General features: G+C 71.6%; 44 protein-coding genes and 10 pseudogenes. 32 read left to right on the top strand and 22 right to left on the bottom strand.

Annotated elements, in window-relative coordinates; genetic code table 11:
* The first annotated feature begins 506 nt into the window (after positions 1-506).
* The 3 genes and pseudogenes from ACIQFU_RS36425 to ACIQFU_RS36435 form a co-directional block, all read left to right on the top strand.
* The gene (locus ACIQFU_RS36425; RefSeq protein WP_402557483.1) at positions 507-1538 is read left to right on the top strand and encodes a bifunctional DNA primase/polymerase; all 1032 of its coding nucleotides are present in this window, start codon (positions 507-509) and stop codon (positions 1536-1538) included.
* Between the two features lie 61 nt (positions 1539-1599).
* Positions 1600-2699 (top strand): annotated as a pseudogene (locus tag ACIQFU_RS36430) (DNA primase); the annotation flags it as partial.
* A gap of 38 nt (positions 2700-2737) precedes the next feature.
* Positions 2738-3016 (top strand): annotated as a pseudogene (locus tag ACIQFU_RS36435) (IS701 family transposase); the annotation flags it as partial.
* 411 nt (positions 3017-3427) lie between these two features.
* Here ACIQFU_RS36435 and ACIQFU_RS36440 read toward each other — a convergent pair.
* Positions 3428-3955, bottom strand: coding sequence for a GNAT family N-acetyltransferase (locus ACIQFU_RS36440; RefSeq protein ID WP_402557484.1), 528 nt, complete (start codon positions 3953-3955; stop codon positions 3428-3430).
* Between the two features lie 233 nt (positions 3956-4188).
* On the opposite strand from ACIQFU_RS36440, the gene ACIQFU_RS36445 reads away from it, so the two are divergent.
* The gene (locus ACIQFU_RS36445) at positions 4189-5277 is read left to right on the top strand and encodes a DUF5937 family protein (RefSeq protein ID WP_402557485.1); all 1089 of its coding nucleotides are present in this window, start codon (positions 4189-4191) and stop codon (positions 5275-5277) included.
* A 571-nt stretch (positions 5278-5848) separates the two neighbouring features.
* On the opposite strand, the gene ACIQFU_RS36450 is transcribed toward ACIQFU_RS36445, so the two are convergent.
* Entirely contained in the window at positions 5849-6427 is a 579-nt protein-coding gene (locus ACIQFU_RS36450; RefSeq protein ID WP_402557486.1) for a GNAT family N-acetyltransferase, read from the bottom strand.
* 146 nt (positions 6428-6573) lie between these two features.
* Between ACIQFU_RS36450 and ACIQFU_RS36455 the strand changes: the two genes are divergently transcribed.
* Entirely contained in the window at positions 6574-7530 is a 957-nt protein-coding gene (locus ACIQFU_RS36455; protein ID WP_402557487.1) for an IS701 family transposase, read from the top strand.
* A 160-nt stretch (positions 7531-7690) separates the two neighbouring features.
* Positions 7691-8053, top strand: a complete 363-nt coding sequence (locus tag ACIQFU_RS36460) for a bifunctional DNA primase/polymerase (protein WP_402557489.1) — start codon at positions 7691-7693, stop codon at positions 8051-8053.
* A gap of 92 nt (positions 8054-8145) precedes the next feature.
* On the opposite strand, the pseudogene ACIQFU_RS36465 reads toward ACIQFU_RS36460, so the two are convergent.
* Positions 8146-8967: pseudogene (locus ACIQFU_RS36465) on the bottom strand (IS256 family transposase); the annotation flags it as partial.
* 22 nt (positions 8968-8989) lie between these two features.
* Between ACIQFU_RS36465 and ACIQFU_RS36470 the strand changes: the two are divergent.
* From ACIQFU_RS36470 to ACIQFU_RS36480, 3 genes are all read left to right on the top strand, one after another.
* Positions 8990-9118, top strand: coding sequence for a hypothetical protein (locus ACIQFU_RS36470; protein ID WP_402557491.1), 129 nt, complete (start codon positions 8990-8992; stop codon positions 9116-9118).
* Positions 9119-9640: 522 nt separating this feature from the next.
* Positions 9641-9838 carry a hypothetical protein gene (locus tag ACIQFU_RS36475; RefSeq protein WP_402557492.1) on the top strand — a complete coding sequence of 66 codons (198 nt, stop codon included), beginning with the start codon at positions 9641-9643 and terminating at the stop codon, positions 9836-9838.
* Positions 9839-10107: 269 nt separating this feature from the next.
* A complete protein-coding gene (locus ACIQFU_RS36480; protein ID WP_402557494.1) occupies positions 10108-10332 on the top strand; it encodes a hypothetical protein in 225 nt (74 codons plus the stop codon).
* On the opposite strand, the gene ACIQFU_RS36485 is transcribed toward ACIQFU_RS36480, so the two are convergent.
* Positions 10333-10572: a DNA-binding protein gene (locus tag ACIQFU_RS36485; RefSeq protein ID WP_402557495.1), complete on the bottom strand. Its 240-nt coding sequence runs from the start codon at positions 10570-10572 to the stop codon at positions 10333-10335.
* A gap of 53 nt (positions 10573-10625) precedes the next feature.
* Positions 10626-11876: pseudogene (locus ACIQFU_RS36490) on the bottom strand (IS256 family transposase).
* Positions 11877-11992: 116 nt separating this feature from the next.
* Between ACIQFU_RS36490 and ACIQFU_RS36495 the strand changes: the two are divergent.
* A pseudogene (locus ACIQFU_RS36495) lies at positions 11993-12650 on the top strand (GNAT family N-acetyltransferase).
* 46 nt (positions 12651-12696) lie between these two features.
* Here ACIQFU_RS36495 and ACIQFU_RS36500 read toward each other — a convergent pair.
* The 3 genes from ACIQFU_RS36500 to ACIQFU_RS36510 form a co-directional block, all read right to left on the bottom strand.
* Positions 12697-13071 carry a PIN domain-containing protein gene (locus ACIQFU_RS36500; protein ID WP_402557496.1) on the bottom strand — a complete coding sequence of 125 codons (375 nt, stop codon included), beginning with the start codon at positions 13069-13071 and terminating at the stop codon, positions 12697-12699.
* Positions 13068-13322: a CopG family transcriptional regulator gene (locus tag ACIQFU_RS36505; protein WP_402557497.1), complete on the bottom strand. Its 255-nt coding sequence runs from the start codon at positions 13320-13322 to the stop codon at positions 13068-13070. The genes ACIQFU_RS36500 and ACIQFU_RS36505 overlap by 4 nt, the downstream gene beginning before the upstream one ends.
* A gap of 112 nt (positions 13323-13434) precedes the next feature.
* The gene (locus ACIQFU_RS36510; RefSeq protein ID WP_402557498.1) at positions 13435-13881 is read right to left on the bottom strand and encodes an anthrone oxygenase family protein; all 447 of its coding nucleotides are present in this window, start codon (positions 13879-13881) and stop codon (positions 13435-13437) included.
* 92 nt (positions 13882-13973) lie between these two features.
* Here ACIQFU_RS36510 and ACIQFU_RS36515 point away from each other — a divergent pair, with 92 nt between their 5' ends.
* Entirely contained in the window at positions 13974-14552 is a 579-nt protein-coding gene (locus ACIQFU_RS36515; RefSeq protein WP_402557499.1) for a TetR/AcrR family transcriptional regulator, read from the top strand.
* 784 nt (positions 14553-15336) lie between these two features.
* Positions 15337-16038 (top strand): annotated as a pseudogene (locus ACIQFU_RS36520) (GNAT family N-acetyltransferase); the annotation flags it as partial.
* 64 nt (positions 16039-16102) lie between these two features.
* Here ACIQFU_RS36520 and ACIQFU_RS36525 read toward each other — a convergent pair.
* Both ACIQFU_RS36525 and ACIQFU_RS36530 read right to left on the bottom strand, forming a co-directional pair.
* The gene (locus tag ACIQFU_RS36525) at positions 16103-16597 is read right to left on the bottom strand and encodes a hypothetical protein (RefSeq protein ID WP_402557501.1); all 495 of its coding nucleotides are present in this window, start codon (positions 16595-16597) and stop codon (positions 16103-16105) included.
* Positions 16598-16741: 144 nt separating this feature from the next.
* Complete coding sequence (locus ACIQFU_RS36530; protein ID WP_402557503.1) at positions 16742-17581, bottom strand: helix-turn-helix transcriptional regulator; 840 nt, start codon at positions 17579-17581, stop codon at positions 16742-16744.
* A gap of 309 nt (positions 17582-17890) precedes the next feature.
* On the opposite strand from ACIQFU_RS36530, the pseudogene ACIQFU_RS36535 reads away from it, so the two are divergent.
* Positions 17891-19233, top strand: a pseudogene (locus tag ACIQFU_RS36535) (aldehyde dehydrogenase family protein).
* Between the two features lie 95 nt (positions 19234-19328).
* Entirely contained in the window at positions 19329-20084 is a 756-nt protein-coding gene (locus tag ACIQFU_RS36540) for a GNAT family N-acetyltransferase (RefSeq protein WP_402557505.1), read from the top strand.
* A gap of 15 nt (positions 20085-20099) precedes the next feature.
* Here the strand turns inward: ACIQFU_RS36540 and ACIQFU_RS36545 are convergent, their stop codons facing one another.
* Both ACIQFU_RS36545 and ACIQFU_RS36550 read right to left on the bottom strand, forming a co-directional pair.
* The gene (locus ACIQFU_RS36545; protein WP_402557506.1) at positions 20100-20882 is read right to left on the bottom strand and encodes a TetR/AcrR family transcriptional regulator; all 783 of its coding nucleotides are present in this window, start codon (positions 20880-20882) and stop codon (positions 20100-20102) included.
* Between the two features lie 60 nt (positions 20883-20942).
* The gene (locus tag ACIQFU_RS36550) at positions 20943-23684 is read right to left on the bottom strand and encodes an AAA family ATPase (RefSeq protein ID WP_402557541.1); all 2742 of its coding nucleotides are present in this window, start codon (positions 23682-23684) and stop codon (positions 20943-20945) included.
* Between the two features lie 504 nt (positions 23685-24188).
* On the opposite strand from ACIQFU_RS36550, the gene ACIQFU_RS36555 reads away from it, so the two are divergent.
* The 3 genes and pseudogenes from ACIQFU_RS36555 (at position 24189) to ACIQFU_RS36565 (ending at position 26528) form a co-directional block, all read left to right on the top strand.
* Positions 24189-25025 (top strand): maleylpyruvate isomerase N-terminal domain-containing protein, encoded by an 837-nt coding sequence (locus ACIQFU_RS36555; protein ID WP_402557508.1) that lies wholly within the window; start codon positions 24189-24191, stop codon positions 25023-25025.
* A 145-nt stretch (positions 25026-25170) separates the two neighbouring features.
* Positions 25171-25613, top strand: a pseudogene (locus ACIQFU_RS36560) (epoxide hydrolase N-terminal domain-containing protein); the annotation flags it as partial.
* A 15-nt stretch (positions 25614-25628) separates the two neighbouring features.
* Positions 25629-26528 (top strand): alpha/beta fold hydrolase, encoded by a 900-nt coding sequence (locus tag ACIQFU_RS36565; RefSeq protein WP_402557542.1) that lies wholly within the window; start codon positions 25629-25631, stop codon positions 26526-26528.
* A gap of 79 nt (positions 26529-26607) precedes the next feature.
* Here ACIQFU_RS36565 and ACIQFU_RS36570 read toward each other — a convergent pair whose 3' ends face one another.
* The 4 genes from ACIQFU_RS36570 to ACIQFU_RS36585 form a co-directional block, all read right to left on the bottom strand.
* Complete coding sequence (locus tag ACIQFU_RS36570) at positions 26608-27198, bottom strand: DUF308 domain-containing protein (RefSeq protein ID WP_402557510.1); 591 nt, start codon at positions 27196-27198, stop codon at positions 26608-26610.
* A 47-nt stretch (positions 27199-27245) separates the two neighbouring features.
* Entirely contained in the window at positions 27246-28829 is a 1584-nt protein-coding gene (locus ACIQFU_RS36575) for a tannase/feruloyl esterase family alpha/beta hydrolase (protein ID WP_402557511.1), read from the bottom strand.
* 324 nt (positions 28830-29153) lie between these two features.
* The gene (locus ACIQFU_RS36580; protein ID WP_402557512.1) at positions 29154-29816 is read right to left on the bottom strand and encodes a cytochrome b/b6 domain-containing protein; all 663 of its coding nucleotides are present in this window, start codon (positions 29814-29816) and stop codon (positions 29154-29156) included.
* Positions 29803-30525: a molybdopterin-dependent oxidoreductase gene (locus ACIQFU_RS36585; RefSeq protein WP_402557544.1), complete on the bottom strand. Its 723-nt coding sequence runs from the start codon at positions 30523-30525 to the stop codon at positions 29803-29805. Before ACIQFU_RS36585 ends, ACIQFU_RS36580 begins: the two co-directional genes overlap by 14 nt.
* Before the next feature lie 471 nt (positions 30526-30996).
* Here ACIQFU_RS36585 and abc-f point away from each other — a divergent pair, with 471 nt between their 5' ends.
* From abc-f to ACIQFU_RS36600, 3 genes are all read left to right on the top strand, one after another.
* A complete protein-coding gene (abc-f, locus tag ACIQFU_RS36590; RefSeq protein ID WP_402557514.1) occupies positions 30997-32631 on the top strand; it encodes a ribosomal protection-like ABC-F family protein in 1635 nt (544 codons plus the stop codon).
* A gap of 78 nt (positions 32632-32709) precedes the next feature.
* A complete protein-coding gene (locus ACIQFU_RS36595) occupies positions 32710-34422 on the top strand; it encodes an ABC-F family ATP-binding cassette domain-containing protein (RefSeq protein WP_402557516.1) in 1713 nt (570 codons plus the stop codon).
* Positions 34423-34524: 102 nt separating this feature from the next.
* Positions 34525-35088, top strand: a complete 564-nt coding sequence (locus ACIQFU_RS36600; RefSeq protein ID WP_402557518.1) for a CGNR zinc finger domain-containing protein — start codon at positions 34525-34527, stop codon at positions 35086-35088.
* Here ACIQFU_RS36600 and ACIQFU_RS36605 read toward each other — a convergent pair.
* The 3 genes from ACIQFU_RS36605 to ACIQFU_RS36615 all read right to left on the bottom strand — a co-directional run bounded on the left by ACIQFU_RS36605 (position 35082) and on the right by ACIQFU_RS36615 (position 37215).
* Positions 35082-35822 (bottom strand): hemerythrin domain-containing protein, encoded by a 741-nt coding sequence (locus ACIQFU_RS36605; protein WP_402557519.1) that lies wholly within the window; start codon positions 35820-35822, stop codon positions 35082-35084. The genes ACIQFU_RS36600 and ACIQFU_RS36605 overlap by 7 nt on opposite strands.
* A 138-nt stretch (positions 35823-35960) precedes the next feature.
* A complete protein-coding gene (locus ACIQFU_RS36610) occupies positions 35961-36692 on the bottom strand; it encodes a hypothetical protein (protein ID WP_402557521.1) in 732 nt (243 codons plus the stop codon).
* On the bottom strand, positions 36676-37215 hold the full coding sequence (locus ACIQFU_RS36615) for a SigE family RNA polymerase sigma factor (RefSeq protein ID WP_402557523.1): 540 nt from the start codon (positions 37213-37215) through the stop codon (positions 36676-36678). Before ACIQFU_RS36615 ends, ACIQFU_RS36610 begins: the two co-directional genes overlap by 17 nt.
* A gap of 219 nt (positions 37216-37434) precedes the next feature.
* On the opposite strand from ACIQFU_RS36615, the gene ACIQFU_RS36620 reads away from it, so the two are divergent.
* The 7 genes from ACIQFU_RS36620 (at position 37435) to ACIQFU_RS36650 (ending at position 45288) form a co-directional block, all read left to right on the top strand.
* On the top strand, positions 37435-38367 hold the full coding sequence (locus ACIQFU_RS36620) for a hypothetical protein (RefSeq protein WP_402557524.1): 933 nt from the start codon (positions 37435-37437) through the stop codon (positions 38365-38367).
* Positions 38364-39818 carry a peptidoglycan-binding protein gene (locus ACIQFU_RS36625; protein ID WP_402557526.1) on the top strand — a complete coding sequence of 485 codons (1455 nt, stop codon included), beginning with the start codon at positions 38364-38366 and terminating at the stop codon, positions 39816-39818. Before ACIQFU_RS36620 ends, ACIQFU_RS36625 begins: the two co-directional genes overlap by 4 nt.
* Positions 39819-39874: 56 nt before the next feature.
* Positions 39875-40555: an ABC transporter ATP-binding protein gene (locus ACIQFU_RS36630; protein ID WP_402557528.1), complete on the top strand. Its 681-nt coding sequence runs from the start codon at positions 39875-39877 to the stop codon at positions 40553-40555.
* Positions 40552-41859: an ABC transporter permease gene (locus ACIQFU_RS36635; protein ID WP_402557529.1), complete on the top strand. Its 1308-nt coding sequence runs from the start codon at positions 40552-40554 to the stop codon at positions 41857-41859. The genes ACIQFU_RS36630 and ACIQFU_RS36635 overlap by 4 nt, the downstream gene beginning before the upstream one ends.
* A 356-nt stretch (positions 41860-42215) precedes the next feature.
* Positions 42216-42986, top strand: coding sequence for an SDR family NAD(P)-dependent oxidoreductase (locus ACIQFU_RS36640; RefSeq protein WP_402557530.1), 771 nt, complete (start codon positions 42216-42218; stop codon positions 42984-42986).
* A gap of 71 nt (positions 42987-43057) precedes the next feature.
* Entirely contained in the window at positions 43058-43678 is a 621-nt protein-coding gene (locus ACIQFU_RS36645; RefSeq protein WP_402557531.1) for a TetR/AcrR family transcriptional regulator, read from the top strand.
* A gap of 89 nt (positions 43679-43767) precedes the next feature.
* Positions 43768-45288 carry a GMC family oxidoreductase gene (locus tag ACIQFU_RS36650; RefSeq protein ID WP_402557532.1) on the top strand — a complete coding sequence of 507 codons (1521 nt, stop codon included), beginning with the start codon at positions 43768-43770 and terminating at the stop codon, positions 45286-45288.
* Between the two features lie 150 nt (positions 45289-45438).
* On the opposite strand, the gene ACIQFU_RS36655 is transcribed toward ACIQFU_RS36650, so the two are convergent.
* The 3 genes and pseudogenes from ACIQFU_RS36655 to ACIQFU_RS36665 all read right to left on the bottom strand — a co-directional run bounded on the left by ACIQFU_RS36655 (position 45439) and on the right by ACIQFU_RS36665 (position 47061).
* Positions 45439-45738: a hypothetical protein gene (locus tag ACIQFU_RS36655; RefSeq protein WP_402557546.1), complete on the bottom strand. Its 300-nt coding sequence runs from the start codon at positions 45736-45738 to the stop codon at positions 45439-45441.
* Positions 45739-45745: 7 nt separating this feature from the next.
* Positions 45746-46360: pseudogene (locus ACIQFU_RS36660) on the bottom strand (LLM class flavin-dependent oxidoreductase); the annotation flags it as partial.
* Positions 46361-46437: 77 nt separating this feature from the next.
* Positions 46438-47061 (bottom strand): HAD-IA family hydrolase, encoded by a 624-nt coding sequence (locus ACIQFU_RS36665; RefSeq protein ID WP_402557534.1) that lies wholly within the window; start codon positions 47059-47061, stop codon positions 46438-46440.
* A 246-nt stretch (positions 47062-47307) separates the two neighbouring features.
* Between ACIQFU_RS36665 and ACIQFU_RS36670 the strand changes: the two genes are divergently transcribed.
* The 5 genes and pseudogenes from ACIQFU_RS36670 to ACIQFU_RS36690 all read left to right on the top strand — a co-directional run bounded on the left by ACIQFU_RS36670 (position 47308) and on the right by ACIQFU_RS36690 (position 51654).
* Positions 47308-47733 carry an organic hydroperoxide resistance protein gene (locus ACIQFU_RS36670; RefSeq protein WP_402557535.1) on the top strand — a complete coding sequence of 142 codons (426 nt, stop codon included), beginning with the start codon at positions 47308-47310 and terminating at the stop codon, positions 47731-47733.
* A gap of 161 nt (positions 47734-47894) precedes the next feature.
* A pseudogene (locus ACIQFU_RS36675) lies at positions 47895-48868 on the top strand (NAD(P)-dependent oxidoreductase).
* Positions 48852-49832 carry a hypothetical protein gene (locus ACIQFU_RS36680; RefSeq protein WP_402557536.1) on the top strand — a complete coding sequence of 327 codons (981 nt, stop codon included), beginning with the start codon at positions 48852-48854 and terminating at the stop codon, positions 49830-49832. The pseudogene ACIQFU_RS36675 and the gene ACIQFU_RS36680 overlap by 17 nt, the downstream one beginning before the upstream one ends.
* A gap of 5 nt (positions 49833-49837) precedes the next feature.
* A complete protein-coding gene (locus ACIQFU_RS36685) occupies positions 49838-50683 on the top strand; it encodes a prephenate dehydratase (protein ID WP_402557537.1) in 846 nt (281 codons plus the stop codon).
* A 692-nt stretch (positions 50684-51375) separates the two neighbouring features.
* Positions 51376-51654, top strand: a complete 279-nt coding sequence (locus ACIQFU_RS36690; protein WP_402557539.1) for an alpha/beta fold hydrolase — start codon at positions 51376-51378, stop codon at positions 51652-51654.
* The last annotated feature ends 16 nt before the right edge of the window (positions 51655-51670 follow it).

Consider the following 51670-nt stretch of genomic DNA (forward strand, 5'->3'; position numbering starts at 1 on the left):
TTCGCGATCTCCCACAGCCCGTCCGGAACAATCCAACTCCACGTACCCCGCCCCATGCCGAGTCCAACGACGCCTCTCCACGTAGGACACGGTCTAAGCCCTCTTGCTCCTCAATCGTGTGCGTGTGTGCGTATGCGCACGCGTGTACTAGTGAAGGCAGTCACGTACGTAGCTTATAAGGGGAGCCCTCAGTCCCGTCAGTCCCGTGATCGTTTAGTATACCTGCTCTGACCTGGCGTTTTGTCTACGGGACTGAAGCGGGACCGAAGCGGAACGGGACTCAGCCCCGGCCGGCCCCTGCCCCGGCCGCCCGGCGGCCCCCTTCCTCACGGGACTGACGGGACCGAAGTTCCACGACACGGCAGCGCCCCACGCCGCCCCGGGAGCAGGTGCGCTAGCCTCAAGGCCGCAACATGAAAAACTCAGTCCCTTCAGTCCCTTCAGTCCCGTGGTCGGTTCAAATCGCCCTCTGAACTGGGAGTTTAGGAAGGGGCTGAAGCTAGAGAATGACTGACGACGAATCGCGACAAGGACGATCAGTGGCGCGCCAGCCTGCGACAAGCCCGCCACCCCTTCCAAGAGCCGTTGGTCCGGTCAGTGCTGTCGATGTGGCCCGGTGGTGTGCCGGGGCGGGCTGGCCGGTCCACCCCCTCGCTCCTCGTCAGAAGACTCCCGCGGCCAACTGCGAGGCGTGCAGGCGGGACCTGCACGCCCCGGGAACCTGCCGGTGCGTCGCCGAGGGCCGTTGGGGTCACGGTTTCCACGCGGCCATCACGTCCCTCGGGCGAATAGACGCATGGTGGGGCGCCCACCCCAGGCTCGGCGTAGGTGTGTCCTGTGGGCCCGCGGACCTCGTCGTCATCGATGTGGACGCGCACGCCGCCGAGGTCCCCGACCGCTCCCGGCTCCTGCCGGGCATCCCCATCGGCCCCCAGGTCAACCTCGCCGGTCTCGCCACGGGCTTCGACACCCTGGCGCTCCTGGCCGCGCTTCGCGGCCGGCCCAACCCCGCTTCCGACGTGGAGACGCTGCGGGTGCGGACCCCCTCGGGCGGACTCCACATCTGGTACCGCAATCCGGACCCACAGACCCGCTACCGCTCGTCCACGGGTTCCAGCCCGAAGACCGCGCTGGCCTGGCAGGTCGACGTCCGGTCCGACAACGGGTACATCGTCGCCCCCAGTACCCGAACCACGGCGGGCGCGTACGAACCGGTGAGGAGACCCGGCACCCGGCTCCCCTCCCCCGACGGGCTGGCCGCCGAGTTGGCCCGCACGGGGCACACTCCGCCGCCCGAGACCGCCCCTGCCTCGCCGCCCCGGGCCCGCCGCCCCTCGGCCAAGTCGGCCGCACGCATCCTGGACCCACTCCTCGACGAGGCGGCACGGTGCGCGGCGACTCCCGAAGGGGCGAGCTTCACCGAGAAACTGAACCGAGCCGCCTACGCTGCCGGAGGACTGGTTCAGGGTGGACACCTGAACGAGGCCGACGTACGAGATTTGCTGGTGCGCCCCCGCACCAGGAGGGCCGGAATCTGACCATCATCGAATCCTCTCTGTCCGCAGGCACTCAGCGCCCGTTCCACCCCCGAGGACGCTCATGAGCAGCGCCGAGCGCGGCCGGTTCGACGCCGTCGCCGCCGCGGAGCAGATCCAGCAGCAGAGTTTCGACCTCGAGCTGCCCGCCGGCCGCCCGGCCCCGTCACCGGGGGCAACCCAGTCTGCCTGCGCAGCAGACCGAGGGGCCGAGCGTCGTCGTCACGGACGGCGGTGGAGCCTGTTCGGGACTGCTGCCCGACGAACTGACCGACCGTGCCAACGCCAAGCTGTTCGCCCGCCTCTACAGCGACCGCTTCCGGCACGTCGAGGGCCTGGGCTGGTACTGCTGGGACCAGTACCGCTGGAAGCGCACCGGCGGCGAGAAGGCGACGCTGTGGGCGGCCGGTGACATGGCGGAGCAGATGCCGGACACCGACCCACGCACTTCAGCCCCCGCGAACTGGTCCAGTACCGCAGGCGCATCCAATCCACCGCCGGGATGAAGGCGCTCCTGCACCAGGCCCAGGCCGCACCCGGCCTCAGCCTCGACCCCGACGTCCTGGACGGTGACATCTACGCGCTGTGCACCCCCGCCGGGGTGGTCGACCTCAAGACCGGCGACCTGGGCAAGCCGGACCCCGTCACCGACATGCACTCGCGCGCCACGACCCTCGCCCCGCAGAAGATGCCGATCCCGCGTTGGGACAGCTTCCTGCGTGACACCTTCGGGGACGACGAGAAGGGGCAGGAGACCACCCGCTTCCTGCACACCTGCTCGGCTACTCGATCACCGGCGACGTCGGCGCGCAGGTCCTGCCCTTCCTGTACGGCTCCGGTGCCAATGGCAAGTCCGTACTCCTGGACGTCATGACCCAGATCCTCGGCGAGTACGCGAACGCCGCCCCGCCCGGATTCCTCATGGAGAAGGGAAAGTTCGCCGAGCACTCCACCGAGCTGACCGAACTACACGGTCAGCGCATCGTGGCCCACAAGCTGTGGCTGCTGGGCAATCACCGGCCCGAGGTCGGCACCGGTGGCTACGCCTTCTGGCGCCGCATGAGGCTCATCCCGTTCGAGCGGGTCGTGCCCAACCACCGAAAGATCGACAACCTGGCGGTGGAGCTCGTACGCGATGAGGGGCCCGGCATTCTGCACTGGCTGCCCAATCCCGATCTGCGCGTCGAGCCGACGTCGACCAGCTCGTGCGCGTTGCCGGACGTCGGTGGGCGATCGAGGAGTGCTTCCAGGCGGCGAAGAACGAGTGCGGCCTCGACCAGTACGAAGTCCGCCGCTATGTCGGATGGATGAGGCACATCACCCTGGCCATGCTCGCGCATGCCTTTCTCGCGGTCACGGCGGCAAAGGGGGACGCAGAAACGGTTCCACCATGGTCTCGCTCACCGTGGCAGAAGTCCGTCGGCTGCTGGCAACTGACCCCGCCTACCGGCCCCGCCCGCCCCTTCGCATCTATGCGCTGAGTTGACCGCGATGGCGGCGAAGGCGTCAGGCCGTGGCCGGGCACTGTCACTACCGACGACGATGTCATTCGTTGGAGGGGCGGTCCGGCAAGACCGCCCCTGACGTGCCAGCAGCCAACTACACTCCCGACGATGCCTCTGACCAGGCCAGATAGCGAAACGCTGCTGGAGTACTAGTGCCCTGAGTCAGAGATTCGTCGGCAGTAGGCGGCGACTTTGTCGAGGATCTCGTCGGCGGTCTTCGTCCAGACCCCAGCCCGGGGTGCGCATGCGTGGTGGGCTCGAGTTGCGGGTCCAGTGCTGGTTCGGGGCCCCAGATGCCGCCTCGATTCGTGCGCCCCGACCGGTACCCGTGCGGGAAGGTCAAACCGTCCGGTCGACCACCGCCTGCGGACGGCAGCGGTCCAGTAGTCAGATCAGCAGCTCGAACAGGTGGAAGCGATTGAGGTCGGTTCCTTCGTAGTGGAGCACGTGCTCACCCAGGTCTGTGAACCCGTAAAGCCGGTACAGCTCACGGGCGGGGGTGTTCTCGACGTACGTGTCGAGCCGAAGGGCTCGGCAGCCTTGGGCTCTCGCCTCCTCGACGGCCGAGTGCACCAGGTGACGGGCAACTCCTTGGCCGAGGTGGTCGGGAACAACACCGAGCTTGTGTACCACCAGCACCTCGTCGTCGGTGGCGTTCACAGACCATTCGGCCGTTTGGTAGGCGTCGGGTGCCTCGTGGTTGAGGACGACGACCCCGGCGATCCCCTCGCCGGTGGTGGCCAGGTACAGCTCCCCGGCGCCGATCCAGTCTCGAACCTCTTCGGAGGTCGGATGGTTCTCGGTGTGCCAGTGCGGGAAGTCGACGTTCTCGGCGAGGTGCTTGAGGATTCGGCGATACGCGTCCTGGGCTATCACGGTGTCAGCGGTGTCGGCCCGGCGGAAATCGAGTGCCATCCTGTCCATCATCCTGTCGTGAGACTTCCTGATGTGAAGAGAAAAAACGTAGTCACAGCCGCGCCTAGACGAGCCGGACGGGGTTCGGTGACCGTGGTGTCGATCAGGCACGGCGCCGGGCCAATGTCGACGGGCGGAGGGCGCCCAGGACAAGCCCACGTGGTCAGGCGGCCCGTGATTGAGCTTGGCCGACGTGGCGAGAGCCGATCAACTGATTGTGAAATCCTGCAACCGTGATCACCCTGCGCTTCACCGAGGCGGGCGAGGAGGATGTCTCCTTCTCCGTCTCGCCGTTGCTCGAAGCCGTCCACTCCTGGCATGTGCTGACCGGTCCCGGACATCATGCCTTGCACGTGCCCTGGGTACGGCGATGCCGCCGGGTGCCCGCTGACCTGCGCCGGCGGATGCGCGAGCACGCCTTCGTCGTGGCCGACTACATCCCCGCGTTCTTCGAAAGCCGCGCCGGTGATCACGACGCCGACTTCGCGGGTCAGCTTGCGGCCGTACGGGCACTGCCGCCCGCCCTGCTGGCCGCCGAACTTGCGCAAACCCTCATCGACACCGCCCGCTACGCCGGACACCGGCTCGTCGAGGACCCCAGCGTCCGCGATGCGGTCCTCAACGAGCTTCGCCAGACCGACACCACCAGGGCGGCGCGGCTGGATGGCATCCTCACTGACCCCCTCGCCGTCCTGCAGGACGCGCTCACTGTGCTGGAGGACTACTGGGGCACTGCCTTCGCCGACGAGTGGGGGCGCATCGAACCCTCCCTGTACGAGTCGATCGGCCGCGCAGGCGCCCGGATCGCCCACGAGGGCCTGTTCTCGATGCTCCGCACCCTCGCCCCCCAGATCCGTGTCGACCCCGGCAGACGGACCCTGCGTCTCGATCGCCCGCACGATCACGACATCACCATCACCCGCGAACACCCCGTGACGTTCACCGCCAGCCACTACGTCTGGCCTCACGTCCGCGTCACGTGCGACAACCCCTGGCCCTTGCGGATCACCTACCCCGCCCTGCCCCTCGCTCCTGCCGTCCGCCCCACCAGCCAGGACGACATGCTTACCGCGCTACGGTCGCTGGCCGCCGCACCGCGTCTGCAGATTGTGACCCACCTCGCCGCCCAGAGCCGCACCACCAGGGAACTCTCCACCCTCCTCGGCCTGTCCCCCTCCGTGATCTCCCGCCACCTGCATCAGCTCAACCGAGCAGGAATTACCACCACCCGCCGCGAGGGCTACTACGTCCTCTACTCCCTTGAGCCCGCACGTCTTGACCGGATCGCCACTGCCCTCGCCGCGCTGAGCGCCGGGGCCTGAAGCCTGAACCACCTCAGTCACACCCCGGCAGTGGGCGACGTCCTGTTGACGTGCAGGGATCATCGACTGAGGCTAACGCGCAACGCGCGCCCTCAACCGCGATCGCCCTCTCGCAGCGCCCGTGCCCGCGACCGCCTCCGAGACCTCGCTCGCGACCTTGACCGCGACTTCGCTCCCGTGCCCGCCACGGCCGGACCCGTGCCGTACAGCCGTACGCCGTGCAGCACGCCGATGAGTTCGCCGCTGGCCTCCCACGCCTGGGGGAGCCGGCCAGCAGCAGCTTGTGCGCGGCCCGGCCCGCCTCGCACTGCAGGTGGGCGAACTGGTACGCGTAGTTGAACGAGCGGGTGGAGGCATCGAGTGGCCGCTGGTAGGCCTCCGCCCCCAGTAGCACCTGGTGCGGATCGACGGTCTGGAACGTCTTGTCCACCGCCGTCGGGCGGCTCGGGGGCCTTTCCCGTCGACCGGCTCGACCTCGAACAGTCCATCGTCACCACATACATCGTGATCATCCCGTATAAAGATCGCGAAGTCGCCAGCGGGTCGTGCCAGGCTTTTCCCTGTCGGGCGGTCAGCGCTGCCGGCGGAAGTCCAGCATGTAGAAGACCTTGTCGTAGCGACGTTCGCCGAAGGCGACGAAGTCGGGCAGACGTCCGTACTTGGTGAAGCCCAGCGACCGGTAGAGGTGCAGGGCGCCGGCGTTGTCGCCACGGGCGTCCAGAGTGAGGACCTCGATTCCCGCTTCACGGGCGTCAGCGATCAGGGCGCTCGTCAATGCCCGACCTACACCACGACCGTGGGCGGCAGCATCGACCGCGATCTTCTCCAGATCAGCGTGCGGCCGGTGGGTCGGTCGGCCGTAGCGGAGCCAATACCCCAACCCGACAAGCCGTCGGTCCAGGTAGGCGACACGCAAGGCCGCGTCCCCGGCCGGCACCGCAGCAACGACCTGGCCGAGCAACTCCGCCACGTCATCCCGGGAGGGCGGATTGATCCAGCCCAGCGCGGCACCTCCACGGACCAGGGTGGCCAGGATTCGGTGCGCCGACTCCACGAACTCGGCCTCCAGCTCCGGATCGGAGACCAGCTCCCCGGCGCCAAGGACCGCGAGCTCGGCATGCACACCGCTGGATGGCGACGGCGGATTCATGACCAGCAGCCTAACCAACACAGTGCCCAGCTGAAACCCCTCTTCGACAGCAGCCAAGCCGTTGCTGACGCACGCTCCTAGTAGTGCTTGGTCAGGTTCTCTCGATGGTGGTGTGTCCGCTTGATCTGTTGTGTCGTTGATCGGGTGTGCTGGGTGAGGAGTTGGCCGCGGTCCGGTGTGATCTGGAGGACTTCGCGGCGGAGATGTTCGAGCCGTTCGCGCGGGCGGAACAGCGTCGGTGGGGCGAGGTCTATCTGCGCGGACTGCTGCTGGACGGCGGCCGGAAATCGGTGGAGCCGATGGCCGCCCGCCTGGGCGAGGACGGTAACCGGCAGGCCCTGGCCCACTTCGTCACCACCAGCCCGTGGGATGCGGCGCATGTCCGGGCCCGCCTGGCCTGGCGGATGCAGCCGGTCAACAAGCCCACCGCGCTGATCATCGATGACACCGGGTTCCTCAAGGACGGCGGAGCGTCCGCGTGCGTGACCAGGCAGTACACCGGCACCGCGGGTAAGGTCACCAACTGTCAGGCCGGGGTCTCGCTGCACCTGGCCTCCCACAACGCCTCTGCAGCGGTGAACTGGCGACTGTTCCTGCCTGAGAGCTGGGATCCCGCCGCATCGAAGGCCGATCCGGTGAAGGTGGCCCGCCGCACCTCGTGCGCGGGGTCCGCCCGGCCGGTGCAGTGGCGAGAGGGCTCACGGCCCGGCAGCGGCCGCAGTGGCCACAAGCGCATGTACTCGCGGTTCGTCGCCCTGCGGATCAGGCCCGCCGGACGCGAGATCCGCAAGGCCACGGCCGGCACCGAACTGCCGGTGCGCTGGCTGCTGACCGAATGGCCCGCCGCCGAAGACGAACCCGTGCAGTTCTGGCTCTCCAACCTGCCCGAGAACACCCCGCTGCCCGTCCTCGTGCGCACCGCGAAGCTCCGCTGGCGCATCGAGAACGACTACCGGGAGATGAAACAAGCCCTCGGCCTGGCCCACTTCGAAGGCCGCACCTGGCCCGGCTGGCACCACCACGTCACCCTCGTCTCCGTCGCCCACGCCTTCTGCACCCTCCAACGGCTGGGCCGCTCCCCAAAAGAGACGGCGTCGGCCTGAGCCTCTACCGAGTCGTCCGCGAAGTGCAGTTACTCCCCGCACTCTGGACCGGCGCCCGCCCCACCTGTCACCGCGACATCCCCAACCCCGCACCGACCTGACCAAGCACTACAGGGTGTGTCCGTTGTCGAGTCGCTTCAGTCGCTGATAGGGGGTGCAAATGCCTGTTGAGCTGCAGTTTTCCTCAGCGGCTCAAAGAACCCTGCCATCCCTGTCCCTTCAGCCGCTCCGTCCCTTGCCACAGCCCGGGCGTGCGCCCGCCGAGGCTGGCCCGTCCACCCCCTTGCGCCAGGCCGTAAGACACCAGCTGCGAACTGCAGCAACTGCCGTGGCAGTGCACACACCGTCCAACTGTCCCTGCCTCCGAATCGGCCGCTGGTGCCACAGCTTTCACGCGGCCACCCTGAATCAGGGCAGCATCCAGCAGTGGTGGGGGCAGCACCCGGAGTTCGGCACCGGCGTCTCCTGCGGCCTGGCCAGCCTGGTAGTCATTGACATCGACGCCCACGGCACTGAACCCTAGGCACGCGACCGGATCCTGCCCGGCATTCCCGTCAGCGACCAGGTCGACCTCTAGGTCTTGCCAACGGCTTTCACACCCTCGCCGTTCTCGCCGCTCTGCACGATCGTCGCAGGCCAGACCGTGTTAACGGCGTCCGGGAGCCCGGTCAGGCCATCGCAGACCAGCACAAGGACATCGGACGCGCCACGGTTCTTGATCTCGGTCAGGACCTGGAGCCAGTACTTCGCACCCTCCCCGCCGTCGCCGATCCACAGACCCAGGATGTCCCGGTGCCCCTCGGCGGTGACCGCCACCGCCATATAGACAGGCCGGTTGGCGACCTGCCCGTCCCTGACCTTCACGTTCACACAGTCGATGAAGACGACCGGGTAGACGCTGTCCAGCGGACGGTTCTGCCATTCCGTCATGCCGGCCATCACGCTGTCGGTGATCGTGGAGATCGTGGACTTGGAGATCTCCGCGCCGTACACCTCAGCGAGATGTGCGGAGATCTCCCCGTGCGTCAGCCCCTTCGCCGACAACGACAGGACCATCTCGTCCACCCCGCCCAGACGCCGCTGACGCTTCTTGACCAGCTGCGGCTCGAACGCCCCGGCCCTGTCCCGCGGCACCGCGATCTCGACCGGCCCAGACTCGGTGATCACCGTCTTGGACCGGTGCCCGTTGCGGTAGTTCTCCCGGCCGCCCTCGGCCCGCTCACCGGGCTTGTGCCCCAGATGATCGGTGAGTTCGCCCTCCAGCGCGGACTCCAGCACCCGCTTGGTCAACTGCTGCAGGAGGCCGCCCTCCCCGGTGAGCTTCACCCCGCCGGCCTGAGCCCGGGCAACCAACTCGGCGACCAGCCCGTCATCCACGGCGCCCGTCCCGCTCACAACGGCCTTCCCAGCCTCGGTGCCACTCGTCACGTCAGTCATCAGACGGTGCCTAGGAGACGCAATGGGAAGGGAATTCCGGCAGACAACCTGGGTGGCGATACAGCACGACAACCGGACGGCTCACCCCGTCGTGACGCTCTGCGGCATCCGGGGCACCGTATCCGTCGCCTACACGATCACCGCCGGGTGACATGGACCGACATCCGGGCCGCAGGATGCACACAGCCGGCGGGCCCGAGGACGATCACGTCTGCCTGGACCCCACCCACCCCCGCCGAAGCAGCCGGACACCAAGCTCCCGCACACCACAAAGCAGTGATCAGCTGTGCTCAACGCGGGTACGGAGTCTGTCTGCTTCGCTCCCGGAGTCGGCTGATGAAGTCGGACATCACAGCAGCTGCGGGAGCGTTGCGGGCGAGGAGCGCCTCGGTCGCCTCCGGGAGGCCTGGAGGGCGCCGGTCTTCGGCGTAGGCCCGCACCAGGGCGTGGCGGCCTTCCCGGTCCTGCTTCGAGCAGCCGTGCAGAGCGGTGACGAGCCAGTTGACCAGATACGTGGCGGTGGGTGTACGAGCAGTCGTAGGTCTGATGCCGGTCGAAAAAGGCGGTCTCGGCCGGCGACAGGGCGAGGCCGAAGTCCGCGAAGTAGAGGCGTCGGCCATCGGTCAGGATGTTCTCGAAGTGGGCGTCGAAGTGCAGGAGCCCGCGGCTGTTCATGAACGAGGTGCCGGTCTCCAGCGCCGACTCCACCATGACGGACGCCCGGTCGGTGCTCTCATCTCCCGCTTCGACCTGGGCACCGAGCCACTGGTGCAGGTTCTGCGGAATGTACTCCAGGAAGAGCGCGGCGCTCGCCGAGGCCCGCTGGAGGGCGTGGATCCGCCTGCGCACCTGCGGTGCGCCGGCCCAGTAGGCGACGGCCCGTTCGGCGTCGGCCAGTTCCTCGGGCAGTGGGGTCGAGTCCGGCAGTACACGCCAGTGGTGCATCAGATCGAACAGGTTCGCCGTGGACAGGACGTGCCCGGGTCGCCGCTCCAGGTCGTGTTCAGGAGCTCGTGCAGGGCCTGGTCACTGTACGAGGCGAGGGATGCGGAGACCGCGCCGTGGGCTCTCAGGCGTGCATCGCGCGCCATGTCCGGGCACTTCACTGTTGCCTCCCCGTGCGCCGACCGACCATGAAGCATGCTCCCGGACTGCTGGCACCTCACCCAAGACGTCGACGGCTTCCTCGCCCGAGCCAGGGACTTCCTCCGCTCACGCGCCGCCCTGCACAACACGCCGCTGACGGACATCGAGAAGCTGCGGAACGGCGGGGCGGCCGGCCGCCGCACCGGCAGCGCCGTTTTCGGCCGGCTGGAGTCGGAGGGTCAGGTCCGCGAGCTATCGTCAAGACTTGTGGCTCAGTGATCAGAACCAGTTGATCGTGTCCTTCAGGAGGCGAGCGAACTTCGCCCTCCCTTTCGCGTTCGCTCGCCAGGTTTCCTCGGCTTGAACGCTGGCGACTGTGACTCCAGCCTGGCCGGCCGGGTTCTCCGCCGGTATCAGGCGGCGGTTGGCGAGGAGCATCCCGACCCGGATGAGCGTGACGCCCAGGTGGCGGGCGGCTTCTGGCTGGGACATCCAGGCGTCGTCTTCGACGGTGTCCACCTTGAGCAGAACGTAGCCGCGGTCTTCTCGCGACCACGACCGCCCCTGCCACATCACGCCGCCGCCTTCGGCCGCTCCACCAGGAGGCCGCGTTCGAAGCGGGCTCCGGCGCGGACGAGAGCGACGAGGTGGGGTGCGTTCACAGCTCGCCACCGCTGCTGGGCAGACTCGACGAGCTTGAAGACCATGGCCAAGGCGGCGGCCGGACTGCCGGCGCCCCGGGTGACCTTGGTCCGCAGGCGGACAGTGGCGAAGGTCGACTCGATCGGGTTGGTCGTCCGCAGGTGGATCCAGTGCTCGGCGGGGAAGTCGTAGAACGCCAGCAGCTCGTCGATGTCGTCGGTGATCTTCTTGACGGCCTTGGGGAACTTCGCGCCGTAGGTCTTGGCGAACCCGGCGACGGCCTTGAGCGCGTGGTCGCGGTCCTCGGCGTTGTAGATCTCCTGCAGGGCCTTCTTCGCGCCGGGCTGGGCGGATTTCGGCAGGGCGTTCGCGACGTTGGCGATCTTGTGAACCCAGCACCTCTGATGCCGGGTCTCGGGGAATGCCTCGGCCAGAGCTTTCCAGAACCCGAGTGCGCCGTCGCTGATGGCGAGGAGGGGAGCGCGCATGCCCCGGCGTGCACAGTCCCGCAGCAGGTCGGCCCACGAGTCGGCGGATTCGCGGTAGCCGTCGTTCATGGCGATCAGCTCTTTGGTGCCGTCCGCGCGCACGCCCATCAGCACGAGCACGCACGACTTCGCCTCGCGCAGGCGTATGCGCAGGTGAATGCCGTCGGCCCAGACGTAGACGTAGTCGCTGGTGGACAGATCGCGCTCGCCGAACGCGGCGTGATCGGCCTGCCATTGCTGGGTGAGGCGGGTGACCGTCGCCGGTGAGAGGCCAGCCGCCGAGCCGAGGAACTGCTCCAGGGCGGGCACGAAGTCGCCGGAGGACAGGCCGTGCAGATAGAGCAGGGGCAGCACCTCGCTTATCTTCGGGGACTTGCGGCACCACGGCGGCAGGATCGTTGAGGAGAACCGCTTGCGCTCGCCGTGCTCTCATCGACGCGCTTGTCGTTGACCCGCGGGGCCTTCACTTCGATCGCCCCGGCCGCGATCGTGACCTTCCTCGCCTGGTGGTAGCCGTTGCGGACCACCAGACGGCGCCCGTGCTCATCCCGATGGCCGGCCAACTCGACGATATAGGCGTTGACTTCGGGCTTCCAGTGCGGCGGCCAGCATCCGCCTCGCGCCCTCCCGGACGATGTCGTCGATCAGGGAGCCGGTCTCGGTCGTTCCGTCGGTATTCACTACGCTCAGCACGGGCGTGCCTTCCCGACCGACGGTGCAACGTCGGCCTACTCGATGACCAGAAGTCGATCACTCGGGAAGGTACGCCCTTCGCGTCCAATCCGAGGCCGATCCACAAGTCATGAGCATTGCTCCAGGTCCGCGCCGTCTTCTACCTCACTCCCTCGGGACGACTGGGTCTTACGCCCCTGTCCGCCGAGCAGACCGGGGCCCTCGCTGCTCGTCTGGCCGGTCTCGGTCACTCTCCCGCCCACGTCGTCGCGGACCGCGCCACCGCTCGTGCGTTCGCCGGGGCATGGCAGGGGCACACGGGCGTGCCGTCGGTGCTCTTCTGGCGGACGCATCTGTACCGGCTCGGCACGCTCACCCCACCGCGGCCGTGCCCGGAGGGCCAGGGGCGCCTCACGGGTGGGACGGACCGTGAGCAAGTCATCCGCTGGTGCCGTGAGTTCTGTGTCGACGTCGGGGAGCAGCACTCCATCGGCCTGATCGACGCCGGTTCCTTCGCGGACTCGCGTTTCGGCGACCGGCACTTCACGTTCTGGGAGACCCCCAACGGCACCCCCGTGTCGATGGCTGCCTCGACCTCGGTCGTCGGCGGCATGGTCCGGGTGGACCCCGTCTCCACCCCGGCCCCTCTCCGGGGCCGCGGGGGCGACGGACGTGGTCCTGTTCACGGACCCGGACAACCCCACCAGCAACGCCCTCTACCAGCGCCTGGGGTACGTCCGCGTCGGCGACTTCGCCGGGTACGGATTCTCGTACGGCGCGTCGGGGGCCGGGTGAGGGTCCTCACCGCCGGCCGGCGTCGCCGGCGGCTCTCAGGCGGCGCTCAGGTGGGGTTGAGCGGGGTGATTCCGGTGCCCGTGTACAGGTCGGGCGCGAGCGACAGGACGGTGAGGGGCTCGCCCGCCTTGACGGCGTTCCAGGCGATCGCCGCCGCGTGGGCGACGGGCCAGTCCACGCCGGGCCAGCCCATCGCGTCGGCGGCGTGCGCGGCGCTGAACGGAACGCTCTCCGCGAACCGCAGGGATGCCGCGTGCCGGCCGGCGCCGGCGGTCTCCCGCTCGGCGCCCACGACGGCCAGGGACGGGATGATGACGCGGCCGGTGCCGCGTGATGCCTCGATGTAGAGGCCGGTGAAGAAGGGATCCGCCCGGTACAGGGCGGCCAGGGCGGTGTGGTCCAGGACGGCCGTCAGGTTCACGCGGCGGCGCCGCCCTGGTGGGCGCGGATCCTCGCCCAGGCGTCCTGGCCGGTCTGCCGGACCTGCTCGCTGTACTCCACGCCGAGCTCACGGGCCGCCTCGGCGGCGCGCTCCTCCCGCTCGGACTGCGTGAGCTCACGAGAGGCGAGCTCTTCCAGCAGCTCGGTGATCGTCGTGCCCCGTTCCTCGGCCAGGACACGCAGCCGGTCGCGCACGTCCTCGCTGGTCTTGATACTCGTCGGCTTGCTCATGCCACCGATTCTACCGCCGGTAGAACAGGAGTGAACGGGGGCGAACAGGCGGCGGCCAGGACGGTGTTGATCTTCTTCAGCGGCATTGTTCCGCTCCTTGTCGGAATCGGCCTCAGACGAGCGCGGTGACCAGGAAGGCGAAGGCGGCGACGATGACGGCGACGCGGGCGTAGTGGTAGCGGTCCCAGCGGTTCATCTGCTCCTTCCAGTCCGCGGGCCGGTTCTCGGGGGTCCACGTCTTGCCCTGGTTGTTGATCGGGACGAGCAGCAGGAGCGACATGATCACGCTCACGATCAGCAGCGCGGCGCCGACGACGACGAGTCCGGTGCCGGGGCGGCCCCATCCGGCCATGACCCAGATCGCGCTGAGGACGAGCGAGCCGACGTACCAGAACGGCATGAGGGCGCCGAGCATCCGGCCCCCGTGGGCACGGGCGAGCTGGTCGCTGTCCTCGGGAAGGGCGTTGAAGATCCGGCTCATGACGAAGGCGACGCAGAACTCCACCCCCACCATCAGGCCGACGATCACGGTGGTGAACACCTCGAGTGCGTTGAGCATGATGATCCCTCCCGGGATCTAGCGCTGCTAGATGGTGAGGCGACGCTAATACTTCTGTCGCTCGATTGTCTAGCGATGCTAGGATCGGAGTCATGTCGGTACAGGAACGCAAGCAGCGCGAACGGGCGGAGCGCGAGCGCCTCATCGTGGCGACCGCCCGTGAACTCGCCGAGCAGCAGGGCTGGGACGCGGTCACCACCCGCCGGCTCGCCGAGCGCATCGAGTACAGCCAGCCCGTCCTCTACAGCCACTTCCGCGGCAAGCGGGAGATCATCGGCGCCGTCGCCCTCCAGGGCGCTGCCGAGCTGGCCGCGGCGGTGCGTGCCGCGACCTCCGCCGCAAACGGTCCGCGCGAGCGGGTCGCCGCGCTCGCCCGCGCCTACCTCGACTTCGCCGCACGCAACTCGGCGGTCTACGACGCCCTGTTCCAGCTCGACGGCGGCCTGGCGTACGCGCAGGAGGACACCCCGGAGCCGCTGAAGGACGCATTCGCCGCGCTGCTGGAGAGCCTGGGCGAGGTCGCCGGGGACGGTGTCCACCCGGGGCTGTTCACCGAGGTGTTCTGGTCGTCCCTGCACGGCCTCGCGACCCTGACCCGGGCGGGCCGGCTGCTGCCGCAGGACGCCACGCAGAGGGTGGACCTGCTGGTGGACCGGCTCGCCGTGGTCTGACACCGCCGCGTGCTCTCTGTCCACGGCAGTGGACACCACGCTGCGGCACCGGTCGGGAACGCCGACTGATCCCACCCCGCAAGGAGTCGCTGTGCAGCATTCTGACGCCCCGTCCATCAGGGAGATCTCCGTGGCGGACAAGGAAGCCGGGCCGTACGGCATCGCGGCCGGACCCGACGGTGCGCTGTGGCTCACCTTCGCGCACAGTGGCCGCATCGCGCGTCTCACCCCCGACGGCGAGCTCAGCGAGTACCCCCTGGACTCGTCCGAGTGCCGCCCCGCGGTCATTGCCCCCGGACCCGACGGAGCACTGTGGTTCACACGGTCCCGGGATCACCGGATCGGCCGCGTCACCGCAGACGGTGAAACGGAGTCCTTCCCCGTACCGACACCCGGCAGCGGACCCTTCGGTATCACCGCCGACCCGGACGATGCGATGTGGTTCACGGAGATGAACACCGACCGCATCGGCCGGATCACCGGCAAGGGAGAGATCACCGAGTTCGTCCTCCCCCGAGCGGGTGCCTTCCCCTCGGCGATCACCGCAGGCCCCGACGGGGCCCTCTGGTTCACCCTCAACCAGGCGAACGCCGTCGGCCGCATCACCGTCCACGGAGACATCGCGGTGCACCCGCTCCCCACCCCCGGCGCTGCACCCGTGGGCATCACCGGCGACGGCGCCGCCCTGTGGTTCGTTGAGATCACGGCGGGCCAGATCGGCAGGATCTCGCCAGATGGCGGGATCCAGGAGTTTCCGCTCCCCGACCGCACGGCCAGACCACACCTGCCGGGCGTCGCCGTCCGCTGGGCGGACTGCCGGTTCGCCTTCTGGAACTGCGTCACCCTGACCGACGTCGGCGCGGGCGCGGAACTCGTCGGGCAACGTGTGCGCCGGGCGGCGGACATCATGCGCTCGAAGAAGCGGCCCGGTTTCCTCTGGGTCTTCGAGGGCCTCCTGGACGACGCGGCGCTCGCCGCGCTGACCGACGCGGCGGAGCGGGCCGGCCTCGAACACGCCTTCCCCGGCACCGGCATGGCCGGCGACCTGCTGCACGTGCCCGATCCGGCCCATCCCGACCTGACGTTCGTACGCGTGAGCACCGACGCACACCTGCGGGCGTACGCGGACCTCAACTCGCGGGCCTACGGGTTCGCCCTGGAGGACGGCCGCGACGGTCTCGTCGGCTCCTCGCTGTGGAAGGACCGGGTGCACGCCTACCTCGGCCTGCGGGACGGCGTCCCGGTGACGTGTGCGGCGACCGTGGAGGCGGAGGGCCGGCTGTTCGTGGTGCTCGTCGCCACCGATCCGCGGTGGGAACGCCGCGGGTACGGCGAGGCGGTGACACGCAAGGCGCTGCACGAGGGGGCCCGCGCCACCGGCCTGACCCGTGCCACGCTGCACGCGACCGCCGCCGGGGCGCCCCCGTACCCGCGTATCGGTTTCAAGCCGAACTCACCGATGCGCTTCTACGGCCTGAAGGGCTGATCCCGGGCGCTGATCCCCGGCGCCCGGACCAGCCCCCGGCGCCGACGCGCGGCGAGTGCGGCGTTCAGTCGGTGAGGCGGTCGAGCACCACGGTGGCCAGTCTGAGGGCGGAGTGCAGTTCCCTCACCTCGGCGACGGTGGGGCGCACGACGTCCGGCCAGTCGCCGCGCAGCCCCGGCCAGTGGGCCAGCAGGACCTCGGCGCCCGGCAGGCCCAGACGGGCCTCGACGTCCATGAGGCCCTCGCCGGCCGGTGCCCAGGAGAGGCGGATGCGGCCCGGCGGGATGCGGGCGGGCGCGTCGAGGGACGACCAGGCGACCTGGAAGGTGCGCCCGGGGCCCTTGTCCACCGAGGTCACGACGGCACCGCGCACGCCGGCCGGCATGGGTGAGCGGGCGACGCCGCTCAGCGCGACCGGGGTACGGGAGGGGGCGCGGCCCTGGACCAGGGTGAGTGCGGGCGGGCCGACCCGCGCGGTGCGGGGCCGGTGTCCGGGCAGGGACCGCACGGCCTGGAGCGGCCGGTCGGCGTTCCCCCGCCGGTTGCTGTGAAGGGTCATCGTGCTCAACTCCGAACGGCACGGTACGGGCGGAAGGCGTCACGTGACGCGGTTACATCCTCCGGTGCGGGCGAAGTGCGACACATCCGTCATCTGACGGTCCGGACACCTCGGTGCGTCCTCGCCCGCGGGTACGCGCCGCCCTCACGCCGTGCCGCCGGTCCGCCACCCGGCCAGGAGCCGGGTGACCGCCTTCTCGGTGGGGGAGCCGCTCCCCGCCGTGAAGACGAAGAGGGTCTGGTCCGGTACGGACGGCGGCGACACCCCCACCACGTCGAACGTCAGCGACCCCGCCGTGGGATGCCGGATCACCTTGCGCGCCGGTACGTCGGCCGAGACCCGCTGCTTGCTCCAGAACTCCGCGAAGAGCGGACTTCTCACGGTCAGGTCCTCGACCAGCGCGCGCAGCCGTGCGTCGTCCGGATACCGGCCCACGTCGAGCCGGAGCATGCCGATGACGTCACCGGCGACGGCCTCCCAGTCCTCGAACCGGTGCGAACGGCGGTCGAGGAAGAACCAGCGGACGACATTGCGGTCCCCGGCCGGTTTCGCGTAGAAGTCCGTGATCACCGCGCGTGCGGCCTCGTTGAGGGCCAGGACGTCGGTGCCCCGGCCGTGCAGCACGGCTGGACTGTCGCCGACCGCCTCCATCAGCCTGAGCAGGCCGGGCCGCGCGGACCTGGCCGCCGCGGCGCCGTCGCACCCCGGCATGCGGTGGGCGAGGTTGAACAGGTGGAGCCGCTCGGCCGCGTCCAGGCCGAGTGCCGCCGCGAGGGCTCTCAGGACGGCGTCCGAGGGGGTAGCCTGACGGCCCTGCTCCAGACGGGCGTAGTAATCGGCGCTGACACCGGCGAGTTGGGCGATCTCCTCCCGCCGCAGGCCCGGTACCCTGCGCACTCCCTTGGTCGGCAGGGGCGCCAGGCCCGGATCGCCGGCCAGTCGCCGGGACCGCAGGAACTCACCCAAGGGGGCATTCGATGCCATCCGGTCATTCCTCACTCATACCTACATGCCGCCGCAAGGGTAGCACTGGCACACCTAGGAACAGCGGGGCGCGGGAAGGGCACATGTGTGAGCATGCCGGGTGTTTCATGGGGTGGACGAACCCAGGAAACGGCAGGCACCAGGATCACCGGTGGTTCTCATTGCCCCGACGACTTGATGGGTACCATGGCTGCGTTCACCGTTGACCTCCCGGACGAACTCCTGCACGGCTTCTACACCGGTGGCCGCTGGATCCCCGGCGACTCCACCCGTCGCGTCACGCTCGTCTCCCCCGCCACGGAGGAGGAGATGCTGAGTCTGCCGCTGGCCGACGGCGTGGAAGTGGACCGTGCCGTGGCAGCGGCCCGGGCCGCCTTCGACTCGGGGCCGTGGCCGCGTATGTCCGCCGCGGAGCGTGCCGGGTACCTGCGGCGCTTCGCCGACGAGATACGTGCGCGGCTCGGGCTGCTCGCCCGGCTGTGGACGGCTCAGGTGGGGCCCCGCTCCGTTTCGCCGAGGGGCTCGTCCACGCCGGTGAGAGCCGTTTCGACCACTTCGCGCGGCTCCTCGACGACTACGCGTTCAGTGAGCGGCGGCCCACCGCGCGCGGCCACGCGCGCATCGTGCGGGAGCCGGTCGGCGTGGCCGCCCTCGTCGCGCCCTGGAACGCCACGTTCAACATCTTCGCCCACAAGATCCCCGCGGCGCTGGCGGCCGGCTGCACCGTGGTGCTCAAGTCGCCGGTGGAGAGCCCGCTGGACGCGCTGGTGATCGCGCAGGCCGCCGATGCGGCCGGTCTGCCGCCGGGCGTGCTCAACGTACTCACGGCCGACACGCGGGAGTCCGCCCAGCTCGTGGAGTCGCGGGCGGTGGACAAGATCAGTTTCACCGGGAGTGTGCCCACCGGCCGGCGGATCGCCGAGGCCGCCGCCCGGCGGACGGCCCGTACGACGCTCGAGCTCGGCGGCAAGTCGGCCGCGATCCTCCTGGACGACGTCGACCTGTCGACGGCACTGCCCGCGCTCACGCCGTTCACCATGCCGTTCTCCGGTCAGATCTGCTTCTCCCAGACGCGCGTCCTCGCTCCCCTCCACCGCCTGGCGGAGGTGGCGGAGGCCTACACCGCCGCCGTACGGGCGCTCAGGGTGGGCGACCCGTGGGACCCGGCGACCGACCTGGGGCCGGTGCTCAACGCCCGCCAGTACCAACGGGTGCTCGGGTACGTCGAGGCGGGCCGCCGGGAGGGGGCCCGGCTGCTCACCGGTGGCGGACGCAGCGCCGGCTTCGACCGGGGGCACTACCTCGACCCCACCGTGTTCACCGACGTCACACCGGAGATGACGATCGCCCGCGAGGAGATCTTCGGCCCGGTGGTGACGGTGCAGGGCTACCGGGACGTCGACGAGGCGGTCCGGCTCGCCAACGACACGGACTTCGGGCTCAGCGGCAGTGTGTTCGGCGCGGACGCCGAGCGTGCCTTCGAGGTGGCCCTGCGGGTCGACACCGGCCACCTCGCGGTCAACGGCTTCGAGATCTCGCCCAACGTCCCGTTCGGCGGCCGGAAGCTGTCGGGCCTCGGCCGCGAGGGAGGACCCGAGGGTCTGGAGAGCTTCCTCGAGACCAAGGCGGTCTTCATGCCGGCGGTCTCCTAGGGGGTGCGGCCGGCCCGCACGCCGTCCGCCCTCCGTTCACCGAAGCCGTCGGCCCCGCCGGAAGCGGGAGCCACACGTACCGATGGATGCCGCTGATGCCTCACCTGCTCGACCTTCCCGTACGGGCCTCCCTCACCGCGGGACACCTGCGCTTCGCGCGCCAACGGGGCCGCGTCCTGCGCTACGCACCCGGTCTCGCCCCCTTCGCCGCGCTGCCGGACCGGCCGGAACCGGAGGACTGGGCGGACGCCGCGATGCTGGCCGGGCCCGGGGGTCTGCTGCACCTGGTGGGCCAGGATCCGGAGCTGCCGGCGGGCTGGCTGACGGTGTCCCACGTGCGCGGCGTCCAGCTCGTGCTGCGGCGCCCGGTCACGGCGTACGACAAGGAGGTCCGTGAACTGTCGCCCGTGGACATCCCGGAGATGGCGGCCCTGGTCCGGGCGACCCGTCCGGGCCCCTTCCAGCCCGGCAGCCACCGCTGCACCGCGTACTTCGGGATGCGCAGGTACGGGACGCTGATCGCCATGGGCGGTCTGCGGATGCGTCCGGCGGGTCACACCGAGATCAGCACCGTCTGTACGCTGCCCGAGTACCGGCGGCGGGGCCTGGCCCGGCGTCTGGTCGGGCACCTCTCCTCCGTGGCGGCGGACCAGGGGACCACGCCCTTCCTGCACGCCGAGGCCGGCCGGGAGGTGGTCCCCCGGCTGTACGGGTCGCTGGGCTTCGAACCGCGCCGCGACCTCTCCCTGCGGGAGATAGCGGCCCCGTTGGGCGGCGCACGGCTCCCGGGCACCGGCGCCGGGAACGGATACGTCCCGCCGGTGCCCAGGCAGCGCGGGCCGTCCGACTGAGCGGTACCGGGGCCCTCAGCCCCCGTCCGGTGCGCCGGGCCGGGTGTCCGCCATGCGGTTGAGCCAGTCCAGCAGCAGGAGCCGCTCGGCGGGGCTGAGGGCCGGGGTCTCCTCCCGGGTCAGGGCCGCGCGCAGCGCCATCGCCGCACCGGCCGTGTCCCGGCCCGGGTCGGGCACGGGTCCGCCGGCCGGGGGTGTGGTGACGGCGGCGACGACGAGGTCGCGGGTCACGTCCGCGGCGGCGGGGTCCCGCAGCTGAGGCGGGGTGCTGATCAAGGTGAGGATGGTGCCCATGCCCGCCGCGTGCACGACGGCCGCGGCCCGCTCGACGCTCATGCGCAGCCGGCCGGCCGCGGCGACCCGGGTGATCATGCCCTGCAGCTCGGTGACGGCCTCCCGGCCGGCCCGGGAGAGGCGGCCGGGGCGGGGCAGACCGTACACCAGGGTGTAGTACGCCGGCTGTTCGAGACCGAACCGGACGTGCAGGTCCCAGGCGTCGCGCAGGTCCCGCACCGGGTCCTCGCTGCGCGGCAGACGGCTCTTGGCCCGCAGATAGGTCTCGAAGCCGTACTCCCCCACGGCTTCGAGGAGGCCGTCCTTGTCTCCGAAGACGCGGAAGATCGTCGGCGGCGGCACGCCGGCCCGCGCCGCGACGGCACGCGTCGACATCGCGTCGAGGCCGTTCTCCTCCAGAAGGCCGGCGGCGGCGACGACGATCCTGTGCCGTAGCGTCGTCGGGCCTTCCTCCGGTTCCGCGTCGGTGTCCGTGTCCGAGTCCGTGTCCGTACGAGCAGCCATGTTCCGACGGTATCAAAAGGGGCGGATCGCCGGTTCACGCGACGGCGGCGGTACGTCGCCTCAGCGGTCCTGGTCCTCGGACGTCTTGCCCAGTGCGTCGCGCAGCGCGGCTCGGGTGGTGATGCCCAGTTTCGGGAACACCCGGTACAGGTGGGAGCTGACCGTGCGCGGGGACAGGTGCATCCGTTCGCCGATCTCCTTGTTGGTCAGACCGCCGGCGGCGAGGTCGGCGATCCGGCGCTCCTGCCAGGTCAGCGAGGCCAGGTGTGCCGACGAGGCACGCGCGGAGACACCCGAGGCCCGCAGTTCCGCCTGGGCCCGTTCGGTCCAGCCGGCGGCACCGAGCCGTTCGAAGCAGTCGACGGCACGGCTCAGCAACTGCCGTGCCGCCTTGGGACCGTGGGTGTGCCTCAGCCGGATGCCGTGGGCGAGGCGGATGCGGGCCAGCTCGAAGGGGAAGGTCGCGCCGCCGGGATGGGTCTCGGCCCGCGCGAACATCTCGGCGGCCTCCTTCTCGTCGGTCGCCGTCATCGCCAGCGCCCCGTAGGTGATCAGGGCCAGCCGGGGCGAGATGTCGGGCAGCCCCGCCTCCTGCGCGGCCAGCGCGTGCCGCCGGGCCTGTTCGGAGCGTCCGGTGTGGACGGCGGCCTCGACGAGGTCGAGCAGCGTGCGCGAGGCCTGGTGCGTGCTGGGCGCGAACGATCCGGGGGGTGTGATGCCGATCGCGTACAGGTAGGCGGCCTCGTAGTCCCCCTCGCTCAGCGCGACCGCCGTGCCGACCGCGTCGGCGATCTGGGTCAGGAACCCCACGCCCCGCGGGCGGGCCCAGGAGTCGACGGCGGCCTGCAGCTCCCGGGCCCGGTCCAACCGGCCGCGCAGCGCCGCGAGCAGGGCCAGATAGGCACGGCTGTGATGGGCGAACAGGACATGGCCGTGGGACGTCGTCAGTTCCAGCACGCGCAGCCCGGTCCGCTCCGCCTCGTCCCACTCCCCCACCGCCATCTGGTCGAGCATGATCAGGTGCAGCATGGTCATGCCGTTGGCCACGGCCCCCGTCTCCACCTCGCGGTCGACGGTGCGCTGGAGGAAGGGGCGGTAGTGGCTGAGCGTGTCGACGTGGTAGGCGGCCACGGCCAGCCGGGTGACGTCCCACGGTTCCATGGCCGGGAGTTCGGCGAAGGCCTCCTCCACCCGTCGGTGCACTCCCCTCCCGCGGCGCACGACGTCGCTCCACGCGTCCTGGTAGATCAGCGAACGGGGCGCGATCAGGTCGCCCATCGAGCCGAGCAGTTCGTGCGTACGCTCCCACACCGCGTGGTCGCTCGCGTACTGGTTGATGGCGAGCAGGAGGTTCACCAGCCGGCCGAGGACCTCCGGCGGCTGTCCGGCCGCCTCCTCGCGCAGGCTCTCGACGGCAGCCAGGACCTGCCGCGGCGAGGAGCGCACGTCGCCGTCCTCGTACAGGGCCACGTAGGCCGAGGTGAGCACCGAGGCCGGTGAGTCGCCGCGGCCCGGCGCCACGTCGGCGTGGACGAGTTCCCGGGCCTGGTCCAGCAGGGCGGAGTGCCCGGCGACGAACGCCGCGTCGCCCAGCCGTCTGGAGCGCTCCTCGTGACTCTCGCTCAGTTCCGCGGCCCGGGTCAGCCAGCCCACGGCCGCCGTCGCGCCCCCGCGCCGGGTCGCCGAGTCGGCCGCCGCCTCCAGGGCTAGCGCGACCCGTTCGTCGGGGTCGATCGTCGCGGCGGCCAGATGGGTGGCGTGCCGCTCCACGTCCTCGCGGTGCACCCGCGCCAGGGCCGCGTGCGCCGCGCGCCGCTGGTTGGGCGTCGCCGTCTGGACGACGGTGGAACGTATCAGGGGGTGCCGGAAGACGAAGTCGCCGCTGACCGGGTCGATGTCCAGGAGTCCGGCCGTGACCGCCTCGTCGGCGTCCCGCATGCGGTAGCGCAGGCCGCCCGTGCCGCCGGCTCCCGGCCCCGCGCCGACGCCGTCGAGGGCGCCCCGCAGCAGTTCCTCGCGCACCGCCTCGTCCAGCCGCTCGATGCGGGTGCCGTACACGTGCTGGAGGCGGCGGGGCAGCGGGACCCCGTGGTACCCGAACAACTCCTCGGCGCTGTGCCCGAGGTGGCCGTCGCCCACGTAGGGGGGCAGTTCCAGCAGCGCCAGCGGGTTGCCCCGGGCCTCCGCCAGGACCAGCCGGCGGGTCTGCCCGTCCAGCTCGGGGTAGTGCAGGTCCAGCATGTGCGCGGCGGCCTCGTCCGGCAGCGCGGGCACCGCCAGTTCCGGCAGCGCGGCCGTGTCGAAGCGCGAGGGGACCTCGGAGCGCAGTCCGACCACGAGCTTCACGGAGCTGCCCGTGAGCCGGCGCCCCACGAACCCGCATACCTCGGCGCTGGCCGAGTCCAGCCACTGGCCGTCGTCGAGCACGAGCAGCAGCGGCTTGCGCGACGCCGCCAGCGACAGCAGGTCGAGGACCGCGATGCCGAGCGCCATGACCGACGGGGGCCGCCCGTCGTGGCGCCCGAAGACGGCGTCGAAGGCGGCCCGGTGGCCCGTGTCGAGGCCGTCGATGTCCGGGAGCAGCGGATGGAGGAACTGGTGCAGGCCGGCGAACGGGAGGTCGGACTCCGCCTCGACCCCGACGGCCTTGATCACCTGGTACGCGTCCCCCGCCAGGCCGGTGACGTGGTCCAGCAGCGCGCTCTTGCCCGCCCCCGTCTCGCCCCTGAGGACGAGCGCCTGTCCCCCGGGCGCGGTCACGAAGGCGGCGAGCGCCCCCCGCTCCCCCTCGCGGCCGACCATTGTCCTGACGAGCGACTCCACGGTCCACCACTCCTTTCACCGCCGGCCCGGCCCGGTCACCCGCACGCCCAGGCGTGCGGTCCGTCCCGCTCGCGGCAACCGATGCGTGCCGGAATGCCGGGCCGGTTCGCTGGATGTGCCCGCCGGTGTGGACCGCTGGTTCACACTTCACCGGCAACACATGTGTCCGGTCGGGGTACCTTTTCGCTCATTGCGGTCGAAAAGTCTCCATGTGCGGCCAGAGTAAGCGGACCCGTATGTCCGGTCAACCGTGCGGCCCCAAGCGGTCGGGTGTGCCGTCGGGGGTGCGCCACGGCAGCGATACTGCCTCATCGCCGTCGCAGAGGGAAACGCACTTGCCCGCTCCCGCACATTCACACGTATCTTGATTTCCAGGTGTGCGGACCCTCCGCACATGTAGCATCTGGCCGTCAGGTACAGACACGACTGAACCACAGGGTTTCGGGCGCAGGACGGCCCCGCGACGGCCTGGAGGTATCCCGTATGGCGTCCGGTACGGCACCCGGCAAGGTCCTCGACGAGCTGAGCGGATTCAGCGACGGGCCGCGCGCCGTCGTGGACGCGCTCGGTACGCAGCGCGCCCGGTTCCTGCGCCATGTGGCGGCTCTCGACGACGCGGCGTGGCACGCGTCCACCCGCTGCTCGGAGTGGAACGTCCACGACGTGGTGCGTCATGTCCGCGAAGTGGCCGCGTTGCACGTGTTTCAGCTCGGCGGCCCGTTCCCCGGGTTCCGCCTCACCCGGGAGTTCGACCCGGTGTCGACCCCGGCCCAGTGGCTGGAGGGGACCGCCGGGGAGAGTCCGCAGGAGACCGTGCGGGAGCTGACCCTGCTGGTGAGGGAGGAGGAGCGGCTCCTGCGCGCGAAGGCGGGGACCGACCCCGACGAGACGGTACTGGGCGCGCTGGGACGCACCCTGCACTGGTCGGTGCAGTCCATCCACGCGTTCTGGGACGCGTGGATGCACGAGCGGGACGTCGTGCTGCCCCACGGCGGGGTCCCGCGGTACCCGGCCGGGGAGGTGCGGCTGGCCACGATGTACGGGCTGCTGTGCGCGGCCGCCCCGCCGAGCCGGAGGGGCGACCACGTGCACGCCGGCCTGCTGCTGGAGGGCGCCGCCGACGCCTCCTACGTCGTCACCTCCGTCGGCGGTGTCGTCCGGGTGCTGGCGGCCCCCGTCGACGGGGCGGACCGGCTGACCGGCGAGGCGGGTCCGACGCTGGACAGCCTCGCGGGCCGCGGCCCGGAACTTCACGACGTCCTGCACGGCCCCTCCGCCGCACTCGAACAGCTCGCCCTGCTGCGCAGGATCGTGACCTAGCCCGCGCTCCGGGCCCGGCGAAGGCCCCCAGACGACGGACCTCCGACTCCGGCCGCCAGGAGGTGCGTGGAGGCAGTGACACACCGGGGAAGCGGCGGCCGGTCCTCTGACACATCCACCTCGTGACGGACAGAAGGAGTCTTCGATGAGGGAGAACGAGCGCTCGGGCCGACCTGGCACCGACCGTCGCCGTTTCCTGGGGTACGCGGCGGCGGCCGGGGTCGTCGCCGGTCAGGTCGGCCTGCCCGGCCCGGCCGTGGCGGCCACCCCCGGTCGGGCGGCGCCGGCGGGCGCCGGTGCGGCGGCCGGGTGGACACCACGGCCCGGCTCGGGCATCCGCCCCTTCCGCATCCACGTCCGGCAGCGGGACCTGGGCGAGCTGCGGCGGCGCGTCAAGGAGACCCGCTGGCCGGATCGGGAGACCGTCGCGGACCGGTCCCAGGGCGCACAACTGGCCAGGATGCGGCCGCTGATGCACCACTGGGGCACCAGTACGACTGGCGCAGGCTCGAGAGGCGCCTCAACTCCCTGCCGCAGTACATCACGGAGATCGACGGACTGGACATCCAGTTCGCGCACATCCGTTCCCCGCACGCCGACGCCATGCCGATGCTGATGACGCACGGCTGGCCCGGGTCGATCGTCGAGCTGCTGAAGGTCATCGACCCGCTGACCAACCCGACGGCACACGGCGGGCGTGCCTCGGACGCCTTCCACCTGGTGCTGCCGACCCTGCCCGGCTACGGTTTCTCGGGCAACCCGGGCCGGAGCGGCTGGAATCCCGACCGCACGGCGCGCGCGTTCCACGCGTTGATGCTGAGGCTCGGATACCAGCAGTACGTCTCCCAGGGCGGGGACTGGGGCTCGCTCGTCTCGGAGGTGCTGGCGGTCCAGCGGCCGGAGGGGCTGCTGGGGATCCACGTCAACATGCCCGGTACCGTGCCGGACGACGTCCTGCGGCACCTGCGCAACTTCGATCCGGCTCCGGCGGGTCTGTCGGCGGACGAGACGAGGGCGTACGACCGGCTTCTGCACTTCTACCGCGACGGCTTCGGGTACGCGGCGATGATGAACCGCAGCCCGCAGACCATCGGCTACGCCCTGGCGGACTCCCCGGTGGCCATGGCGGCCTACTACTACGACAAGATCGCGGAGTGGACGGACTCCGACGGGGTGCCCGAGAGGCTCTTCTCCTACGACGAGATGCTGGACGCCATCTCGCTGTACTGGCTGACCAACACCGGGGCGTCGTCCTCGCGCCTGTACTGGGAGGGCACGCAGGCCGGTGGCGGACCGTTCAACGCCGTCGCCATCCCGGAGCTTCCGGTCGCGGTGACGGTCTTCCCCGCCGAGATCTACCCGGCGCCGCGCAGCTGGGGCGAGCGGACCTTCGGCAACATCATCCACTGGAACGAGGCGGCCAGGGGCGGGCACTTCGCCGCCTGGGAGCAGCCCGGGATCCTGGCCGACGAACTCCGCACCGCGTTCCGGGTGCTGCGGTAGCCGGCGCCCCCGGGCCCGGCAGGGCGTCTCGGCCCGCGTCCCTGTGGGGCGCGGGCCGAGACGGGTCCTGCGGAGTGGGTCAGACGGTGCGGGCCCGCTGCTGCCGGGCCTTCCAGGCCAGCAGGACGGCCTGGACGACGAAGAACACGCCGCCGCCCGTGGCGTAGGTCGACAGGACGTCCAGCGAGGGATCGTCACCCGCGGCCTGGACGATGTAGAAGATGCCGACCAGGAAGGACAGGCCGCCCGCGATCAGGACCGGCCACTGCTTGCCGAACTCGGGGCCGCGCCGGCGCAGACCGACCACCGCCTGGGCCGCTCCGGACAGGACGGCCCAGGCGCCGAACACGCTGAGCACGGTGGCGAAGGAGCCGGCGCCCGCGATGCCGACCGCGACGGCGGCGAGCGTGCTCAGCACCGCGTTGAACGCCGTCACCCGGCGCTCGGAACCGTCCGTGAGGGCCCGGTGGTCGATCACCGAGGACACCGCGTCGATCAGCGGGTAGACGACCAGCAGGGTGATCGCCGCGGCGTCCAGGGTGTCGTGGGCTCCGGCGAAGACCACGGCCCAGACCACCGCCAGGAGGCCCCGGATCAGGTACAGCCTCGTCAGGGAGGAGCGTTCGCCGTTCGCCGCGGGTGCCCCGGTCGTCAGGGTGTTGGTGGTCATCGGGAGCCGGCCTTTCCGGTGGTCGGGTTGGGTGGGTGTGGGGCCGTTCAGTGCCGGTGCGGCTTGACGCAGCGGAAGCTGTCGGCGTCGGCGATGTCACCGTGGCCCTTGTAGTGGGACACGAGCGGGTAGCGGCACAGGTCGCGCTCGACCTGCCGGCCGGAGGCGTTGGTGAGGGTGGCGCTCAGTGTGCCGGGGGCCTTGCCCTGCTCGACCCACTTGGTCAGGGCCGCCAGGTCGGTCCCCTGGCCGCCGAGTCCGCAGTGGACGGTGCCCTCGGGGAGGAAGAGACGGTAGAAGTCGTCGACCCGGTGCGTTCCGCCGAGCCTGCGCTCGACGCGCTCGCGGTAGTCCACGGTGCCCGCGGTGGGGATGTACTGGTCGGCCTGGCCGTGGTAGGTGAGCAGCTTGCCGCCCGACCTGCGGAAGGCCGACAGGTCCGGGTCGTCGGAGCCGATGATCTTGTCGTACTCGGCCTGGGACTGCTTGAACAGCTTGGTGAACTGGCTGTACGTCAGCTTCGAGGTGTCCAGGCCGGGCTGCTTGGCCACCCACTTCTTGGTCCAGTCGTCGGGGACCGTGAACGGCATGTCGCCGGCGAGGCCCTTGAACTCGGCGCCGATCGGCAGGCCGTACCAGAGCTTCTTGCCGGACGTGGTGCGCGGGCCGTCCCAGATCTTGCGGACCACCTTCGCGTCGGCCGCCGTGATGGTCTCCGTCTTGCCGTCGCAGTCGATCCTGGTGCCGATCAGGCGGCGCGGGTCGAAGTCGCAGCGCGAGGCGTCGGCGATCAGGCCGTCCCTGGCACCGTCGTTCAGGTCACAGGCCTTGAGCGCGGCCGCGTTGAAGGCCTTGAACTCACAGTCGGTGGGGCGGGTCTTCTCCTCGTTCATCACGACCTGCGGCCACAGCGTGGCGGGCACGTAGTCCGCCCAGTTGATGGCGGGCGAGTTGGCGAGGATGCCGTCGTAGTCGTCGGGGTGGCGCTGGGCCTCGACGTAGCCTTCGCGGCCTCCGGTCGAGCAGCCGTTGAAGTAGGAGTACGAGGGGGCCTTGCCGTAGATCGCGTCGGTGACCGCCTTGCCGACGACCGCCGCCTCGTGCTGGGAGCGCTCGGCGAAGTTCTTCAGGAGCGAGGTGTTGACCTTGCCCTTGCCGTCCAGCGCCCAGGAGCTGTCGACGGCGTCGCCGACGCCGCCGTCGGTGGTCGCGGCGGCATAGCCCTGCTTGACCGCGTTGGCCAGACCGGGGTTGTTGTCCCCGACCGCCCAGGCGGAGCCGCCGAAGGCCTGGAAGCGTCCGCTCCAGCCGGCCTTCTCGGGCAGCCAGGTCCGCACCTTGGCGTGGTCGCCCTCACCGGGGTGGGTGAGGGTGACCGTCACCTCGCAGTAGGACGGGACGTCGTAGACGGTGCCTTTGAGGTACCCGGTGCCCGTCACGGTGCCGCCCGGCTGGCGGACGGCCGTCACGGACTCCACCCTGGTGCCCGCGGGGGCCTTCACGGGGACGGACCGGCACTTGGCGGGAGCGGAGGCGGAGGCGGGGCTCCCGGTGTCCGCCGATGCGGTCGGCAGGTACACCGCCGCCGCGAGCGGCACACCGGCCGCGAGGACGGTCAGAAGTCGTCTCATGACTTTCCTATCCGAGAAGTGTGTGTCTGACGTGAGACACATGTGCTGGGTGGCGAACATGACGGTTGGCTCCGCCGACCGGTTCGCCGCAGGTGAATGCTCGGGCGATGCGCCGTTCTCACCGGATCGCTCCGCTGCCCGCTGGGGACGAGAAGAGACTGACACGGATGTCGTCACCGGTCAAGCAGGTGACGCGATAGTCGGGGCAGTCGACCGACATCGGTCACTCTGCCGCCGTGCCGGACCCGGCACATCAGTCAGTTGACGGTCAGTCCCGGCGCGGAGTCGGCCGCTCGGTGCTCTCGCCGGGACGCCGGCGGGCCGTCAGCTCCCGTCCGCCTCGGGTGCCGCGTCCTTCGTGCGGTCGTCCCCCGCGTCCCGCAGCCAGTGGGCGTGGTGGCGGTCCGCCCACGACCGGCTGACGTATCCGGTACGCATCCCCAGCCTCGCCTCCGGGTCCGCGTACGCCTTGCGCATGTGTCCGATCAGGACGACGGCGATCGCCCAGGCGAGGCAGTCGTGCACGAAGATCGCGCTGGTGCGCGAGACGGCGGGCAGCAGCCCCATGAACCACATGAGCAGGCCGGTGCCCGTCATCACCAGCACGGCGCCGGCGATCCAGCCCGCGTAGAGCTTCTGGCCGGCGTTGAACTTCCCGGCCGGACGCGACTGCGGCGAGGTCAGGCGTCTGCGGGCGGACCGCAGCCACCGCCTGTCGTAGGCGGCGAAACGGTTCAGCCTGCGCAGGTCCGCGCGGAACGCCGGGGACAGGAGACCCAGCAGGAAGGGCAGCGGCAGCAGGATGCCCGACCACTCGTGGACCGTCGCCATCAGGTGACGCCGCCCGACGAGTTGGGCGAGCGGCCCCAGATAGAGACAGGCCGCGGTGACCAGGCAGAGCAGCATCAGCCACCCGGTGGCGCGGTGGACCACGCGTTCGGCGGTGCTGAACCGGCGCACCCGGCCGGAGCGCTCAGGCGGCGTCACTGTGCCGCCCTTCCCCGTCGAGCCAGCCGTCCAGCGGGTACCCGCGCTCCTCCCAGTAGCCGGGCACGACCTCGGGGGTGACGGAGATGCCGGACAGCCACTTCGCCGACTTGTAGAAGTACATCGGAGCGACGTAGAGGCGGACCGGTCCGCCGTGCTCGTGGGTGATCGGCTCGTCCTGCATGTTCAGCGCCACCAGCACGTCCGAGCGACGCGCCTGCTCCAGCGTGAGGCTCTCGCTGTAGGCGCCGTCGAAGCAGGTGAAGCGGATCGCCGTCCCCCGGGAGCGCACCCCCGCGTCGTCCAGGAGGTCCGCGAGCCGCACGCCCTCGAACGGCGTCTTGTCCACCCGCCAGCCGTCGGTGCACAGGACGTCGTGGACGACCCGGGTCTGCGGCAGCGCGCGCAGGTCGGCCAGCGTGTAGGTCCTGGGACGGTCGACCAGGCCGTCGAGCCGCAGCTCGTAGTTGGTCTCGTCCTTGCGCGGCACCGAGCCGACGATGCTGTAGTAGCGGAAGCCGCCGGGGTTGGGCAGCAGACCGCTCAGGCCGGTCGGATCGAGCTGCGAGGCGGAGCCGAGCACGCCTTCCCAGCCGCGCTGGAGATAGGGCGCGGCGGCGAGCCCCGCGGCTCCCAGGCCGAGCATGCCCAGCAGCGCGCGCCGTCCGACCGGGGCGCCGTCGGCGTCCCGCTTCGGCTCTTGTGCCATTGCCATGTTCAGTGCTCCTTCGGTGCGGCGACGGATCCGCCGGTCCCCGGGCGCACACCGCCCGACACATGTGCACTGTATGTGTCTCGGCACCCGGCCGGGTCCCGCACACGTCCGAGACGGGAGATCGTCACCAGTCCAAGTGGTGACGATGATGGCATCCTTGTGTCGCGACTGTCAACGAGCCGTTCACATGTGTGCCGCGAGGGGCCCGCCCTCCGGCGGAACCCACCGGCGGAACCCACCGGGGGGCGATTTGCTCACCTGTTAGACTCGACCGGACCTGACCCGTACGCACAGGGAGTGGCAGACATGGTGGGTGACGACGACATCTCGGGGTGAGACCCGGACCCGATGGCCACCGGCCGGCGCTCAGACCGCTGCCGCAGTGGCCTCACTGTCGTCCCCTTTTTCCCTTGCCTGTCCAGGGCGGACACCGCTCTGCCCGCACGCACCCCGAGGTCACCCTCCATGTCCGACGCCTCCATCGTCTGCTCGAACCTCTCCTTCGCCTGGCCGGACGACACCCCGGTCTTCCACGACCTGTCCTTCACCGTGAACAGCGGCCGCACCGGCCTGGTCGCACCCAACGGCTCCGGCAAGAGCACGCTGCTCAAGCTGATCGCCGGTGAACTCGCGCCCGCCACCGGCTCGGTGTCGGTGGGCGGCACCCTGGGCTATCTGCCGCAGAGCCTGCCGCTGACCCGCGATCTCACGGTCGCCGAGGTCCTCGGGATCGCCGAGGTGATCCGCGCCCTGGACGCCGTCGAGTCCGGGGACGTGGACGAGAAGCACTTCGGCACCATCGGCGACGACTGGGACATCGAGGAACGCACCCGCGCCCAGCTCGACCGCCTCGGTCTCACCGACCTCACCCTGGACCGGAGCCTGAACACGCTCAGCGGCGGCCAGGTCGTCTCGCTCGGCCTCGCGGCCCAGTTGCTGAAGCGGCCGGACGTGCTGCTGCTGGACGAGCCCACAAACAACCTCGACCTCGAAGCCCGGCACAAGCTCTACGACGTGCTGGGGGACTTCGGCGGCTGCCTGCTGCTCGTCAGCCACGACCGGGCCCTGCTCGACCGCATGGACCGCATCGCCGAGCTCGGCAGCAGCGAACTCAAGCTGTACGGCGGCAACTTCACCGAGTACGAGGAGGCCGTGCAGGCCGAGCAGGAGGTCGCCGAGAAGAACGTCCGCAACGCCGAGCAGGAACTGAAGCGGGAGAAGCGCGAGCTGCAGCAGGCCCGCGAGCGCGCCGACCGCCGCGCGAGCAACGCCGCCAAGAACCTCAAGAACGCCGGTCTGCCCCGCATCTTCGCCGGCAACATGAAGCGCGGCGCCCAGGAGTCCGCCGGCCGCGCCGGCCAGATGCACGCCTCCCGCGTCAGCGAGGCCAAGGCCCGGCTCGACGAGGCGGGGCGCGCGCTGCGCGACGAGCAGCGCATCAGCCTCGACCTGCCCGAGACCAACGTGCCCGCCGGGCGCAACCTGTTCGTCGGCGAGCAGTTGCAGGTCCGCCACGGCGACCGGCCCGTCTTCGCCGGCCAGGGTGTCGAGCTGTCCGTCCGCGGCCCCGAGCGCATCGCGCTGACCGGCCCCAACGGCGCCGGAAAGACCACGCTGCTGCGCCTGGTCACCGGCGATCTGGAGCCGGAGGCCGGGGAGATCAAGCGGGCCGACGGGCGCATCGCCTATCTCTCGCAGCGGCTGGACCTGCTGGACGTGGACCGCACCGTCCTGGAGAACTTCACCGCGTTCGCCCCCCAGCGGCCCGAGGCCGAGCGGATGAACCTGCTCGCGCGCTTCCTGTTCCGCGGTGCGCGGGCCCATCTCCCGGTGCGGGTGCTCTCCGGCGGTGAGCGGCTGCGCGCCACCCTGGCCTGCATCCTGTGCGCCGAACCGGCGCCGCAGCTGCTGCTCCTCGACGAGCCGACGAACAACCTCGACCTGGTCAGCGCCGGCCAGCTGGAGAGCGCGCTGAACTCCTACCAGGGCGCGTTCGTCGTGGTCAGCCACGACGAGCGGTTCCTCACCGAGATCGGCGTCAACCGGTGGCTGCGCCTGGCCGACGGCACACTCAAGGAGACGGGAGCCCCCGCGGTGTGAGCCGCCGGCGTGTCGACGTGACCCGCGTCCGAGGCCCCGCGCCCGGCGGGTCCAGCCCGCACATGTTGGACGGTTCCCATGCCCCAGCCCGCCCTGATCGCCCACGACCTCGTCCGCAACCTGGGAGGCCGGCGGGTGCTCGACGGCGTCGGCCTGACCGCCTCGCCCGGCCACCGCATCGGCCTGATCGGTGAGAACGGCGTCGGCAAGTCCACCCTGCTGCGCCTGCTGGCCGGGGTGGACGAACCCGACGCCGGCAGCGTCACGCGCCCGCCCGACCCGGGCTTCCTGCAACAGGAGATGGCCTTCGACGCCGGGGCGACGATCGCCGCGGTGCTGGACGAGGCGCTGCGCGAGTCCCGCGAGGTCCTCGCCGGGCTGGAACGGCTGACCGAGGACCTCGCCCGCACCGCGGACGACGACCCCGGCCACGCCGAGCTGCTCGACGCCTACGGCAGGCGGCTGGAGGAGGCCCAGGACCGCGAGGCCTGGGACGCGGACCGGCGCGCGGCCGTCGTACTGGAGGGGCTCGGCCTCGGCTCGTTCGGGCACGACCGGACGCTCGGCTCCCTGTCCGGCGGGCAGCGCGGGCGCCTCGCGCTGGCCGCGCTCCTGGTGCGGCGGCCGTCGGCGCTGCTGCTCGACGAGCCGACCAACCACCTCGACGACGACGCCGCCGCCTTCGTCGAGGAGCAGGTGCGGAGCCTGCCCGGGGCCGTGGTGGTGGCCAGCCACGACCGGGCCTTCCTCGACGCCGTCTGCACCGACCTGATCGACCTCGACCCGGCCGTGGACGGCCCGGTGCGCTACGGCGGCAACTACAGCGCCTACCTCGCCGAGAAACGTGCCGAGCGGGAGCGCTGGGAGCGGCGCTGGGCGGAGGAGCAGGAGGAACTGGAGTCGCTGCGGCACTCGGCCGGTGTGACGGCGCGCGCCGTCGCGCCGGACCGGGGGCCGCGCGACAACGAGAAGATGGGCTACGGCCACCGGGCGGGCCGGGTGCAGAGCCAGATCTCCCGCCGGGTGCGCAACGCCACCCGCAGGCTGGAGGAACTGGAGCGCACCCGGGTCGGTGAGCCCCCGCGGCCCCTGCGGTTCACCGGCGCGGCGCTCGCCGCCGAGGCGCCGGCGGCGCAGGGCGCGGGAAGTCCGGCGGACCGGGACGATCCCCTGGTCTCCCTGCGCGGGGTGCGGGTGCCGGGCCGGCTCACGCTGGACGGGGCGGAGGTGTCGGCGGCCGACCGGCTGCTGGTCACCGGAGGCAACGGGGCCGGGAAATCGACCCTGCTGGCCGTGCTCGCCGGACACCTCACGGCCGAGGGAGAGATCCGCAGGCGCGCCGGGCTGACGGTGGCGCTGCTCGCCCAGGACAGCGTGTTCGACCGGCCGGACCGAACCGTCCGGGACACCTACGGGCTGGAGCTCGGCCCCGAGGGCGCCGCAGCGGTCCCGCTGGGCTCCCTGGGTCTGATGCACGAGGCGGACCTGGACAAACCGGTCGGGCATCTCTCGGTCGGCCAGCGCCGGAGGCTGGCGCTGGCCCTTCTGGTGGCCCGTCCCCCGCAGCTCCTGCTGCTCGACGAGCCCACGAACCACCTGTCCCCGCGCCTGTGCGACGAACTGGAGGACGCCATGGGCACCGGCCCCGGCGCGATCGTCGTCGCGAGCCACGACCGGTGGCTGCGCAAGCGCTGGCAGGGCCGGGAACTGAGGCTGGACCCGGGGGTGACGCGGCGTTCCGTCACCGGCGCGGCGGCCGGCCGGGGGCCCGGGCACGGAGGGCGGGGATGAGGTGAGACGTGACGGGGGGGACCCGTCACCGGAGACAAAGAACACCGCTTCGACCGGTGACGGTCCTTGCGGTCCCACACAGTCACCTGTCAAGATGGTGATGTGAATCTTAACCATGTCTTCGTATGCGGAAATCCCGCCCTCGACTTCGCCGCCACGCTGCGCGCCCGGCGCTCGACGCGCTTCGAGATGTTCGCGACCCCGGACCGGCTGGACGCCTGGTATCTGGAGTCCGGCATCGTCGACACGGTCCTCCCCGGTGACGAGAGCGACGTCGAGCAGGCCACGATCGTACGGGAGGCCATCTACGAGCTGGTCACGGCCCGGCGTCTCGGGGAGGAGTTCGACGAGGAGGCGCTCGACGTCCTGAACGAGGCCGCGCGCAGGGCACCGGCGACGCCGCAGCTCACCCCGTCCGGCCGCCGCACCGAGGCGACACCGGAGCAGGCCCTGTCCACCGTCGCCCGGCACGCCGTCGAGCTCCTCAGCGGGCCGGACGTGCCCCTGATGAAGGAGTGCGGCAACCCCGAGTGCACCCGCGTCTACATCGACCGGTCGCGCGGCATGCGGCGGCAGTGGTGCGGCATGGACTCGTGCGGCAACAAGATCAAGGCTGCCGCCTACCGGGCCCGCAAGAGGACCGCGCCCGCCGCGGCCGCTCACTGAACCGCCGCGCCGCCCCACGCCCTCCGGCCGCGCGCCGGCCCCCTCTCGCAGCCGTGCACGCCGAGCGCCCTCAGCGTCCGGCGGAAGCTCCTCGTCAGCGGCGCCCTGGCCCAGCGCACCCACGGCGGGAAGCGGACGGAGATCCGGTCCCGGCCGGGCAGGGGCTCGGGGTGCTCCAGGAAGCCGAGGACCAGGTGCGGCCCGCTCAGGGGGACCCCGTCGGCGACCGCCTCGCGCAACCGGGCGGTATCCGTTTCGGGAACGGCCGGGAACAGCGTCCTCAGCACCGCCTCCTCGGCGGCGAGATGGCCGCCGAGGAGGCCCAGGATCCGGTGGGACGCCCGGGTGCCCTGCTTCATCGCCAGGCCCCAGCTCAACGATCCGCCGGCCTCGCGCTCCTTGGCGATCTCACCGACGGCCCGCGTCAGGGCGTCGAGCTCCTCGACCAGCGTCCCGTGCTCCTCGCTCAGCAGGTCGAGACGGGCCACGGCGCGGTGCGGACTCTCCCGCAGCAGGGGCCACAGGGACGCCTCCCGGCGCACATGGTGGTGCCCGACCTCGATCAGCCACCGCGCGGTGAGGACCAGGGCCCTCGTCTCGACGGCCGCACCGGCCGCCAGCCTGGTGAAGGAGGCGGCGACGGTCTCGGCTCCCCTGGCCATCACGCCGTGACCGGCGAGGACCTCGTCGATCAGACGGGTGCCTTCGTCGGACGACGCCCCGGTGGCGGACATCGGCAGCACCTTTCTCTCTCTGTCCGGGGTCTGCCCCGGGGGTCGGTCTGTCCCGGGCCGGTTCACGGCCAGGTCACACATGCCGAGTAACTCACACGTGTCAAGCGGTCGAGCCGAGTTCGTTCCCGCGTGCCGCGGTCATCGCCCGGTGTGCGGGAACGTGGCGTCCAGGATCTTCTCGGCGAGCGCGGCCGTCGCCCCCGAGGGCTCCTTCAGGCACACGGACACCTGCACGTCGAAGGTCCCTCCGCCGGCGGGGCGGACCGTCTCCCAGCCGATGCTCTCCCGGTCGGCCCGCGTTCCCGTGCAGGTCTTCAGCGGCGGGACCACGCTCTGCCCGAGCGGTTTCGCCCCGCGCCCGTCGTGCCGTCCGGCGCCGTAGCGGAAGACGAGGAACGCGCCCCCCGCCTCGAGTCCGTCCAGGGGCAGGCAGCCACGCAGCGCCGCGGCCGGAATCCGGTAGCAGCCCTCGGGCACCGGGGGGTGCAACGGCTGCGAGGCCAGGAACCCGACGAAGCCGCCGTCCGCGTCCTCGACGGTCAGGCTGTGCCACCCCTCGGGCACCTGGGCCCACACCGGCCGGGACGGGTCCAGCAGTTGCGCGACGGTCGTGCCGGACGGGAACGCCGCGGGCTGCGCGGGTGTGCTCCCGTGCCGCAACTGCCCCGGTCCCAGGGTGACCGCGACCGCGACGGCGGCCGCCGACACCACCGCACCGGCCGCCGTGCGCCGCCGGCGGCGCCGACGCACCCGCAGCGCGATGCGCTCCATCCGGTCGGCCGGCGCCGCGGGCGAGGGCACCGTCTCCTCCAGGAGCCGGCGCACCGCGCGCGCCGTCTCGCGCGATGGTTCCTCAGACGTGCCACGCATAGCCGTCGCTCCCCTCCTTGGTGCCGGGTGCCGCCGTCATCAGTGTCGAGCGGAGTGAGTTCAGTGCCTTGGACGCCTGGCTCTTGACGGTGCCCGGCCGGCAGCCCAGCGTGTGGGCCGTCTCCTCCACGCTCAGTCCCTCGAAGTACCGCAGGACCACCACGGCCCGCTGCCGCGGCGGCAGTCCGCGCACGACCAGGGCCAGCGACCGCTCCAGGTCGACGGCGGCGAACGGGTCGGCGGACGTGGCCTCCTCGGGCATCCGGTCGTGCGGTATCTCGCCCCGCCAGCGCCGCTGCCACCACGAGGCGTGGGTGTTGACCAGCGCCTTGCGGATGTAGGCCTCCGGGTTCTGCTCGCAGATCCGCCGCCACTTGGGCCAGACCTTGGCCAGCACCGTCTGCAGGAGGTCCTCCGCGAGGTGGGTGTCTCCGGTCAGCAGCCAGGCGACCCGGAGCAGCCTCGGCCCGCGTGCCGCCACGAACGCCTCGAAGTCCCTCTCGCGTTCCGTGCCGGCCGTCATGCCTGTGTCCCTGGCGCAGTTCTCACATGTACTACCACCGGTCGGCACCTCCCTCCGGTTGCCCGGGACGGCGGGATTCCTGACCGCCGCCCTCCGAAACGTGATGCGGGACACATATGTGTGCCGTCGGGCAACCCTACGGCGGCCCTGCCGGGTTGGGAGCGTCGGCCGGGTGGATCGCCCCGGCCGGACACACTTCGACTGACATGGCGGACCGACATGGCTCTCAACCTCAGGATCGCCGGCCTGTGGCCGGCGGTGACGGCGGCCGGACTGCTGGCGCTCTCCGGGTGCTCCCAGGGCGGCGGCGACTCGGCCGCACCCGCCGCCTCCGGCGGCGGCAAGCCGTCCCCGACGGCCTCCGCGGGCGGCGAACTGGCCATCCCGTCCGACGCCGACGAGGAGACCAGGAAGCAGTACGTGCAGGAGAACGCCATGGCGGCGTGCATGCGCGCCAAGGGCTTCACCTACACGCCGCACGTCGTCACGTACGACGACGCACTCGCTCCGGTCGACGGCGAGGACTACGACGCGGCGAAGAAGTACCGGGAGAAGTACGGGTTCGGTCTCTACGCGGGGGCCGTCTACCGGGACGACCCGAACGTGTTCGGCAGCGCCGCGAGCAACAAGAAGCACGAGGACAACCCGGACTCCGCCTACCTCGACAGCCTCACTCCGGCCCAGAAGGCGGCGTACGAGAAGGCGCGGGGCGAGAAGCTCAGGAACGGCAAGCACGACCTGGGGCCGGGATGTCTGAGGGATGCCCGGGAGAAGGCGTACGGTCCCGAGAAGTCCCAGGCGGAGATCGATCGGGAGACCGCCGAGGAGAGCCAGCGCGCCCTCGCCGCCCAGCAGGCGCTCAACGGTGATCCGCAGCTCGTCTCCCTGGCGCAGGAGTTCGCCGGCTGCCTGAACAAGGCGGGCATCCCCGTCACCACCACCCAGCCGACCTCCATCGGCGACATGGTGAAGTTCCAGGTCGGCGACACGACCCCGGCGGACGGCATCCTGAGCCTCGACGAGGACGAGGCGCTCGCCAGGCTGACGCACGAGATCGGCCTCGCCAAGAAGGACCTGGAGTGCGGCAGGAAGTTCCGGGCCGCGTACTTCCCCAAGCACGCCAAGCACCCGTTCGAGAGCGTCACCGGATGATCCGGCGCCTTCTGCGCGGCCCCGAACGCCGCAGCCGGCAGGTCGCCCTGATCGTCGGCGTCGTCGTCCTGGTCGGCGGTGGCGGCTGGTTCGCCGGCAGCCGCATGCAGTCGCCCGCCGACGCGGCCGCCGGACACCGGCCGCCGGATGCCGGACCGGTCACCGTCGCCGTGCAGCGCCGGCATCTGACCGCGTCCGTGGTGACGCAGGGCAGTGTGGAGTTCGGCGCGGCGCGGACCGTCGCGCTCTCCGGTCCCGTCGGTGCCGCCGGCGGATCCGGGGGCGAGGCCGTCGCCCAGTTGGTCACCAACCTCCCGAAGGCGGGCGCGAAGCTGACCGAGGGCAGCGTTCTGATGCAGGTCAGCGGTCGCCCGGTGTTCGTGCTGCGCGGGACGGTGCCCATGTACCGCACCCTCGGTCCCGGCGTCTCGGGGGACGACGTCCGCCAGTTGCAGAACGCGCTGCGCCGGCTCGGGCACGATCCGGGCGGCGTCGGCGGACACTACGGCCAGGGCACCGCGGCGGCGGTGACCCAGTGGTACCGGAGCAAGGGCTTCGAGCCCCGGGCTCCCGGCGCCGACGACGAGAAGCAGCTCGGCGATCTGCAACAGGCCGTGACGGACGCCCAGCTCGCGCTGCTCCAGGCGCAGGGCGGCGACGGCGGTGCGTCCGGCGGCACGGGCCCGGACGCCGGGGGCAAGGACGAGGAGGCCGCGTCGGCGCCGCCCGCCTCGGGTGCCGCTCACACCCTGGAGCTGAAGTCCGCCCGGGACCGGCTGGACCAGGCGAACAAGGCGCTCAGCGCGTTCACCTCGGCGTACGGCACGAAGCTGCCGGCGGGCGAGGTCGTGTTCCTGCCGGACCTTCCGGCCCGTGTCGACAAGGCCAAGGTGCATCTCGGAGACACCCCGGACGGTCCGGTCGCCACGGTGACCGGCCCGGACGTCGAGATACGGGCCGTCGTACCGGCGTCGGACAGCGAGCAGGTGCGCGAGGGCATGCCGGCGCGGATCGACACGGCGGACGGCAAGCAGGTGACGGGCGTCGTGACGAAGGTCGCAGATGCCGCCGCGAAGCCCGGTGACGACAAGAAGGCCGACGGCGCGGGCGGCGGCACCGGCGCGGACGAGGAGGGCGGCACCGGCTCCGGTGACCCCTCGGCCCCGGTGCCCGTCGTCGTCTCGGTCCCGCACCCCGGAGCGCTGAAGAACCAGGCGGGCAGCGCGGTCACGGTCACCATCGGTGTGAGTTCCTCCAAGGGCTCCGTCCTGGTGGTGCCCGTCGCGGCGGTGCACACCGCCTCGGACGGCGAGGCACGGGTGCGGGTGGCGCGCGACGGCGAGGTCGTCGACGTCCCGGTCGAGGCGGGGCTCTCCGCCGCCGGGCAGGTCGAGGTGAGCGCACGGGGCGGCGCGCTGCGCGAGGGCGATCAGGTGGTGGTCGGGCAGTGAGGAGGAAGCCGGCACCGCCCCCGGCGGACCCCGGCCCGGCGCCGGATCCGGACACCGTGATCCGGCTCAGTTCCCTCAACCGGGTCTTCCCGTCCGACCCGCCGGTGCACGCCCTGCGGGACGTCGACCTGACGGTCCGGCGCGGGGAGCACCTGTCGGTCATCGGCCCCTCCGGGTCGGGCAAGTCCACGCTGCTCAACACCCTCGGCCTGCTCGACCGGCCGACCTCCGGCAGCTACTGGCTCGACGGGGTGCTCACCAACACCCTCGGCGACCTGGAACGCACCGCGCTGCGCGGCAGCCGTATCGGCTTCGTGTTCCAGTCCTTCCATCTGCTGCCCTACCGGACCGTGGACGAGAACGTGATGCTCGCCGAGGTCTACCGGGCCCCCCACCCGGGCCGCGAGCGCGCGACCCGGGCCGAGCGGGCCCGCCAGGCCCTGGCCCGGGTGGGCCTCGGCCACCGCTTCGGGTTCCTGCCCGGTCGGCTGTCCGGCGGCGAGCGGCAGCGGGTGGCCATCGCCCGCGCCCTGATGGGCGATCCCGCCCTGCTGCTGTGCGACGAACCGACCGGAAACCTCGACAGCGAGAACACCGAGTCGGTGCTCGCGCTCTTCGACCGGTTGCGGTCCCAGGGCATGACGCTGCTCGTGATCACGCACGACGACGCCGTGAGCGCGTGTGCGAGCCGGCGGGTACGCATCCACGACGGCCGGCTCAGTCAGGAGTGCGCATGACGGTCCGCACCCGCGGTACCTCCCCGTCCCGTCCGGCCGACGGGCAGACGCCCCCCGCCCGGCGGCGCGGCGGCCGGCGGGACCGGCCGGACCGGCCGCGGACGGACCCGCGGGACCTGTGGTCGGAGTCGCTGGCGGGCGTACTCGCCCGTCCGGTGCGCTCCGTGCTCACCACCCTCGGCACGGTGCTGGGCATCGGCACCCTGGTCATCACGATCGGTGTCGCCTCGACGGCGGCCAACCAGATCGCCGGCCGTTTCGACGCCCTCACCGCCACCTCGGTGTCCGTGGTGGTCCCCACCCCGCCGCCGGGCTCGCTCGACCCTCCGCTGGTGCGGTGGACGGACGTGGAGGCGGTGCGACGCCTCGCGGGGGTCGAGTCGGCCGCCGCGCTCTCCGACTCCCAGAACACCTCCAACATCCAGGTCAAGGCCAACGACGTGGTCGCGCCCGGCACGGTGAACGGCCAGACGCTGGCCGTCGTCGCGGCGGACGCGGAACTGCCCGCGGCGGTCCGCGGCACCGTGACCACGGGCCGCTTCTTCGACACCGGCGACATCGGGCGGCACGAACGGGTGGCCGTCCTGGGCGACCAGGCGGCCCGGCTGCTCGGCATCGGCGACGTACGGGACGCCCCCGCCGTCTTCTTCGACGGCCAGTCCTTCACCGTGGTCGGCATCCTCGGCGGTTTCAGGCGCGAGCAGCGGCTGTCCACGTCGGTGATCCTGCCGCCGACCACCGCGGCGGACCGGGTGGGCCTCAAGCAGGTGACCCGGGTGCTGGTCAACACCTCCCTCGGGGCGGCGGCCCAGGTCGCACGGCAGGCGCCGATCGCGCTGGCGCCGGGCCACGAGGAATCCCTCACCGTGCTCGCCCCGCCGGACCTGTCCAGGGCGAGGAAGGGGGTGGAGGGCGACGTCAACGGCCTGTTCCTGGTGCTCGGACTGGTCTCGCTGGTCGTGGGCGCCATCGGCATCGCCAACGTCACCCTGGTCACGGTGATGGAACGCGTCGGCGAGATCGGGCTGCGGCGTGCGCTCGGCGCCTCGCGGCGTCAGGTGGCCGCGCAGTTCCTCGCGGAGTCCACCGCCATCGGGCTCCTGGGCGGGGTCGTGGGCGCCGCCCTCGGGGTGGTGGTCGTCGTCTCGGTGGCCGGTGTGAAGCAGTGGACCCCCGTCCTCGACCTGCGGCTCGCCCTGGGTGCCCCGGTGGCAGGCGCGCTCGTCGGGCTGCTGGCCGGCCTCTACCCGTCGCTGCGGGCCGCGCGGATGGAACCCGTGGACGCCCTGCGAGCACCGTCCTGACCAGCACCGGAACGGTACGTACGTCATCGGCCGGTGCTTCAGTAACGGATCCCAGTCGGGTGACGGATGCCATGGCACCGGTGGCCTCCGTACGTTGAATGCATCGGACCCGGAAGGCATCGGCACTGCAAACGCCCCGAGCTCGTGGGAAGACGGGCGGTAGACGGCCCCGGAGGGCCAATCCAAGGGGTAGACCAGAAAAGGCCGGTTCCGCCGGACGGATTCCGCCGTGGGTCGTTCCTCGGCCCAGGTGTCCACACGTATCTGACCGCGACAACCAGGGACGAGCTGCCCGGTACCCGCTCTGCTACCGTGACCACTCCTCCCATCCCCCCTCCTTCGTCCGAAGGTTGGCCATGTCATCGCACCCGCCCGCCGGTCCGCCACACACACGTGTCGCGCTCGTCACCGTGGCCGACACCGGGCTCGGACGTGCCGTCGCACGGCTCCTGGCCGAAGCGGGAGTGACGGTGTACGCCGGAGTCCGCAGCGACGCGGCCGGCCGGGCCACGGAGCGCGAACTGCGCGCCTCGGGGCTGGACGTCCGTCACACCCGGCTCGACCTCGACGACGACACGACGGTGACCCGCGCCGCCGAACTGGTCCAACGCGGCGGTGGGCGCCTGGACGCCCTGGTCAACATGGTGGGGCTCACCGCGTCCCTCGGCGGGGCGGCCGACGGTTCGGACCGGGAGCTGCGGGCCATGTTCGAGACCAACCTCCTCGACGCGCTCCACCTCATGACCGTGACCGGCGCGATGTTTCCGCTGCTGCGCCGTTCCGGCGGGCGGGTCGTCAACGTCGCCGGCGCCTTCGAGGCACCCGCACGGACCGGGGCCGCGGCGCCCCGTAACGCCGTCGAGGCGCTCACTCTCCGGTACGCCCTCATGGGGCGCCCGGACGGCGTCCTGGTGAACGCCGTCTGCGTGGAGGCGGGCGTTCCCGGGTGGGACGGCTTCGAGGAGGACGGTGCGCTGCGCCGGGCCGCCGCACTCCCCGTACGCCTCGCCCTGGCCGAGGACCTCCTGCTCACCGCCACGTCCACCGGCCCCGACGGCGTGTGCGTGCAGTTGTCGGCCGACGGGCCGGGCGACGCGCAGGGCACCGCCACGATCCGCGTCGTCTGACGAACGCCGTGGGCGCGGGTGTGACCGGTCCGGCGGCGAGACACACCCATCCATCCGATCGGAGACCGCCGATGACGCATCCAGTTCGCCGCCCGATGCGGTACGACGCGGAGGTGAACCGCGCGCGCATCCTCACGGTCGCGCGCCGGGCCCTCGCCCAGACCCCGGACCTGGCGCTCAAGCCCCTCGCCAAGCTGGCCGGCGTCGGTCCCGGCACGGTGTACCGGCACTTCCCCACCCGCGAGGTGCTGCTGCTGGCCGTGTACCGGAGCGAGGTCGAGGCACTGCTCGACACCACGGCCCTGCTGGGCCGGCACGATCCGGCGGCGGCGCTGCGCCGGTGGTTCGAACGGCTCGCCGCCCACGGCCGGACCGGCAGCGCCGCGTCCCAGGCGGTGCGGTTCGCCCTCCAGTCGCGGGGTCCGTACTCCGCACGCGCCCGCGCGGCCGTGGACGAACTGCTGGCCGCGGCCAGGAAGGCCGACCGGTTGCGCGCCGACATCACGTCCGGCGAGGTCCTCCTTCTCATGTCGTACGTGTGGAACACCTGCGGCCCCTACGTCTGGAACACCGGCGGCGAGCCCGGCCACGAGGCCGTCGGCAGCCGCGTCCTGGACGTCGTCATGGCCGGTCTGTGCGCGGGCCCCGCTCCGGCTCCCGTTCCGGCCCACGCCCGCCGGAAACATATGTGATCCATCGGTATCAGTTTTTACGTATCACTGATCGGACCAGTGATACGCTGAAACATGAACCATCGATCCAGGCTCAGGGACGGGAAGTCATGAACACTCAGGGTTCCGCCTATGACGTGGTCCTCGTCGGAGGGGGCACGGCCGGCTGCATCCTCGCGGCCCGGCTGTCCGAGGACCCGAGGGTCCGCGTGCTGCTCCTGGAGGCGGGCTCCGCGATGTCCGGCCTGCCGGAGGCCGTGGCACTGCCGCCGGCCTGGCCTTCGCTCGCGGCGACGACCGCGGGCTGGGGCGACCGGACCGTCGTCCAGCGCGCGTCCGGCGGGCCCGTCCCCCTGCCCCGCGGCCGGGGCCTCGGCGGTTCGTCGGCCATCAACGCCATGGTGTTCGCCCGCGGCCACCGCTCCGGCTACGACAGCTGGGGCGACCACGGCGCCAAGGGCTGGGCCTTCGACGATCTGCTGCCCTACTTCCAGCGCAGCGAGACCGCCCTGAGCGGCGCCCCCGGCCGCGGCACGCAGGGCCCGCTGGTCGTCGGCCCGGCCACCGCGCCCAACGACGTCCTGCTCGCCTGCCTCGACGGCGCGGTGGAAGCCGGGCACCGCAGGGCCCTCGACATCAGCGGGGGTCTGGAGGAGGGCTTCGCCCCGGTCGACCTCAACATCGTCGCCGGCCGCCGGCAGAGCGCGGCGGACGCCTACCTCGCCCCCGCCCTGAACCGGTCCAACCTGTGTGTCGTCACGGACGCGGTCGCACACCGGCTGCTCTTCGAGGGCGAGCGGTGCACCGGCGTCGAGTACGGCGCCGGCGGCGCCACGCACACCGCGACGGGGGCCGAAGTGGTCCTGACCGCGGGCACCGTCGGCTCCGCGCATCTGCTGCTGCGCTCCGGCGTCGGTCCCGCGAAGGACCTCGAGCGGGCCCAGGTGGAGGTCGTCCACGCGCTGCCCGGCGTGGGGCGGAACCTGCACGACCACCCCCGCGCCAACCTCGTCTACCGTGCCCAGCGGCAGGTGCCCGCGGCGCGCAACAACCACGGGGAGATCCTGGGCCTGCTGCGCAGCACCCCCGAGGCGGACGGGCCGGACCTCCAGATCATCTTCATCGACATCCCGCTCCCCAACCCGGTCGCCCCGGTGACGAACGGCTTCACCATCGGTGTCTCGCCGATGCGGCCGCTCAGCCGCGGCACGCTTCGGATCACCTCGGCCGACCCCCACGCCGCCCCCCTGATCGACCCCGCCTACTTCACCGCGGAGCAGGACGTCCGCACGGTCTTCGCCGGCGTCACGGCGGCCCGCCGGATCGCCTGGTCCTCCGCGCTCGCCGACTGGGGGATCGAGGAGGTCAGTCCGGGGCTCGACGCCGTCGACGAGCCGTCGATCGGCGACTACGCCCGGAAGTACTTCGGCTCCTACTGCCACCCCGTCGGCACCTGCGCCCTGGGCGAGGACGAGGTGTCCGTCGTCGACTCACAGCTGCGCGTACGCGGACTCGACGGCCTGCGCGTCGCCGACGCCTCGGTGATCCCCGCGATCCCCTCCAACAACACCAACGCCACGGTCTGCGCGATCGCCGAGCGCGCCGCCGACCTGCTGCTGCGCCGCTCCTGACCGCACGGCTGCGGCAACAGCCGGTAACGGCCCCGGCCTATTACGCCGTAATAGGCCGGGAAGACCCGGCGGCACGGACGTGGACGGCCGCCCCCGCGCGGCGAGTTGGCACGGCGGGACGTCAAGTCCCCGAGCGCTCTTGCCCCGACGTCAGCCCTCGCGGACACCGGTGAGGAAGCGTCCTGCCAGGTCCACGGATTCGCCGAGGGTGACGGAGTGCTGTCCGAAGTCCACGAACAGCTCGTGCACACCGGCCTCGGCAGCGGCCCGCGCGTAGTCGACGTACTGGCTCAGCGTTCCCCGCCGCGGAATGTCCTCGGCACCGGCCTTGAGGTCGGTCAGCTCGACGTTGACACGCAGCACGATCCGCAGGGCGGCGGGGTCGCGCCCGGCCTCCCCGGCCGCGCCGAGGACGGTGGCCCACATGTCCAGGAGACGCGGCAGGGGCATGGCCACGGGCAGCCAGCCGTCGAGCCGTCGTCCGATCCGTCGCAGCCCCCGGGGGGCCGAACGCGGCCAGCAGGACCGGAGGTCCGGGGCGCTGGTGCGGCTTGAGGCCGACCCTGGTCCCGGGGACGGTGAACAGCGGGCCGTCGTGGGCGTAGACGCCGTCGGCCGTCCAGTAGCCGTCCAGGATGTCGAGCGTCTCCTCCAGTCGCGCGCCCCTCCCCTCCCACGGGACGCCTGCCCCGGTGTACTCCTCGGGCATCCAGCCGAAGCCGAGACCGACGTCGAGACGTCCCCGGGACAGCAGGTCGAGGGTGGTCAGTGACCGGGCGAGCAGGAGCGGCGGCTGCCACAGGCCGTTGAGGGTGCTGGTGCCCAGCCGGACCCTGCCGGTGTGCGCCGCGGCGAACGACAGGGACACCAGGGGGTCCAGGTGGTTCTCGTAGACCCGCGGCATCACGCCGTCGCCGCCCGGGTAGGGCACGCTCGGGGTCACCGGGGCCAGTACGCGGTCCCCGCTCCACAGGGAGTCGTATCCGAGGTCCTCGGCGGTCCGGCTGATCTTGATGATTCCTTCCGGCCCGGCGTCCGGACCGAAGGTCGGCAGGGCCATACCCAGTCGCATGTGTGTACTTCCTGTGCGGGGGCGACACCGGAGCCGCGTATGCCGCGGGTCCGCCGCCGGATAGATGGTCGTCACGACTACAGGGACAGGGGCACACCCAGCAGGGCCTCCAGCTCGGCGACCGTCTTCGCCGGGTCCTCGGCGTGGACGACGGCGAATCCCAGCGCCGCCGCGGCCGGCAGGTGGTGCGCGGTGTCGTCGACGAACACACACTCCCGCGCGGACAGGCCGAGCCTTTCGAGCACGAGCCGGAAGATCTCCGGGTCGGGTTTGCGCATCCCGACCTCCCCGGACAGCACTACGGCGTCGTAGCGCCGCTCCACCTCGTAGCCGTCGTAGAGGTTCCACGGGTGCAGTCCGACGGAGTTGGAGAGGATGCCGACCCGGACACCGGCCCGCCGGGCCGCCGCGGCGGCGGCGATCACGGACGGCTCGGGGCGCAGGCCGGCGAAGATGCGGCCCATGAGGTTGTCGGAGGGGATGCCGAGGCTGCGGCCGGCCGCCGAGTTCCACTGGGACTGGGTGATGGCGCCACGTTCCAGCTCCCGGGTCAGCCGGATGCCCTCGGGGTGCAGGTAGAGGCCGGTGAGCAGGGTCCCCTCGGGCAGTCCCGCGCGTTGCTCGAAAGCGAGCGCGGAGGCGATCAGGGGGGTGGTGAGCACGCCTCCGAAGTCGAGGACGAGGCCCTTGCGGTTGGTCATGCTTCACACCTTAAGTCGGTCTCCCCTGTGGAGGGGTCCCGGGTAGGTGTGACGTGTCCGCACCCCTGCAGGTGTTTCCCTCGTTCACACATTTCTCTCGTCACCTGCTTGACGGGTGATGAGCGAGAGTGTCATGATTGCATCACCGCCTCAACAAGTGACGATGGCCGGGGGTTTTCCGCCCCGCACACGTCGCGTCCGGGGCGCCCACCTCACCAGCCCCACCCACACCGGGAGAGAACCGCCATGGCAGTCACCTACACCGCCGTCGTCAACGTCGACGGAGAAGGCCGCAACGGCGGCCACGTCCGCTCCGCGGACGGCCTGCTCGACACCAGCCTCTCCCTGCCCAAGGAGCTCGGCGGCGCGGGCACCGCCACCAACCCCGAGCAGCTCCTCGCCGCCGGCTGGGCCGCCTGCTTCCTCGGCGCCCTGCGCCGCGCGGCCACCACCCGCAAGATCCGGCTCACCAGCACCACCATCGTCGCCGAGGTCACCCTCACCCACGGCGACGACGGCGAGTTCGGCCTCTCCGCCACCCTCAGCCCCACCCTCGGCGGCGTCGACCAGACCACCGCCGCCGAACTCGCCCACGCCGCCCACCAGATCTGCCCCTACTCCAAGGCCACCCGCGGCAACATCCCCGTCACCGTCAACGCCACCGCCGCCTGACCCCGCGGGGCGACCGGCACGCTGTGACGGGCATCACGTGAACTCCGCCCTGCGGCCCGGACGTTCAGGTAGCGAGTGCGGCCAGATCTTGCGCGCGAGGACGGCGGTGCACCGACCGCCGCTCGTCCGCACCGCACGACCCCGGAAGAAGCTGATGCACGATGAACGACGGCGCGACCGTGTGGCTCCCGTACCGCAGGGAGCAGATCCCCGGTCTGCCGGAGGGGCTCTCCTACCGCTACTGGGATGGTGCCGGTCCCGTCCCCGGTGATCCGGGCGAGGTCACGTTCCTCGTCGGCCCTCCGGTGCCGGGCGCGGAGCGCGTCCTTCGCCGGGTGCTGCCGCACATGGGCCGGCTGCGGGTCCTGCAGCTCCTCAGCTCCGGATACGACCACATGGTGCCGCTGCTGGGCGCGATGCCGGCCGGCACCCGGCTGGCGACGGCCCGGGGGGGGGTGCATCGCGAGGCCACCGCCGAGCTGGCCGTCACCCTGCTGCTGACCCTGTCGCGCGGGATCGACCGGTTCATCACCCGGCAGGCCGAGGCACGCTGGCGGCCCGAGGTCCGGTCCACCCTGTACGGCAAACGTGTCCTGGTGGTCGGCCACGGCGCCGTCGGCTCGGCCGTCGCCGCCCGGCTCGGCGCGTTCGGCTGCGAGGTCGTGCGGTGGCCCGCACCGGGCGCACCACCCCGGCGGGCCATGTGCACGGGGCCGCGGAGCTGCGCGGGCTGCTGCCCACGGCGGACGCCGTGGTGCTGTGCGCGCCGCTCACGGACCTCACGCGCGGCCTGTTCGGTGCGGACGCGCTGGCCCTGCTGAAGGACGGCGCCCTGCTCGTGAACGTGGCCCGCGGCGAACTGCTGGACACCCGTGCCGCCGTCCGCGAGGTGCGCTCCGGCCGGCTGCGGGTCGCACTCGATGTGACGGACCCGGAGCCGTTGCCCGACAGGCATCCGCTCTGGCGCCTTCCCGGCGCGCTGGTCACCCCGCACGTGGGCGCCTTCACCGACGCCTTCCCGCGGGTGACCACGGACTTCCTGCTGCGTCAGCTGCACCGTTACGCACGTGGCGAGGAACTGGACAACGTCGTCGTGACGACGACGGGACACGAGGCCGGTGAGCAAGCTGCCTGAGAACACGACGACCGCCGCGCACGGCGACTACCTGAGGGTGGTCGGTCCTCACACCCGCCTGCCGCGGGTGCTCGACTTCTTCGAACTCGACGGGTACTCCGATCCGTCGGCGGCCTGGCAGTCCTTCACCCGTACCTGGAACTGGGCCGCGCCGCTCGCCACGGCCGTTCCCGCCGAGGGCCCGGGTGCGCGTCCCGCCGCCCGGCCCGAGCAGGGCGGTTTCGCGCTGTCGGGGCAGTGGCACCTGCCGCCGGGCGCCGACGCGGGACCGTGGCTGGTCCTGCCGCTCACCGGTATCCGGCAGCAGGCCGGGAGGCACGGGGCGGACGGCACTGCGGACCTCTTCGTGGTCGGGTCGCAGGTGCTGCTCCGGCAGCCGCGCGGGCCGCGTGCCGTGCGGGACACGGGCGGGGCCGGCCCCACCCGCCGGCTGGACGGCCTGCGGGTGCCGGGCGGCTTCGCCACGCACTCGGCGGGCACACCGCTGGGGGCGGACGACGCGGCCTTCGTCTGGACGGCCGTCGCGGGCCTGGCCTTCGGAGCGGCCCGGCGCCTGACCGACGCCCTGGCCGGTCTCGTCCCGAGCAACGCACTCCCCGCCGCGGCGCGGACGCGGGGCGGGCCGCCCGTCACCGTGTCACCCGCCGACGCGGCGGCCGAGCTGGCCGGCCTGCTGCGGGACGAGCGGCTGAACCTGGCGGCACGGGTGCACGGCGCACCGCTCGCGGTCCGGGCCGACGCGCCTCGCGCCGCCGAGGCCCTGGCGGACCAGGTCCGCCGGGCCTCCCGTCTCGTCCACCACGTGATCGCGGCGGCGTACGAGCGCGCCCTGCCCCTCACGGTGGACGGGGCCCGGGACCCCCTGGTCCGCCTGGTCGAGGAGAGTTCACCGATACTGCACTGCATGCGCTTCGCGGTGGAGCTTCTGCCGCCCGGCGGCCAGAGCTCCACAAGGGAAGGCTGACATCGGTGACGACCGTCGCATATCAGGGCGAACCAGGATCCAACTCGGCGACGGCGGCCCGCGCCCTGTTCCCGGACGGCCGGGGGCTGCCCTGCACGGGCTTCGAGCAGGCGCTGGACGCCGTCGCGCTCGACCACGCCGACGTCGCGGTCATCCCGACGGACAACTCCGCGGCCGGACGCGTCGCCGACGTGCACCATCTGCTGCCGGAGTCGGGGCTGTTCATCGTCGCCGAGTACTTCCTCGCCATCCGCTTCGACCTGATGGGGGTCCCCGGCGCGTCCCTGGAGCAGGTGGAGTGCGTACGCAGCCATGTGCACGCCCTGGGGCAGTGCCGCAAGGTGCTGCGGGAGGGCGACTGGCGCACCCTGGTCAGCGACGACACCGCGGGCGCCGCGCGTGAGGTGGCGGAGCTGGGCGACCCGCGGCACGCGGCGCTCGCCCCGCCGGCCGCGGCGGAGCTCTACGGGCTCCGGGTGCTGCGCCCCGAGGTGGAGGACGACCCGGACAACACCACCCGCTTCGTCGTCCTCTCCCGGGACCCGCGGCTCGCGCCGGACCCGGGCGAACCGATGATGACCAGCCTGTTCTTCTGCGTACGGAACATCCCCAGCGCGCTCTACAAGGCACTGGGCGGTTTCGCCAGCAGCGCCGTCAACCTCACCAAGATCGAGAGCTATCAGATGGGCGCCGGGCTGAACCCCAGCCGCTTCTACGTGGAGATCGAAGGACACCCGGACGACCCCGGGGTCGCCCTCGCCCTGCAGGAGCTGCGCTTCTTCTCCTCCGAGGTTCGCGTTCTGGGCACCTACCGGGCGCATGCCCACCGGTTGCGGGGACGCGCGGGCTGAAGGACCCGGCACGGCGGAGAGAGGGCGGCCCCGCCCGGCCGGGGGTGCCTGGGACGGGGCCGCGTCGGACCCGGTCTCCGCTGCACGGAGCCGGGTTCGCGGGCGGTCCGGAGGCGGACAGTCCTCGGACCGCCGGGCTCACCGATCGTGACCGTTGCGGCCGTCGCGATCAGTGGGTGCCGGCGAGGGGAATTCCCGCTGCCGTCGCCTGGGCGGCGGGAATCCCTTCACTGCTACAACGCGTCGGGCCGTCGGATGGTTCACATGTGTTTCCCGGCGGTCCCCCCGCCCGCAGGTTGCCGGGACGGGCTCAGAGGAAGTTCGCGGCGCCCGGTCCGTAGCCCGACGTCATGGCGGTCCAGGCCCCCACCCACATCTGCGTGGTCTCGGGCCCTCCCGCGGGATCGGCGGCCGGCCGTCACGGGAGCGCTCGGGTGCCCGGAACTCGGAACGCATGTCTCTTCCCCCCTACATCGTCACCAGTTGAATAGGTGACGTCGTCATCATGGCAGCCGGGTGCGTCACCCGTCAAGCCAGTAACGATAGAAGAGTCCGCAACACACACCCCTGGACACATGGTCGCACTCCCACACACGTGTGGCACTCTGCGGCGCCGGCGAAGTGCCGCCGGGTGAACCCCGGCGGCGTCCGGTTCCGTTTCCGTGGCAGAGGACCTACGGGAGGCTGTGGACATGCTTGCCTACGAGACTCGGGGCAGCGGCCCCGGTCTGCTGCTCCTGCACGGCACCAGCAGCACGGGGACGGGGAGCTGGGGGACGCTGCTCGACGCGCTGGCGGCCGGCCACACCGTGGTCGCGCCCGACCTCCCGGGATCGGGGAACAGCCCGCTGCCCGTGGGTCCACTGGACCTCGACACGGTCGCCGACCAGGCCCGGGTCTGTCAAACGAGCGGTGTAACCAGGGTGGTTGGGGTTACTGGCGGGCCGCCGTCAGGCGGCCGTCGAAGGTGATGTCGAAGGCGTTCAG

Origin of the sequence: Streptomyces sp. NPDC093065 (assembly GCF_044754585.1) — a bacterium.
Taxonomy (GTDB): domain Bacteria; phylum Actinomycetota; class Actinomycetes; order Streptomycetales; family Streptomycetaceae; genus Streptomyces.

Bases quoted from the DNA above. Each gene is read 5' to 3' on its own strand.
- ACIQFU_RS36425 (WP_402557483.1), top strand. From the start codon at position 507: ATGACTGACGACGAATCGCGACAAGGACGATCAGTGGCGCGCCAGCCT.
- ACIQFU_RS36440 (WP_402557484.1), bottom strand. From the start codon at position 3,955: ATGGCACTCGATTTCCGCCGGGCCGACACCGCTGACACCGTGATAGCC.
- ACIQFU_RS36450 (WP_402557486.1), bottom strand. From the start codon at position 6,427: ATGAATCCGCCGTCGCCATCCAGCGGTGTGCATGCCGAGCTCGCGGTC.
- ACIQFU_RS36460 (WP_402557489.1), top strand. From the start codon at position 7,691: ATGCCTGTTGAGCTGCAGTTTTCCTCAGCGGCTCAAAGAACCCTGCCA.
- ACIQFU_RS36470 (WP_402557491.1), top strand. From the start codon at position 8,990: ATGGGAAGGGAATTCCGGCAGACAACCTGGGTGGCGATACAGCACGAC.
- ACIQFU_RS36475 (WP_402557492.1), top strand. From the start codon at position 9,641: ATGAACGAGGTGCCGGTCTCCAGCGCCGACTCCACCATGACGGACGCC.
- ACIQFU_RS36480 (WP_402557494.1), top strand. From the start codon at position 10,108: ATGCTCCCGGACTGCTGGCACCTCACCCAAGACGTCGACGGCTTCCTC.
- ACIQFU_RS36505 (WP_402557497.1), bottom strand. From the start codon at position 13,322: ATGAGCAAGCCGACGAGTATCAAGACCAGCGAGGACGTGCGCGACCGG.
- ACIQFU_RS36510 (WP_402557498.1), bottom strand. From the start codon at position 13,881: ATGCTCAACGCACTCGAGGTGTTCACCACCGTGATCGTCGGCCTGATG.
- ACIQFU_RS36515 (WP_402557499.1), top strand. From the start codon at position 13,974: ATGTCGGTACAGGAACGCAAGCAGCGCGAACGGGCGGAGCGCGAGCGC.
- ACIQFU_RS36525 (WP_402557501.1), bottom strand. From the start codon at position 16,597: ATGACCCTTCACAGCAACCGGCGGGGGAACGCCGACCGGCCGCTCCAG.
- ACIQFU_RS36530 (WP_402557503.1), bottom strand. From the start codon at position 17,581: ATGGCATCGAATGCCCCCTTGGGTGAGTTCCTGCGGTCCCGGCGACTG.
- ACIQFU_RS36540 (WP_402557505.1), top strand. From the start codon at position 19,329: ATGCCTCACCTGCTCGACCTTCCCGTACGGGCCTCCCTCACCGCGGGA.
- ACIQFU_RS36545 (WP_402557506.1), bottom strand. From the start codon at position 20,882: ATGGCTGCTCGTACGGACACGGACTCGGACACGGACACCGACGCGGAA.
- ACIQFU_RS36550 (WP_402557541.1), bottom strand. From the start codon at position 23,684: ATGGTCGGCCGCGAGGGGGAGCGGGGGGCGCTCGCCGCCTTCGTGACC.
- ACIQFU_RS36555 (WP_402557508.1), top strand. From the start codon at position 24,189: ATGGCGTCCGGTACGGCACCCGGCAAGGTCCTCGACGAGCTGAGCGGA.
- ACIQFU_RS36565 (WP_402557542.1), top strand. From the start codon at position 25,629: ATGCCGATGCTGATGACGCACGGCTGGCCCGGGTCGATCGTCGAGCTG.
- ACIQFU_RS36570 (WP_402557510.1), bottom strand. From the start codon at position 27,198: ATGACCACCAACACCCTGACGACCGGGGCACCCGCGGCGAACGGCGAA.
- ACIQFU_RS36575 (WP_402557511.1), bottom strand. From the start codon at position 28,829: ATGAGACGACTTCTGACCGTCCTCGCGGCCGGTGTGCCGCTCGCGGCG.
- ACIQFU_RS36585 (WP_402557544.1), bottom strand. From the start codon at position 30,525: ATGGCACAAGAGCCGAAGCGGGACGCCGACGGCGCCCCGGTCGGACGG.
- abc-f (WP_402557514.1), top strand. From the start codon at position 30,997: ATGTCCGACGCCTCCATCGTCTGCTCGAACCTCTCCTTCGCCTGGCCG.
- ACIQFU_RS36595 (WP_402557516.1), top strand. From the start codon at position 32,710: ATGCCCCAGCCCGCCCTGATCGCCCACGACCTCGTCCGCAACCTGGGA.
- ACIQFU_RS36605 (WP_402557519.1), bottom strand. From the start codon at position 35,822: ATGTCCGCCACCGGGGCGTCGTCCGACGAAGGCACCCGTCTGATCGAC.
- ACIQFU_RS36610 (WP_402557521.1), bottom strand. From the start codon at position 36,692: ATGCGTGGCACGTCTGAGGAACCATCGCGCGAGACGGCGCGCGCGGTG.
- ACIQFU_RS36615 (WP_402557523.1), bottom strand. From the start codon at position 37,215: ATGACGGCCGGCACGGAACGCGAGAGGGACTTCGAGGCGTTCGTGGCG.
- ACIQFU_RS36620 (WP_402557524.1), top strand. From the start codon at position 37,435: ATGGCTCTCAACCTCAGGATCGCCGGCCTGTGGCCGGCGGTGACGGCG.
- ACIQFU_RS36625 (WP_402557526.1), top strand. From the start codon at position 38,364: ATGATCCGGCGCCTTCTGCGCGGCCCCGAACGCCGCAGCCGGCAGGTC.
- ACIQFU_RS36635 (WP_402557529.1), top strand. From the start codon at position 40,552: ATGACGGTCCGCACCCGCGGTACCTCCCCGTCCCGTCCGGCCGACGGG.
- ACIQFU_RS36640 (WP_402557530.1), top strand. From the start codon at position 42,216: ATGTCATCGCACCCGCCCGCCGGTCCGCCACACACACGTGTCGCGCTC.
- ACIQFU_RS36645 (WP_402557531.1), top strand. From the start codon at position 43,058: ATGACGCATCCAGTTCGCCGCCCGATGCGGTACGACGCGGAGGTGAAC.
- ACIQFU_RS36650 (WP_402557532.1), top strand. From the start codon at position 43,768: ATGAACACTCAGGGTTCCGCCTATGACGTGGTCCTCGTCGGAGGGGGC.
- ACIQFU_RS36655 (WP_402557546.1), bottom strand. From the start codon at position 45,738: ATGCCCCTGCCGCGTCTCCTGGACATGTGGGCCACCGTCCTCGGCGCG.
- ACIQFU_RS36665 (WP_402557534.1), bottom strand. From the start codon at position 47,061: ATGACCAACCGCAAGGGCCTCGTCCTCGACTTCGGAGGCGTGCTCACC.
- ACIQFU_RS36670 (WP_402557535.1), top strand. From the start codon at position 47,308: ATGGCAGTCACCTACACCGCCGTCGTCAACGTCGACGGAGAAGGCCGC.
- ACIQFU_RS36690 (WP_402557539.1), top strand. From the start codon at position 51,376: ATGCTTGCCTACGAGACTCGGGGCAGCGGCCCCGGTCTGCTGCTCCTG.